49 protein-coding genes and 3 pseudogenes are annotated in these 54,484 nt (G+C 70.8%); 28 read left to right on the top strand and 24 right to left on the bottom strand.

The features are described from left to right. The first annotated feature begins 168 nt into the window (after window positions 1-168). The 4 genes from ACFKCF_RS47030 to ACFKCF_RS47015 all read left to right on the top strand — a co-directional run bounded on the left by ACFKCF_RS47030 (window position 169) and on the right by ACFKCF_RS47015 (window position 3,461). Window positions 169-792, top strand: coding sequence for a CatB-related O-acetyltransferase (locus ACFKCF_RS47030; protein WP_394501976.1), 624 nt, complete (start codon window positions 169-171; stop codon window positions 790-792). Then, the gene (locus ACFKCF_RS47025) at window positions 785-1,180 is read left to right on the top strand and encodes a DUF3224 domain-containing protein (protein WP_394501886.1); all 396 of its coding nucleotides are present in this window, start codon (window positions 785-787) and stop codon (window positions 1,178-1,180) included. Before ACFKCF_RS47030 ends, ACFKCF_RS47025 begins: the two co-directional genes overlap by 8 nt. A 79-nt stretch (window positions 1,181-1,259) precedes the next feature. Then, the gene (locus ACFKCF_RS47020; RefSeq protein ID WP_394501885.1) at window positions 1,260-1,886 is read left to right on the top strand and encodes a transcriptional regulator; all 627 of its coding nucleotides are present in this window, start codon (window positions 1,260-1,262) and stop codon (window positions 1,884-1,886) included. Window positions 1,887-2,228: 342 nt separating this feature from the next. Beyond that, the gene (locus ACFKCF_RS47015; protein ID WP_394501884.1) at window positions 2,229-3,461 is read left to right on the top strand and encodes a hypothetical protein; all 1,233 of its coding nucleotides are present in this window, start codon (window positions 2,229-2,231) and stop codon (window positions 3,459-3,461) included. 234 nt (window positions 3,462-3,695) lie between these two features. Here the strand turns inward: ACFKCF_RS47015 and ACFKCF_RS47010 are convergent, their stop codons facing one another. Next, on the bottom strand, window positions 3,696-4,277 hold the full coding sequence (locus ACFKCF_RS47010) for a PucR family transcriptional regulator (protein WP_394501883.1): 582 nt from the start codon (window positions 4,275-4,277) through the stop codon (window positions 3,696-3,698). Window positions 4,278-4,292: 15 nt separating this feature from the next. Between ACFKCF_RS47010 and ACFKCF_RS47005 the strand changes: the two genes are divergently transcribed. Genes ACFKCF_RS47005 through ACFKCF_RS46990 form a run of 4 tightly spaced genes read left to right on the top strand, consistent with a single transcriptional unit; the run spans window position 4,293 to window position 7,087 of the window. Continuing rightward, the gene (locus ACFKCF_RS47005) at window positions 4,293-4,469 is read left to right on the top strand and encodes a hypothetical protein (protein ID WP_394501882.1); all 177 of its coding nucleotides are present in this window, start codon (window positions 4,293-4,295) and stop codon (window positions 4,467-4,469) included. Next, window positions 4,466-5,641 (top strand): MFS transporter, encoded by a 1,176-nt coding sequence (locus tag ACFKCF_RS47000; protein WP_394501881.1) that lies wholly within the window; start codon window positions 4,466-4,468, stop codon window positions 5,639-5,641. The genes ACFKCF_RS47005 and ACFKCF_RS47000 overlap by 4 nt, the downstream gene beginning before the upstream one ends. A gap of 59 nt (window positions 5,642-5,700) precedes the next feature. Further along, window positions 5,701-6,243: an MOSC domain-containing protein gene (locus tag ACFKCF_RS46995; RefSeq protein WP_394501974.1), complete on the top strand. Its 543-nt coding sequence runs from the start codon at window positions 5,701-5,703 to the stop codon at window positions 6,241-6,243. Between the two features lie 34 nt (window positions 6,244-6,277). Continuing rightward, entirely contained in the window at window positions 6,278-7,087 is an 810-nt protein-coding gene (locus tag ACFKCF_RS46990) for an APH(3'') family aminoglycoside O-phosphotransferase (RefSeq protein ID WP_394501880.1), read from the top strand. Between the two features lie 25 nt (window positions 7,088-7,112). Here ACFKCF_RS46990 and ACFKCF_RS46985 read toward each other — a convergent pair whose 3' ends face one another. Beyond that, window positions 7,113-8,231, bottom strand: coding sequence for a sensor histidine kinase (locus ACFKCF_RS46985; protein ID WP_394501879.1), 1,119 nt, complete (start codon window positions 8,229-8,231; stop codon window positions 7,113-7,115). Further along, window positions 8,228-8,890, bottom strand: coding sequence for a response regulator transcription factor (locus ACFKCF_RS46980; RefSeq protein WP_394501878.1), 663 nt, complete (start codon window positions 8,888-8,890; stop codon window positions 8,228-8,230). Before ACFKCF_RS46980 ends, ACFKCF_RS46985 begins: the two co-directional genes overlap by 4 nt. A 143-nt stretch (window positions 8,891-9,033) precedes the next feature. On the opposite strand from ACFKCF_RS46980, the gene ACFKCF_RS46975 reads away from it, so the two are divergent. Beyond that, window positions 9,034-10,557: a hypothetical protein gene (locus ACFKCF_RS46975; protein WP_394501877.1), complete on the top strand. Its 1,524-nt coding sequence runs from the start codon at window positions 9,034-9,036 to the stop codon at window positions 10,555-10,557. A gap of 30 nt (window positions 10,558-10,587) precedes the next feature. Here ACFKCF_RS46975 and ACFKCF_RS46970 read toward each other — a convergent pair whose 3' ends face one another. Both ACFKCF_RS46970 and ACFKCF_RS46965 read right to left on the bottom strand, forming a co-directional pair. Beyond that, a complete protein-coding gene (locus ACFKCF_RS46970) occupies window positions 10,588-11,928 on the bottom strand; it encodes a M20/M25/M40 family metallo-hydrolase (protein ID WP_394501876.1) in 1,341 nt (446 codons plus the stop codon). Beyond that, window positions 11,918-13,087, bottom strand: a complete 1,170-nt coding sequence (locus ACFKCF_RS46965; RefSeq protein WP_394501875.1) for an MFS transporter — start codon at window positions 13,085-13,087, stop codon at window positions 11,918-11,920. Before ACFKCF_RS46965 ends, ACFKCF_RS46970 begins: the two co-directional genes overlap by 11 nt. 93 nt (window positions 13,088-13,180) lie before the next feature. Between ACFKCF_RS46965 and ACFKCF_RS46960 the strand changes: the two genes are divergently transcribed. Next, on the top strand, window positions 13,181-15,976 hold the full coding sequence (locus ACFKCF_RS46960; RefSeq protein WP_394501874.1) for an ATP-binding protein: 2,796 nt from the start codon (window positions 13,181-13,183) through the stop codon (window positions 15,974-15,976). A 3-nt stretch (window positions 15,977-15,979) separates the two neighbouring features. Here the strand turns inward: ACFKCF_RS46960 and ACFKCF_RS46955 are convergent, their stop codons facing one another. From ACFKCF_RS46955 to ACFKCF_RS46930, 6 genes are all read right to left on the bottom strand, one after another. Then, window positions 15,980-17,134, bottom strand: coding sequence for an alpha/beta hydrolase family protein (locus ACFKCF_RS46955; protein ID WP_394501873.1), 1,155 nt, complete (start codon window positions 17,132-17,134; stop codon window positions 15,980-15,982). A gap of 12 nt (window positions 17,135-17,146) precedes the next feature. After that, a complete protein-coding gene (locus ACFKCF_RS46950; RefSeq protein ID WP_394501872.1) occupies window positions 17,147-18,574 on the bottom strand; it encodes a S41 family peptidase in 1,428 nt (475 codons plus the stop codon). After that, on the bottom strand, window positions 18,571-19,617 hold the full coding sequence (locus ACFKCF_RS46945; RefSeq protein ID WP_394501871.1) for an ABC transporter permease: 1,047 nt from the start codon (window positions 19,615-19,617) through the stop codon (window positions 18,571-18,573). The genes ACFKCF_RS46950 and ACFKCF_RS46945 overlap by 4 nt, the downstream gene beginning before the upstream one ends. Beyond that, complete coding sequence (locus ACFKCF_RS46940; protein ID WP_394501870.1) at window positions 19,614-20,504, bottom strand: ABC transporter ATP-binding protein; 891 nt, start codon at window positions 20,502-20,504, stop codon at window positions 19,614-19,616. The genes ACFKCF_RS46945 and ACFKCF_RS46940 overlap by 4 nt, the downstream gene beginning before the upstream one ends. Then, window positions 20,501-20,893 carry a GntR family transcriptional regulator gene (locus ACFKCF_RS46935; RefSeq protein ID WP_394501869.1) on the bottom strand — a complete coding sequence of 131 codons (393 nt, stop codon included), beginning with the start codon at window positions 20,891-20,893 and terminating at the stop codon, window positions 20,501-20,503. Before ACFKCF_RS46935 ends, ACFKCF_RS46940 begins: the two co-directional genes overlap by 4 nt. A gap of 272 nt (window positions 20,894-21,165) precedes the next feature. Next, window positions 21,166-21,822 (bottom strand): TetR/AcrR family transcriptional regulator, encoded by a 657-nt coding sequence (locus tag ACFKCF_RS46930; protein ID WP_394501868.1) that lies wholly within the window; start codon window positions 21,820-21,822, stop codon window positions 21,166-21,168. A gap of 65 nt (window positions 21,823-21,887) precedes the next feature. On the opposite strand from ACFKCF_RS46930, the gene ACFKCF_RS46925 reads away from it, so the two are divergent. The 6 genes and pseudogenes from ACFKCF_RS46925 to ACFKCF_RS46900 all read left to right on the top strand — a co-directional run bounded on the left by ACFKCF_RS46925 (window position 21,888) and on the right by ACFKCF_RS46900 (window position 27,206). Further along, window positions 21,888-22,862 (top strand): NAD(P)-dependent alcohol dehydrogenase, encoded by a 975-nt coding sequence (locus ACFKCF_RS46925; RefSeq protein WP_394501972.1) that lies wholly within the window; start codon window positions 21,888-21,890, stop codon window positions 22,860-22,862. 20 nt (window positions 22,863-22,882) lie between these two features. Then, window positions 22,883-23,140, top strand: a pseudogene (locus tag ACFKCF_RS46920) (ATP-binding cassette domain-containing protein); the annotation flags it as partial. Window positions 23,141-23,262: 122 nt separating this feature from the next. Next, window positions 23,263-23,415, top strand: coding sequence for a hypothetical protein (locus ACFKCF_RS46915; RefSeq protein ID WP_394501985.1), 153 nt, complete (start codon window positions 23,263-23,265; stop codon window positions 23,413-23,415). Between the two features lie 504 nt (window positions 23,416-23,919). After that, on the top strand, window positions 23,920-24,480 hold the full coding sequence (locus ACFKCF_RS46910; RefSeq protein WP_394501867.1) for a helix-turn-helix domain-containing protein: 561 nt from the start codon (window positions 23,920-23,922) through the stop codon (window positions 24,478-24,480). Between the two features lie 54 nt (window positions 24,481-24,534). After that, window positions 24,535-26,889 (top strand): HAD-IA family hydrolase, encoded by a 2,355-nt coding sequence (locus ACFKCF_RS46905; RefSeq protein WP_394501866.1) that lies wholly within the window; start codon window positions 24,535-24,537, stop codon window positions 26,887-26,889. A 149-nt stretch (window positions 26,890-27,038) separates the two neighbouring features. Further along, on the top strand, window positions 27,039-27,206 hold the full coding sequence (locus ACFKCF_RS46900) for a hypothetical protein (RefSeq protein WP_394501865.1): 168 nt from the start codon (window positions 27,039-27,041) through the stop codon (window positions 27,204-27,206). A 68-nt stretch (window positions 27,207-27,274) separates the two neighbouring features. On the opposite strand, the gene ACFKCF_RS46895 is transcribed toward ACFKCF_RS46900, so the two are convergent. The 3 genes and pseudogenes from ACFKCF_RS46895 to ACFKCF_RS46885 all read right to left on the bottom strand — a co-directional run bounded on the left by ACFKCF_RS46895 (window position 27,275) and on the right by ACFKCF_RS46885 (window position 28,684). Then, entirely contained in the window at window positions 27,275-27,733 is a 459-nt protein-coding gene (locus ACFKCF_RS46895; protein ID WP_394501864.1) for a hypothetical protein, read from the bottom strand. A 216-nt stretch (window positions 27,734-27,949) separates the two neighbouring features. Beyond that, window positions 27,950-28,520 (bottom strand): annotated as a pseudogene (locus tag ACFKCF_RS46890) (serine hydrolase domain-containing protein). Further along, window positions 28,520-28,684 (bottom strand): hypothetical protein, encoded by a 165-nt coding sequence (locus ACFKCF_RS46885; RefSeq protein WP_394501863.1) that lies wholly within the window; start codon window positions 28,682-28,684, stop codon window positions 28,520-28,522. Before ACFKCF_RS46885 ends, ACFKCF_RS46890 begins: the two are co-directional and overlap by 1 nt. Before the next feature lie 137 nt (window positions 28,685-28,821). On the opposite strand from ACFKCF_RS46885, the gene ACFKCF_RS46880 reads away from it, so the two are divergent. Together ACFKCF_RS46880 and ACFKCF_RS46875 are read left to right on the top strand one after the other, a co-directional pair. Further along, window positions 28,822-29,751 carry a helix-turn-helix domain-containing protein gene (locus tag ACFKCF_RS46880; protein ID WP_394501862.1) on the top strand — a complete coding sequence of 310 codons (930 nt, stop codon included), beginning with the start codon at window positions 28,822-28,824 and terminating at the stop codon, window positions 29,749-29,751. Then, window positions 29,739-30,350: a dihydrofolate reductase family protein gene (locus tag ACFKCF_RS46875; protein ID WP_394501861.1), complete on the top strand. Its 612-nt coding sequence runs from the start codon at window positions 29,739-29,741 to the stop codon at window positions 30,348-30,350. Before ACFKCF_RS46880 ends, ACFKCF_RS46875 begins: the two co-directional genes overlap by 13 nt. A gap of 51 nt (window positions 30,351-30,401) precedes the next feature. Here the strand turns inward: ACFKCF_RS46875 and ACFKCF_RS46870 are convergent, their stop codons facing one another. After that, on the bottom strand, window positions 30,402-32,264 hold the full coding sequence (locus ACFKCF_RS46870) for a serine hydrolase domain-containing protein (protein ID WP_394501860.1): 1,863 nt from the start codon (window positions 32,262-32,264) through the stop codon (window positions 30,402-30,404). Window positions 32,265-32,431: 167 nt separating this feature from the next. On the opposite strand from ACFKCF_RS46870, the gene ACFKCF_RS46865 reads away from it, so the two are divergent. After that, window positions 32,432-33,568 carry a sensor histidine kinase gene (locus tag ACFKCF_RS46865; RefSeq protein ID WP_394501859.1) on the top strand — a complete coding sequence of 379 codons (1,137 nt, stop codon included), beginning with the start codon at window positions 32,432-32,434 and terminating at the stop codon, window positions 33,566-33,568. Next, entirely contained in the window at window positions 33,543-34,196 is a 654-nt protein-coding gene (locus tag ACFKCF_RS46860) for a response regulator (RefSeq protein WP_394501858.1), read from the top strand. The genes ACFKCF_RS46865 and ACFKCF_RS46860 overlap by 26 nt, the downstream gene beginning before the upstream one ends. Before the next feature lie 31 nt (window positions 34,197-34,227). Here the strand turns inward: ACFKCF_RS46860 and ACFKCF_RS46855 are convergent, their stop codons facing one another. Further along, window positions 34,228-35,112, bottom strand: coding sequence for a helix-turn-helix transcriptional regulator (locus ACFKCF_RS46855; protein ID WP_394501857.1), 885 nt, complete (start codon window positions 35,110-35,112; stop codon window positions 34,228-34,230). A gap of 155 nt (window positions 35,113-35,267) precedes the next feature. Here ACFKCF_RS46855 and ACFKCF_RS46850 point away from each other — a divergent pair, with 155 nt between their 5' ends. Continuing rightward, window positions 35,268-36,209: an NADP-dependent oxidoreductase gene (locus tag ACFKCF_RS46850; RefSeq protein WP_394501856.1), complete on the top strand. Its 942-nt coding sequence runs from the start codon at window positions 35,268-35,270 to the stop codon at window positions 36,207-36,209. Between the two features lie 37 nt (window positions 36,210-36,246). Here the strand turns inward: ACFKCF_RS46850 and ACFKCF_RS46845 are convergent, their stop codons facing one another. After that, window positions 36,247-36,705 (bottom strand): hypothetical protein, encoded by a 459-nt coding sequence (locus tag ACFKCF_RS46845; RefSeq protein WP_394501855.1) that lies wholly within the window; start codon window positions 36,703-36,705, stop codon window positions 36,247-36,249. Between the two features lie 86 nt (window positions 36,706-36,791). On the opposite strand from ACFKCF_RS46845, the gene ACFKCF_RS46840 reads away from it, so the two are divergent. The 3 genes from ACFKCF_RS46840 to ACFKCF_RS46830 are packed head-to-tail and all read left to right on the top strand — an operon-like array spanning window position 36,792 to window position 39,316. Continuing rightward, on the top strand, window positions 36,792-37,169 hold the full coding sequence (locus ACFKCF_RS46840) for a nuclear transport factor 2 family protein (protein ID WP_394501854.1): 378 nt from the start codon (window positions 36,792-36,794) through the stop codon (window positions 37,167-37,169). Window positions 37,170-37,171: 2 nt separating this feature from the next. Next, window positions 37,172-38,587 carry an MFS transporter gene (locus ACFKCF_RS46835; protein ID WP_394501853.1) on the top strand — a complete coding sequence of 472 codons (1,416 nt, stop codon included), beginning with the start codon at window positions 37,172-37,174 and terminating at the stop codon, window positions 38,585-38,587. 24 nt (window positions 38,588-38,611) lie between these two features. Beyond that, entirely contained in the window at window positions 38,612-39,316 is a 705-nt protein-coding gene (locus ACFKCF_RS46830) for a phosphotransferase (protein WP_394501970.1), read from the top strand. Window positions 39,317-39,453: 137 nt separating this feature from the next. Here ACFKCF_RS46830 and ACFKCF_RS46825 read toward each other — a convergent pair whose 3' ends face one another. From ACFKCF_RS46825 to ACFKCF_RS46815, 3 genes are all read right to left on the bottom strand, one after another. After that, entirely contained in the window at window positions 39,454-40,521 is a 1,068-nt protein-coding gene (locus ACFKCF_RS46825; RefSeq protein WP_394501852.1) for a hypothetical protein, read from the bottom strand. A 181-nt stretch (window positions 40,522-40,702) separates the two neighbouring features. Continuing rightward, a complete protein-coding gene (locus ACFKCF_RS46820; RefSeq protein ID WP_394501851.1) occupies window positions 40,703-41,896 on the bottom strand; it encodes an FAD-dependent oxidoreductase in 1,194 nt (397 codons plus the stop codon). 1 nt (window position 41,897) lies between these two features. After that, on the bottom strand, window positions 41,898-42,452 hold the full coding sequence (locus ACFKCF_RS46815; RefSeq protein ID WP_394501850.1) for a TetR/AcrR family transcriptional regulator: 555 nt from the start codon (window positions 42,450-42,452) through the stop codon (window positions 41,898-41,900). A gap of 82 nt (window positions 42,453-42,534) precedes the next feature. Here ACFKCF_RS46815 and ACFKCF_RS46810 point away from each other — a divergent pair, with 82 nt between their 5' ends. Next, window positions 42,535-43,467 (top strand): alpha/beta fold hydrolase, encoded by a 933-nt coding sequence (locus tag ACFKCF_RS46810; protein WP_394501849.1) that lies wholly within the window; start codon window positions 42,535-42,537, stop codon window positions 43,465-43,467. Between the two features lie 393 nt (window positions 43,468-43,860). On the opposite strand, the gene ACFKCF_RS46805 is transcribed toward ACFKCF_RS46810, so the two are convergent. Beyond that, the gene (locus ACFKCF_RS46805) at window positions 43,861-45,939 is read right to left on the bottom strand and encodes a HEAT repeat domain-containing protein (protein ID WP_394501848.1); all 2,079 of its coding nucleotides are present in this window, start codon (window positions 45,937-45,939) and stop codon (window positions 43,861-43,863) included. 229 nt (window positions 45,940-46,168) lie between these two features. On the opposite strand from ACFKCF_RS46805, the pseudogene ACFKCF_RS46800 reads away from it, so the two are divergent. Further along, window positions 46,169-46,697, top strand: a pseudogene (locus ACFKCF_RS46800) (nitroreductase); the annotation flags it as partial. A 540-nt stretch (window positions 46,698-47,237) separates the two neighbouring features. Continuing rightward, complete coding sequence (locus ACFKCF_RS46795; RefSeq protein ID WP_394501968.1) at window positions 47,238-48,050, top strand: methyltransferase domain-containing protein; 813 nt, start codon at window positions 47,238-47,240, stop codon at window positions 48,048-48,050. On the opposite strand, the gene ACFKCF_RS46790 is transcribed toward ACFKCF_RS46795, so the two are convergent. The 3 genes from ACFKCF_RS46790 to ACFKCF_RS46780 form a co-directional block, all read right to left on the bottom strand. Beyond that, window positions 47,965-49,365, bottom strand: a complete 1,401-nt coding sequence (locus ACFKCF_RS46790) for a DHA2 family efflux MFS transporter permease subunit (protein ID WP_394501847.1) — start codon at window positions 49,363-49,365, stop codon at window positions 47,965-47,967. The genes ACFKCF_RS46795 and ACFKCF_RS46790 overlap by 86 nt on opposite strands. A 1,921-nt stretch (window positions 49,366-51,286) precedes the next feature. After that, complete coding sequence (locus ACFKCF_RS46785; RefSeq protein WP_394501846.1) at window positions 51,287-51,748, bottom strand: hypothetical protein; 462 nt, start codon at window positions 51,746-51,748, stop codon at window positions 51,287-51,289. A gap of 51 nt (window positions 51,749-51,799) precedes the next feature. Then, on the bottom strand, window positions 51,800-53,626 hold the full coding sequence (locus ACFKCF_RS46780) for an ISL3 family transposase (protein WP_394501845.1): 1,827 nt from the start codon (window positions 53,624-53,626) through the stop codon (window positions 51,800-51,802). A 164-nt stretch (window positions 53,627-53,790) separates the two neighbouring features. On the opposite strand from ACFKCF_RS46780, the gene ACFKCF_RS46775 reads away from it, so the two are divergent. Then, window positions 53,791-53,946, top strand: coding sequence for a hypothetical protein (locus ACFKCF_RS46775; protein WP_394501844.1), 156 nt, complete (start codon window positions 53,791-53,793; stop codon window positions 53,944-53,946). The last annotated feature ends 538 nt before the right edge of the window (window positions 53,947-54,484 follow it).

Raw genomic sequence — 54,484 nt, 5'->3', positions numbered from 1 at the left:
CCCCCCCCCCCCCCCCCCCCACGACCGGGCCGCCCCGATCGGCCGCGGCCGATCATGAGGCGAGGCGGACCGGCCCCGCCCCTCGCACAGAGCCCGCGGACCTCTCTTCCAGGAAGGAAACGATTCTTGACACCCTTGGTCCCCGCCGACCCGACCGTGGTGCACCCCATGCCCGACCAGCCCCGGGTGGTGCTGCTGAAGCCGCTGGTCACCTCGCCGCTGATCGAAGTGGGGGACTTCTCCTATTACGACGATCCGGATGATCCGGCCGCGTTCGAGACACGCAACGTGCTGTACCACTACGGGCCTGAAAAGCTGATCATCGGGAAGTTCTGCGCGCTGGGCGAGGGCGTGCGGTTCATCATGAACGGCGCCAACCACCGCATGGACGGCCCCTCGACGTTCCCTTTTCCGATCATGGGCGGTTCCTGGGCCGAACACTTCGACCTCGTCGCCGGCCTGCCCGGACGGGGTGACACCGTGGTCGGCCACGACGTCTGGCTCGGCTACCGGTCCATGGTGATGCCCGGCGTCCGCATCGGGCACGGAGCGATCATCGCCAGCGGCTCCGTCGTCGTCGACGACGTGCCCGACTACGGCATCGTCGGCGGCAACCCGGCGCGGCTCATCCGCCGCCGCCACAGCGACGACGGCATCAACCGCCTCCTCGCCCTGGCCTGGTGGGACTGGCCGCTCCAGCACATCACCGGCCACATCCGCACGATCATGTCCGGCAGCATCGACGACCTGGAGAACGCGGCGCCCGCTCCGGCATGGAGCCGTCATGAGTAACCCGCGCTCAGAGCGCACCGTCAAGGCGACGTTCGAGATCGTCGCGTTCGACGAGAGCGTGTATGACGAGCACGCCGAGGGGCCCAAGCTGACCCGGGTCACGATCCGAAAGCGCTACCAGGGCGTGATCGACGGAACGGGTGTGGCCGAGGTGCTCACGGCCCAGGGCGGCGCCGGCGGCGGCTACGTCGCCTCGGAGCGGATCGAAGGCACGCTCGACGGCCGCCGGGGCACCTTCGTCATCCAGCACTGGGGGCTGGCCGACGGAGCCGAGCAGAGCAGCGAAGGAAGCATCGTCCCGAACTCCGGGACGGGAGAACTCACCGGGATCGCCGGTCGCGCGATGGAGCGCGAGTTCCAGGTGCTCACGCTGGTCTACACGTGCTGAGATCACCGGAGCCGAACCTCGGCTCGCGGGTCCGCCGCCACGAAAACTTGAACAAGGACGTTCGCGGCCGGGGCGTGCCATGGTGGTCCGGCTGGCCGAGTCCCTGGCTCTGTCGCTGCGGGAACGCAATGAGCTCCTGCTCGCCGCAGGCTACGCGCCGATCTATGCCGAGTCGAGCCTCGACGCCCCCGAACTCAGCCCAGTGCGCGAAGCGGTGGAACGCATTCTCGACGGGCACCTGCCGTACCCCGCTCTCGTGGTCCGGCCGTACGGCGAATTGGTCGCCGCCAATGCGGCGTTCGACGTTCTCGCCGAGGGCGCCGCGCCCGCGTTGCTCAAGTCCCCGGTCAACGTGCTGCGCCTGGCCCTGCATCCCGACGGGATGGCCCGCCGGGTCGAGAACCTGGCCGAGTGGGGTCGCCACATCACCGCCAGCCTACGCAACCAGCTGCGGCAGAGTCCGGATCCGGGCCTGGAGGAGTTCATCGCCGAGCTGGACGGTTACCTTCCCGACATGGATCCACCGCCTGAGCACCTCGGCTTCGCCGTACCGCTGCGGTTGCGAGTGCCGGAAGGTGAACTGCGCCTCATCACCACGCTGACAACGTTCGCGACCGCCGTCGATGTCACGCTGTCTGAGCTGCGCCTCGAAGCGTTCCTACCCGCCGACGAGACCACGGCGACGATCCTCAGACAGTGGGGATGACCACATCAACCAGGCCATCCTCATTCACCCGAACGTCACCTGAGATCCGCACGTATCCGAGCAGGTCACGGGCGTGTCTCCATCACTGGGCGACTATGTGTAGCCAGGCAGTCCTCAATCCGGCATGCCGGATAGATCACACCGTTGTCGTGCACACCCTCGACCTTCGCCCGTAGTCGTCGCACGTCGCCGTGCGCGACTACGACGGCTGCCGAGGAGGGCCGCTGTCTTGGGGCTGTACGCGATGCGGCGGCCGATCTGCGCACGAACCCGCCATAAGATCTTGAGACCTCGGCAGCCCTGCCCTCGCTGCTGCAGGTGCTCCCGGGAAGGAGACCCGCCATGCCCGTGACCTGCCGGGTGGCCATTGTGCGGATCGGCATCCCCCCGCTCACCATCAGGCGTGTGGCCGCAGGGCTCGCCGTACTGGCTCTGCTGTCCACCGCCTGCGGGAGCGGCACGCCCGCTGCCGCCGCTCCCACGTCGTTCACCTCGCCAGGGACGCTGCCGGCCCCGCGGCTGTCGCCGATCTTCGCCGACCCGGAGGCCTGCCCTGGACCACCGCGCAAGGAGCTTGAGATCAGGCCTGCCGCCGTGCCGTCCGGCTGGGAGGTGCTCTGGACGGAGGGCAGGCAGGGGACGGCACTGATCGACGCGACCGCGACGGCGGACGGGACGATCTGGGCTGCGCACGCGGACACGACCGGGCAGCACGTGCCTTGGCGCTGGAACGGCTCGAGCTGGACCCCCGTCAAGCTGCCCGACAATCTTTCCGAGGTCCAGACCGTGGCCGCCGAGTCGAAGGACCGCGCCTGGGTGTTCGGCAAGCGGGGTGACGACGGTTATGCGGCGAGCTACGAGGCAGGGCGGTGGCGGGTCGAGACCGTCCCCGGGCAGGGCGGCTGGCCGTCCTTCTCCTCCAGCGGCCCGTGGGTGGCCAACCACGAGCTCACCCAGCGGTGGAACAGCGGTGCCTGGCAGGCGGGCAACCTCTCCTTCCAGGTCCAGGCGCTGGCGAGCTTCGGTGCCGAGACCTGGGTGGTCGGCGCATTCGCCGCGGCCCGCTGGGAGGGCGGCGGGTGGCAGCGGATCGGCATGCCGTCGTTGAAGGTGCCGGAGGACGCCGACGTCCGGTGGGACGACGTGGCGGTCCTCGGCAACCGTCACGCCTGGGTGTTCGGCCGAGCTTCCTGGGAGGAGGCGGGCCCGATCAGGGACGACAACGAGCCATGGATCGTGAACCGGTCGTTCGGGTTGCGGTTCGCGGAGGGGACCTGGCAGTGCGTCTGGGACCTCGGCACTCTGGAGGCCGAGCCGGACGGCAAGGGCGGGATGTGGCTGGTGGCCGCCGGCGATGAGCTGTGGCATCTGTCCGGCGGCGGCCGCTGGACCAGGCAGCGTATGCCGGTCCCGAGCGGCTGGTCTGCCTCGGTGAACAAGCTGGCCCTGCGGCCGGGGACCACCGAGGTGTACGCCGTGGGCTCGGCCGGGCCGAAGGACCCCTCCGCGAATGTCCTGAATGGGACCCCGGCGAAGGGGAACGCGATGATGTGGCGGTTCAGCGGAGTCAGGTGAGGGCCGGTCGCAGACGTGTGCTCCTTCACCAAGCGGATGCGTGGTGTCCGCGCATGGGTCAGGCGGACCGCTGAGCGACGCGGGTTGGTGGTGTCACAGCCCTGGCCGGCGCTGTTTCCGGCGGCGATGCGTAAGGCGGCGTGAACAGCAGCTGTTCTTTGCGGCCCACGCTCGGATGCGCCAGTTCTTGTGCGCCGACCGGTCGATGCGGTCCAACGTGGCCTTCAGGCTCGCTTACTGCTCGGCCACCTCAGGCTCCCCGGAGGTGGGGCCTGGCGCCAGCGCCCCGAGTTCCAGCTCGAGCAGCAAGCGGTGCGTCGGGTTGTCCAGCGCGATGCCGAACAGCTCCTGCGCACGCCTGATCCGCTTGCGGACGGTGTTCTCGTGCAGCGTCAACTCCGCGCCGGCGGCTCGAACGTCTCCGAAATGCCGGAGATAGGACAGGAGTGTCGCCCGGTAGGCGGTGCCGTGCGCGGAATCGTGCGCGATGATGCTGCGGCCGGAGCCCGTCCGCAGCATCGGATCGCTCCGTACGGCGTGCAAGAGCCGTTGCTGGACGATCTCGGCGTGGAGGTCCCGTGCCGCGTAGCTGCCCGGCCGGGCGCCCGCGTCTCGCAGGTGGCTGATGGCGCGGTCGAGGTCGTCGCGCGCCTGGCGGAGCCCGTGGGGGTCCTCGACGGGCTCGCTGCGGACGATCAGCAGGTTCGCGTGCAGCAGCCGGGTCGCCCGCTGATGGAAGTGGGCGGCCAGGGTGGAGACGGTGACCGAGCCGCGTGGTGCGGCCTCGAGCAGCACGTACAACCGGTCCTTGGCCATGCTGATGGTCGGCTCGTGGCCGAGGGAGCGGGCGTCGAGTTCGAGCAGGCCGACCGCGCGCAGCAGGCTCGCCCGGTGATCGGCCGGTTGATCGGCCCGATGATCGGCCCGGTGATCGGCCCGGTGATCGGCCCGCTGGTGGGCGTCAAGCCGCCGGCCTGGTGTTCGGGCCGCTCTTCCTGGCCCCGGTGAACGAGCGGGCCCCCGGCCTGGCCACGCTCGTCTCGCTGGCCACGATCGGCATCAGTTTCCTGTTCCGGCCGCTCGGCGCGATCATCGCCGGCCGCTACGGCGACCGGCTGGGCCGCAAGCGCATGCTCGTGCTGACCCTGCTCCTCATGGGCGCCGCCACCACCCTCATCGGCCTGCTGCCCACCTACGGATCGATCGGCGTGGCCGCGCCCGTCGCCCTCGTCCTCCTGCGCATCCTTCAGGGCTTCTCCGCGGGCGGCGAATGGGGCGGCGCCGCCCTGCTGTCGGTGGAGCACGCGCCACGCGAGCGCCGCGGATGGTGGGGCGCCTTCCCCCAGATCGGCGTGCCGATCGGCCTCGTCCTGGCGACCGGCGTCCTGTGGATCATGAGTACGGTGACCACGCCGGAGCAGTTCCAGGCGTGGGGCTGGCGGGTGCCGTTCCTGCTCTCCCTGACCCTGATCGTCATCGGCTACCTCGTGCGGCGGGCCGTCGAGGAGAGCCCCGTGTTCAAGGAGCTGCAGCAGCGCACCAAGACGTCCTCCGCGCCGCTGCGCGACCTGTTCCGCGGCAACAGCAAGAACGTGCTGCTCGCCGCGCTGATCTTCGTGGCCAACAACGCCGCCGGATACCTTCTCATCGCCTACTTCATCAGCTACGGCACCACCACGCTGGGCCTGTCCCGGCCGTCCGTCCTGCTCGCCACCGTCGCCGGGTCGGTGGGCTGGCTGGTCTTCACCCTGTACGGCGGGGCGCTGTCGGACCGGATCGGCCGGGTCCGCACCTTCCAGATCGGCTACGCGCTGGTGTTCGTCTGGATGATTCCGCTCTTCCTGCTGATGGAGACCCGCAGCATCTGGCTCTTCGCGGCGGCGATCATCGTCTTGACCATCGGCCTGGGCCTGTCGTACGGGCCCATGTCGGCCATGTACGCCGAGGTGTTCCCCGCCTCGGTGCGCTACTCCGGCGTCGCGATCGGCTACGCGCTCGGCGCCATCCTGGGCGGCGCCTTCGCACCCACGATCGCCCAGGCGCTGGTGCAGAGCACGGGCTCAGCCCTGTCCGTCGGCGCCTACATCATGGTGCTCTGCGTGATCTCCCTGGCCGCCGTCACGGCGGTCAAGGAACCCAAGGGCGCCGATCTGGGGCTGGCCCAGCAGCCGATCGCCTGACAGCGGGTCGGCTACGCTGCCGTTGAATGGTTATGAACTCCGCGAAGGGGGACGAACGGGTGCACGGGACTGTTACCGCCGTCAGCAGCAGCGGCGAGCATTCCTTCAGCAAGCCGAACCGAGACAGCATCACCCTGCTGGCCGGACTAGGGGTGGAGGGCGACGCGCACGCGGGCGTGACGGTCAAGCACCGCTCCCGGGTCGCCCAGGACCCCACCCAGCCGAACCTGCGCCAGGTCCACCTCATCCACCAGGAGCTCTTCGCCGAGGTGGGACAGGCGGGCTTCACGGTCAGGCCCGGCGAGCTCGGCGAGAACATCACCACCCAGGGCGTCGACCTGCTCGGGCTGCCGGTCGGCACGCTCCTGCGCATCGGTGCGGAGGCCGTCGTGGAGGTCACCGGGCTGCGCAACCCGTGCGTGCAGATCGACGGCTTCCAGAACGGCCTGCTCAAGCAGGTCGTCGGCCGCGACGGGGCCGGTAACCTGGTGCGCCGGGCCGGCGTCATGAGCGTCGTCACGACCGGCGGCGTCGTCCGCCCCGGCGACGTGATCAGGGTGGAGCTCCCCGCCGGGCCGCACCGCCCCCTCGACCGGGTCTGACCGGCCAGCGGCCGCTCCGGATAGGGTGGTCGGCATGATCGACTCGACATCGGCCTTCCGGACATTGCTGGATGACGGGGACGGATGGCTCCCCGTCACCGGCGGCGAGTCCGGGGCCGGTGTCTTCCGCTCCGATGACGGCGCCCGATACGCCAAGTGCGTCCCCGCCGGTTCCGTGACCTCGCTGGAGGAGGAGCGGGACCGCGCCGAGTGGCTGGGCACGCAGGGCGTCCCGGGGCCGCGCGTCCTCGACTGGCGCGTCACCGCTGCCGGCGCCTGCCTGGTGACCAGCGCCGTCGCGGGCGTCCCCGCCGATCGGCTCCCGGCCGCCGAGCTGCGGGCGGCGTGGGAGAAGATCGCCGATGCCGTACGCCGGCTGCACGACCTGCCCGCCGCCGGGTGCCCGTTCGCGCGGGATCTCACCCGGATGTTCGGCGTGGCCGCCGACGTCGTCGCGAGGGGCGCGGTCAACCCCGAGTTCCTCCCGGAGGAACAGCGGCACACGCCCGCCGGCGAACTGCTCGCCCGACTCGAGCCCCAGCGGGAGCGCCGCCTCGCGCAGGAGGCCGCCGAGACGGTCGTCTGCCACGGAGACCTGTGCCTGCCCAACATCATCCTCGACCCGCAGACCCTGGAGGTGGCGGGCTTCATCGACCTCGGCCGCCTCGGCCGGGCCGACCCGTACGCCGACATCGCGCTCCTGCTCGCCAACGCGCGAGAGAGCTGGCCCGACGAGCGGCAGGCGACCTGGGCGGACGAACGGTTCGCCGAGCGGTACGGCATCCTCCTCGACCGTGACCGCGAGCGGTTCTACCTCCACCTCGACCCCCTCACCTGGGGTTAGCGCCGCGCGCGGCCGTCCCCTGGCGTCAGGGGCGGTTCGGACGGGAGGCGGGCGCGAACTGCGCGGTGACGCACAGGCCGCCTTCGGGGCGTGGGACGGCGGTGAGGCCGGCGTGGTGCGCTCGGGCGACGGCGTGGACGATGGCGAGGCCGAGGCCGAGGCCGTAGCCGTCGCGGCCGTGCCGTTCGGCCGCCAGTTTCTGGAAGGGCTGAAAGAGGCGCTGGATCTGGTCGCCGGGGATGACCGGCCCGCTGTTGGTGACGGTGAGGGTCACCTGGGTGCCGGAGGTCCGAGTGGTGATCTTCACGTGCCCGTCCGGGTGGTTGTGGCGGATGGCGTTGTCGATGAGGTTGGCGATGAGGCTTTCGATCAGTTTCGGGTCTCCGGCCGTCACCGCGGGCCCGAGGTGTGCGGCGAGGTCGATGCCCGCCCGCGTCGCCTGGTCGCGGCGGGAGGCGAGCATTTCTTCGGCGACGTGGGCGAGGTCGAGGGTGTCCCGGCGGGTGACGCCCCGCTCGCTGGTGGCCAGGGCGAGCAGTGCTTGGACGAGCCGCTCCTGGTGTTCGCCGAGCACGAGGGCCTCCTGGCAGGCCGAGCGCAGGGCGTCGGTGTCGGCATCGGGGTCGGCCAGGGCGACTTCGAGGAGCGTACGCAGGCCGGCCAGGGGGGTGCGCAGCTCGTGGGAGGCGTTGGCGACGAAGTGGCGCTGGGCGTCGAAGGAGGCTTGCAGGCGGGCGAACAGGTCGTCGAGGGTGTGGCCGAGTTCGGTCAGCTCGTCCGCGGGCTCGCCGAGGTCGAGGCGCCGGTGGAGGTCTCCGGCGGAGATGATTTTGGCGGTGGCGGTGATGGCGCGCAGCGGGTGCAGGAACCGGCCGGCGACGTACCAGCCGGCAGCCAGGGCGAGGGGGATCAGCAGGACCAGGGCGACGGCGGATCCCGTGAGGAGCTGGGGCAGGCTGATCCCCGCCCCGGTGCCGGTGGTCACGCTCGACGGGGTGCGGTCTACGGGGGTGGCCGCGTCGACGGTGGCGAGCCCGACGTCGACGAAGACCAGCACGAAGACGCCCGCGGCGTAGATGCCCGCGGCGTAGGCGAGTGCGAGCCGCGTCTGCAGGGATCTTCTGGCGAGCCGCCGGCTGGTCATGACGGTCCGAGGCGGTAGCCGCCTTCGCGGATGGTCTCGATCACGGGCGGGTCGCCGAGCTTGGCCCGCAGGCGGTGCATGGCGTGCTTGACGGCGCTGCTGAAGGGGTCGGCGGCCTCGTCCCAGACGCGCTCGAGCAGTTCTTCGGCGGAGATGACCCGGCCGGGTACGGCGAGCAGGCATTCGAGCAGGGCGAACTCCCGGGGGCTCAGCTCCAGGCGCCGGCCGGCCCGGAACGCGGTACGGCGGGCCGGATCGAGGGTGATGTCCCCGCAGGTCAGGGTGGGCGGTAGCGGCGGGGTGGCGCGGCGGGCCAGGGCACGGACGCGGGCGACCAGTTCGGCGAACGCGAACGGCTTGGGCAGGTAGTCGTCGGCGCCGAGGCTGAGCCCGTCGACGCGGTCCTCGATCGTGCCGGAGGCGGTGAGCATCAGCACGCGGGTCTCACAGCGGCCGTGGGCCAGCCCCCGGCAGATCTCGTCCCCGTGGACGCCGGGCAGGTCGCGGTCGAGGATCACCACGTCGTAGCGGGTGACGGCCAGGCGCTCGAGGGCGGCGGTTCCGTCCAGGACGACGTCGACGGCCATGCCCTCGCGGCGCAGCCCCGTTCCGATGGAGCGGGCGAGGATCTCGAAGTCCTCGACGACGAGGACCCTCACCCCCGATCACCGCCGGTCGTCGTACGGGCGGCGCGGCCGCCGGGTCGAGGTGCCATGCCCGCAACGATGCCAGATCCCCGGTTCCAGCCAGGTCGCAGCGGCTGCGACCTGGCTGGAACCGGGGACCGCGTACAACTGTCGCCATGAGTTCATTCACGCCTCACCGTTCCGGCGAACGGGCCGGGCAGGACCGGTTCCCTCAGTTGCTGCGCGCGGAGTGGACCAAGTTCCGTACCGCGCGGGGCCTGGTGCTCGCCATGGCGGCCTCCGTGCTGGTCACCGTGTCGCTCGGGCTGCTGGTCGCCGGGGGTGTCCGCAGCACGTGCGTGACCGGGAAGGGGGAGGGGTCCTGCCCCGCGCCCTTGGTGGGGCCCGATGGCACGGCGGTGCAGGACAAGTACTACTTCGTGCACCAGCCGCTCAAGGGGAACGGCAGCATCACCGCCCGCGTGTCGGATATGACCGGGCAGATCCGGCTGCCGGACGCCGTACCCGGGGTGCGCAACGTCAAGGAGGGCGTGGTGCCGTGGGCCAAGGCCGGGCTCCTCGTCAGGCAGAGCCTCAAGCGGGGCACACCGTATGCCGCCGTCATGCTCACCGGAGATCACGGCGTGCGGATGCAGTACAACTACACCCACGACGTGCCCGGCGGTCCGCACAACGGTCCCCAGTGGCTGCGGCTGACCAGGTCGGGCGACACCGTCACCGGCTACGAGTCGGACGACGGAAAGACGTGGACCGAGATCGGCACAGTCGAGCTGACCGGGCTGCCGGAGACGGTCGAGATCGGGCTGTTCGCCACCTCACCCGGCGTCCTGTGGGACATGGCGAAAGCCTTCGCCCAGGCCACCGCCACCTTCGACCAGATCACGCTGCAGGGCGCGAACGGCTCGTGGCGCCGCGACGACGTCGGCGTCTCGATGGAGTCCGACGGCAAGACCCCGCATCACCCGGGCGGGGTCGTCGAGTCCGGTGGCAAGCTCATCGTGACCGGGGGCGGTGACATCGGGCCCGCCACGGTGGAGGGCGGCGTGCGCGCCGACCTCATGCTGATCGGCGCGGCCGTGGGGCTGATCCCGGTGCTGGTGGCGGCCGTCATGTCCGTCACGGCGGACCACCGGCGGCGGCTGATCGGGACCGGTCCGCCGGTCTCGCCGCATCCGGCGCGGCTGCTGGCGGCCAAGGCCGTGGTGGTCGGCGCGGTCGCGTTCGTGGCGGGACTGGTGACCTCGGGGGTCGTGGTTCCGGTCGGCCTGGCGATGTTGCGGGCGAATCAGAACCCGGTTCAGCCGATCACCCCGGCTACCGAGTCGCGGGTGATCGTCGGCTACGCGGCGCTGACCGCGGCCGCCGCCGTGCTGGCTCTGGGCCTCGCCGCGCTGGCCAGGCGGGGCATCGTCGCCGGCGGGCTGGCCATCGCGCTGGTCGTCGTGCCCTACCTGCTGGCGACCGCGGGCCTGGCGCCATGGCTGCTGATGATCACCCCTGCCGCCGGGTTCGCGATCACGCAGAGCGTCCCCACGTTCGCGCATGTGGACGTGCACCTGTCACTGATCGGGGGCTACTTCCCGCTCCCGCCCTGGGCGGGCTTGACCGTGACCTGCGGATATGCCGCCCTCGCCCTCGGGGCGGCGATGGCCGTACGCCACAGGAAAGCGCCACGTTAGTTTCGGCGACCAGAAGCACCGCCAGGGCGGTCAGTGCGCGAGTTCGGCGAGCAGGAGCGTCTCGGCGAGGCAGGCGCGTTCGAAGTCGGCCAGGTGCAGGTTCTCGTCGGTGCTGTGGGCGCGGCCGGCTGGATCGCCTCCGGGGCTGGTGATGAGGAAGGCGGCGTCCGGGTACGCGGCGGCGAATTCGGCGACGAAGGGGATGGCGCCGCCGCCTCCCATGTCGACCACGTCGGCGCCGTAGGCCTGCCTGTAGGCGCGGCGTGCGGCGGCAAAGGCCGGGCCTCGGGTGTCGACCGTGTATGGTTGCGCGATTTCCGCCTCGGTGACCTCCACGTGTGCGCCCCAGGGCGTGTGGTCGCGCAGGTGCCCGGCCAGGGCCGCGCGGGCTCGTACGGCGTCGTCGCCGGGCGCGAGGCGCAGGCTCACCTTGGCTCGGGCGGTCGCGGTGAGGGCGTTGGCGGCCTCGGGTACGGAGGGCGCGTCGATGGCCAGGACGGTCGCGGCGGGCCCGGTCCAGATCCGTTCGGCGATGGTGCCTGAGCCGAGCAGTGTGACGCCGTCGAGTACGCCTGCTTCGGCCCGGAACCGTGGGATGGGGTAGTGCGTCTGGGGTGGGCGGCTGGTGGTGAGGCCGTTCACTGCGACGTGGCCGTGCTCGTCGTGGAGGGTGGCGAGCAGGCGGCACAGTGTGGTGAGCGCGTCGGGGGCGGCTCCGCCGTAGGTGCCGGAATGCACGGCATCGGCCAGTGTCCGTACCTCGACGACGCAGTTGGCCAGGCCGCGCAGCGTGGTGGTGAACGAAGGAGTGCCCGCTTCGATGTTCTCGGAGTCGGCGAGCACGAGCACGTCGGCGGCGAGCTTGTCACGGTGGCGGTCGAGGAAGGCGCCGAGTGCCGGGGAGCCGATCTCCTCCTCTCCTTCGATGAGGACGACGACTCCGACCGGCGGCCGCCCGTCGTGCGCGCGTAGCGCGGCCAGGTGGGTGGCGATACCGGCCTTGTCGTCGGCGGACCCGCGGCCGTACAGTCGCCCGCCGCTTTCGTGTGGCTCGAACGGTCCGCTCGACCACAGATCCGGGTCGCCGGTGGGTTGTACGTCGTAGTGGGCGTACAGCAGCACGGTGGGGCGGCCGGGCGGAGCGGGGCAGCCGGCGAGGACCACCGGCCGGCCGCCGGGGACGTCGTCGAGGATCTCCACCTTCTGCGCGGCGCCGGCGCGGAAGAGTTGCGCCGTCTGCTCCGCGCAGCGGCGCAGGTCTTCGGCCGCGGCCGGGTCGGCGCTCACTGAGGGGATGCGGATGAGGGCCTCGAGGTCGGCTCTTACGCCCGGTAGCACTTTCTGTACGGCGTGCCGCAGGTCATCGGTCATTGATGATCTTCCTTTCTGATCGGGTGTCGAGCCAGGAGGGGAGGAGGGCGAGAGCCAGTACGGCGGCGATCAGCGCGAATCCCGCCGGGTACCCGGCGGGTCCGGCCATGAGTCCGAATCCGACGGCGCCGATCCCCATCCCGCCGTCGTAGGCGAGGTTCCACAGCGCGCTGACCCGGCCGAACGCGGAGGGGGAGGATCGGGCGAGCATCAGCACCAGGGTCACGTTCTGGGCGGCGCCGAAGCCGGCGCCGAACAGTGCCGCTCCCACGATGACCGCGTAGGGGTTGTCGAGCCAGACGATCCCGGCCATCCCGATGACCGCGGCGAGCACGGCCGGTATCAGGAGGGCGGAGTGGCCGTGGCGGTCGCCGTGTCGGCCGGCCGCCCAGCGCGCGAGCGGCATCGCGCAGGAGTGTGCGAGCAGTGCCGTGGCGGCCGTTCCTGCTGAGCCGGCGGGGACGGCCAGCGGCAGGAACGTCAGCAGCACGCCGGCTGCCAGCGTGATCGTGGTGAAGACGATGGCGGGCCGGGCGAGGCCGGCGTGGCGTAGAGCGCGGAGGACGCCCTCATGCTGCTCGACCGGTGCCGTGCTCGCGGGCAGCTGGGGAGTTCCGATGAGTGCGAGCAGCGCCAGCCCTGTGCCCGCGAGGAAGACCGGTCCGTAGCCGATGAGGGGGACGAGCCACAGGCCGATCGGCAGTCCGAGGATGGCGGGGATTCCGACGGCCACGCCGTAGGCGCCCAGTGCTTCGCCTCGACGCTGGGCGGGGGCCAGTTCGGCCACCATGGCGGGGCCTGCTACGACCACGATGGCGAGGCCGGCCCCGCGCGCCAGGCTGGTGGCCAGTACGATCGGCAACGCGGAGGACAGGACCAGCAGGGCCGAGGGAACGCCGAGAAGCAGGACGCCCAGCGCCATGCCGGCGCGATAGCCGCACCGGGCCAGCAGCGTCGGCATGACCAGTTCCATGAGCACGGTCGCCAGCATGGTGACGCCGGTGGACAGCCCGGCGCCCATGTCGCCTGAGCCGCCTGACGCCGTGTACAGCGGGACGATCGGGACGAGCAGGTAGAAGCTTGTCATGGAGGCGAGTGAGGTCGCGCCCAGGAAGGCCATCGGGCGGCTGAGCAGCGGTTGTGCGCCGGTTCGGATCACGGGGTCAGCTTCGCGGGAATGGCGGCCGGATGGATGGGGCGAATGCCCTATCCGGCATCCCTAGTTCTCGTCCGGATCTGAGAGCCTGAGTCCATGGTGTTCGTAGGCAGGGAGGCGGAGCTGGCCGCTCTGGGTGAGGCCTACGCGCATGCCCGAGGGGGTTCTGCTTCGACCGTGCTGCTGGGCGGTGAAGCGGGGGCGGGTAAGAGCCGGCTGGTCGCCGAGTTCGTGGCGCCGCTGGCGGGGGAGGCGTGGTCGCTTTCGGGCGACTGCCCTCAGGTGGGGGAGGACGGGCTGGCGTTCGCGCCGTTCACGGCGATGCTGCGCCGGCTGCTGCGCGGGGTCGGCGTGGACGGTTTTCTTCGGCTCCTGCCGCGTGGTGAGCCGGGTGAGCTGGGCAGGCTGCTGCCGCAGTTGGGGCGGCCTGCCGGCGGCGGCGATCCGGCGTTGACGCAGGCGCGGCTGTTCGAGGAGGTTCTCGCCGTCTTCGAGAATCTGGCGGAGGACCGGCCTTTGGTGATCGTCGTCGAGGATGCGCACTGGAGCGATCGCTCCAGCCGGGAGCTGCTCGACTTCCTCATCAGGAACCAGCAGGCGGCCGCGGCTTTCCTCCTGGTCGTGACCTATCGAAGTGATCAGCTGCATCGGACGCATCCGCTGCGCCCGGTGCTGGCTGAATGGGATCGCCGGCCGTGGACGACCCGGATGGAGCTGGAGCGGCTGGGCAGGGTTGAGGTGGTGCGGCAGCTTCGGGGCCTGCTGGGCGGCGAGCCGGCTCCCGCGGTCGTCGAGGACGTCTTCCGGCGCAGCGAGGGCAATCCGCTGTTCGTGGAGGCGTTGTCGGCCCGGGTGGGCGCGCCGGTGCCGGTGTCCATTCGCGATCTGCTGGTCGCGCCGCTGGACGGGTTGCCGCTGGAAACGCGGCGGGTGGTCCGGGCTGCGGCCGTGGGCGGCGCCCGGGTCGGCCATGCGCTGTTGCGCGCCGTCACCGGGCTGGACGACGCGTGCCTGTCCGAGGCGCTGCGCCCGGCGGTGGGCGCCAACGTGCTCCTGATCGAGGAGGAGGTGTATGCGTTCCGTCATGCGCTGGTCCAGGAGGTGCTCTACGACGACGTGCTTCCCGGGGAACGTGGGCGCCTTCACGTGCGGTATGCCGAAGCCCTGGAGGGGGACCCGGAACTCGCCCCGCTGGGCCGGGCGGCGTATGAGTCCGCCCTGCACTGGCATGCCGCCAAGAGCCGGCCGTCCAGGACGCTGGCGGCCGCTCGTCGTGCTGCCGCCGAGGCCGCGGCGTCCCTGGCGTATGCGGAGCAGCTGCACATGTTGCTGCGCGTGCTGGAGTTGTGGGATCAGGCGCCCGGTTCGGCGGCGTCGAAGGCCGATGTGCTCGACGAAGCGGTACGCGCCGCCATCGCCGCCGGTGAGAACGCGACCGCCGTCGAGCTGGTCGAGTCGGCGCTGTCGGCCGAGGTCGAGCCTGCGCGGGCCGGCTGGCTGACCGCTCATCGTGGCGAGTTGCGCCACCTCCTGGGCGTGCCGGGCGATCTGGACGATCTGCGCGAAGCCGCTCGTTTGACGCCGGGCGGGCATCCGGCGCGCGCGACGGTGCTGAATCTGCTGGCCAATCGCCTGCTCACGGTGCCGCTGGAAGCCGAAGGCCGGGTGGCCGCCGCTGCGGCGCTGGAGGCGGCGCAGGCGGCGGGCGATGCCAAGGCCGAGGTCATCGCCACCGTGAATCTGACGTACGCGCGGGCGCGGGCCGGCGACCTCGACGCGCAGTTGCCTCACCTGGTCGAGGCGCAGGCGACGGCGCGCCGCATCGGTGATGAGGGGGCGTTTCTGCATGCGTGTCGTTGTGAGGCCGATGTTCTGCAGGGCGCCGGCAGGTATGCCGAGGCAGCGGAGGCGGCACGTCGGGGGCTTGCCGCCGCCACGCGGTGGGGTCTGGCCCGGACCGCGGGTCCGATTCATGCGGGCAACCTGGCGGAGGCGCTGATCGCGCTGGGGCGGTGGGAGGAGGCGGCCGAGATCGTCGAGTACGCCCTGCGGGTCACGCCGACGCCCAGCCTCCGCGCGTACCTGATGGTGCTGGCGGGCACGCTGGCACTGGCCAGGGGCGATCTCGCAGGTGCTGAGAGCGCCGCGGCGCAGGCCCGCGAGGTTTTCGGCAGAGGCACGTCCTATGCTCAGGACCATCTGCTGCTGGTGCGCTTGGAGGTGGATCTGCGCAGGGCGCAGGGGCGCGCGGATGAGGCTGTGCGGCTCGTGGCGGAGGCGCTGGGCAGTGGCGGAACGAGCCCGCGTTACCTGTGGCCGGTGATCGAAGCGGGTGCGTCCCTGCCCGTGCCCGGCCTGGGCGAGAGCGTCGCCGGGTTGCCGGTGATCGGGCCCGTCCAGGAGGCTCATCGGCTGGCCTTCACCGCCGAGAGCGGGCGGCCGGAGCTGTGGCCGTGCGTCGCGGCCGCGTGGGCGGATCTTAGCCAGCCGTATTTCCAGGCTCTGGCGCTGGTGCGGGCCGCGGAACACGCCGCGGAAGCGGGGGACCGCTCGGCGGCCTCCTGCCATCTGGCCGGCGCCGCCCGGGAGGCGGACCGTCTGCGAGCCGAGCCCTTGCGTGCGCGCATCGAACGGTTGGCGCGGCTGGCCCGGATCTCCCTCGTCGTGGACGGCGAGACCGACCCGGCCGGGGAGCGGGCCTTCGGCCTTACGCCGCGTGAGCGGGAGGTGCTGCGGCTGCTCGCCGACGGCCGTACCAACCGGCAGATCGCCGAGGAGCTGTTCATCTCGGTCAAGACGGCGGGGGCGCATGTGAGCAACATCCTGGCCAAGCTCGGGGTCCGCAGCCGCGTCCAGGCCGCCACGGCTGCCCACCGGCACGAGTTGATCTAGGTGTCAGGATCGGCCGCAGGTGGCGGGGCAGAACGTGACTTCGGGGTAGCGCGGTGACGGCTTGTCCAGGAGGGGCTGTCGCTTCGACTTCAGGTGCCGGTCGAGGAAGGCCGCCACGTACGTGCGGGTGAGCTCGGCGCCGCGTGCCGCGGGCAGGAGGCCGTAGGCGGGCTTGATGCCGAGGGCGCCTGCCAGGAGCGGGACGTCGGTGAAGGACTGGTGGTCCGCGCCCGCCAGCACGATCCAGCGTTTCCAGCCGGTCAGCAGCTTCCAGTCGCGCTCCCACGAGTTGTCGCCGCCGCCGGGGACGTGCGGCGGCGAGCCGATGAACATGAACGGCCGGGGGAATCCGCTCTTGGGGATCCGGGCGTAGGTGGTGCCATCCATGTCGATCCCGGCGCGTACGCGAGGGTCCTTCACCATGGTCGCCATGGTGGCGGCTCCGCCGATGGACTGGCCGACCATGGCGATGCGGGAGCGGTCGATCCGGTCGGCGCCGTCCCACTTCGAGGGCAGCTGGTCGAGCACGAAGGAGACGTCGGCGGCCCGCCCCGCGACCAGGCCCGTGCCGAAGCCGGGGTCGGCGTCGCTGTCGCAGGCGAGGCATTCGGCGACCCGCCCGTCGGCCAGGGTCGTGGCGTGGCTTTCGTAGGTGTGGTCGATGCCCGCCACGACGTATCCCCGGCTGGCCAGGTCCTCGGCGAGGGAGGTGAGGGTGTTCATCGGTTTGGTGAAGCCGGGGGAGAGCACCACGAGCGGAAGGTCGCGGCCCGTGGGTTCGGCGTCTTTGACGGCGTTCGTCCGGGTTTTGCTCAGCGTGTCGTCCGGCACACCCCCGATCCTGCCTCCCTTGAGGGTGAGCTCGGATTCCTTGGGTGTCATGTACGGCGCCTGCTGCCCGTCGCGCTGCTCGGTCGGGTACCACAGGGTGACCTTGAGCTCTCTGGCTTCGGCGTCGAGGTTCCAGGGATCGCGGCGGGAGGTGTCCTTCAGATACAGGGCGGTGGTTCCGACCGGGTGGGCGCCGGTGGGGGCGGGCAGGATGGCGGGGCCGGTGGGGGTGGCCGACGGGGCGGCGGAGCGCGGCGGCGCGGGTGCGGAGCAGGCGGACGCGGCCAGGACGGCCAGCCCCGCGGCGACGGCCAGGAGGTGTCTCATCGGAAGGTCCATTCACTTGTGCAGCAAGGTCAGGGCCTTGGCCAGGGCGGGGTCGCGCCCGGCGGCCGCGTCCTGCGGAGTGGAGGGCACATGGTGGTCGGGCGGTACGCCGATCCGGTCGATGACCTCGCGGTTGGGCCCCAGGTGGTGCCTGGTGGGGAAGGCCAGCGTGGTGTTGTTCTTGAGCAGGTACGGCTGCGCCGGGCCGGAGATGACGCCGGCGGTCCTGGTGCCGACCAGCCGGCCGAGGCGCAGGTCCTTGACCGCGGAGCTGAAGTGCTCGCAGGCCGAGGCGCAGCCGCGGTCGGTGAGCACCGTCAGCGGCAGGCCGAGCAGCTCGACGGCGTCGTCGGTGCGCATGCTCTCGCAGTTGCCGTCCACGGTGCACAGGTAGGCGGTGATCTTGCCGTGGGCGAACGCACTCACCAGCCGGATCGCCTCCGTGGGGCTGCCGCCGCCGTTGCCGCGCAGGTCCAGCACGACGCCGTTGAGGGTGCGGCCGGTGCGCAGCCTGGAGATCGCCTTGAACATCCTGTCCGCGGAGTCGGGAGCGAACCCGCGCATCCGTACATAGGCGACGTCGCCGTCCAGCAGCCTGGACTGCACCACTTGCAGGGCGGCCAGGTCCCGCTGGTAGAGGCCGGGCTTGAGCGTGACGCTCCAGCGGCGGCCGGTGGCCTGGCGCAGGAGCCGCAGCCGGACGGGGCGCGCCTGCGGGTATCGCGGGTAGAGGGCGGCGATGGCGGGGGTGGCCTTGCCGTCGATGAAGGGCGCCGATCCGTCGATCGATTCGATGAGGTCGCCGGGGCGCAGTCCGGCCTTCTGCGCCGCGCCGCCCTGCACGGCGGTGACGAACAACGGGGGGAGGGCGACGCCGTCGTTGCTCTGCGCCTGCGTGCCGTTGACGTTCGCCTCGAAGCCAAGACCGTAGCCGTCGCCGTCGTAGTAGTCGGGTGGCCGCTTGACGTCGTGTATCCAGTCGGCGTGGTCGTCACCGAGAGCGGCCACGAGGGCCTCGAGGGTGCTGACGGCGAGCTGGTCGCGCAGACCGGGGACCTGATCGCCGATCTTGCGGTAGACGGCCTCGAAGGCGGCCCAGTCGGCCTTCCGGTCGCCGGTCAGCGCCGGCATGGTGGCCTCGGGCACGTCGTGGCCGTTGCGGTTGAGCTCCTGCGTCAACGCGGCGAACGCGGTGGTCAGCAGCGAGCGGGCGTCCAGGGTGGCGCCGCTGTAGTAGTTGCCGAGGATGCAGGAGTACGCCTGCTCGATGACGTCGATCGTGGTGGCCGTCTGCGCCCCGGAGCGTCCTTGGGGTTGCGAGCAGGCCGTACTGGCTGCCTTGCTCGCCTGGCTGCGCGGCGGCGCCGGCGCCGTGCAGGCCGAGGCGAGGAGGAGGGCGAGCCCGGCGGCCGCGGTCCTGACGACGGCAGGCGTGGTCATGCCAGCCGCCTGCGGATCCACCAGAAGCAGAACCACGCGAGGCCGAGGGTGAGCAGGGCGTAGATGCCGGTCTCGATCCACTGGAAGGGCCAGAAGCGTTCCAGGGGCTGGTAGGCCGCCTGCTGCCGGTAGCCGAGCCGGTTGATCTCGGCCATGCAGGCGCCGCCCCCCGCCGCCGACGGTGAGCAGGGGCCCGAGGTCGTGGAGACCTGGATGACGGCTCCGCCGTCGTCGTAGGGGATCGTGCGTCCGGACGGGTCGAGCAGGCTGCTGGTCAGGACCCAGGCGCCGGCGTGGCCGGGAACGGCCGAGCGCAGGATGATCCGCGCGGGTCCGCCTCCTTCTCGTGACATGCCGAGGTTCTCGACGTTCGCCTCGCTGAGCTCGTAGGTGCCCGTGGCCGCAGGCATGAGGTGGACACGTACCAGCAGCGGCATGGCGACCTGGATCGCGACGAAGACGGCCAGGGTGAGGGCCATGGCGGGCAGGGTGCGGCGCACCAGCATGCCCACGGTCACGCCGAGGACGAAGGCGAAGGCCGCGTACCCGATCGGGGCGATGCCGCGCGCGCCGAACACCAGGGGAGCCATCAGGGCGAGGCTCTCCGAGGCCGACTTGTCCAAGGGGTCGGACCACCAGCTCACCGCCAGGCCGCACAGACACGCGGCGGCCATGGCGACCAGGCCGGTGAGCCCGAGCTTGACCGCCAGCCAGCGGCCGCGGCTGATGCTCTGGTTCCACACCAGCAGGTGGGTGCTCGCCTCCAGTTCGCGGGTGATCAGCGGCGCTCCCCAGAAGATCCCGACGAGAGCGGGCAGGAGCAGCACGACGAGGTTGACGGCCATGAAGGGTGTCTCGTACGCGCCGAAGAACCGGTTGTAGAAGCGGCCGCAGGTGTCGTCCTGGGTGCAGGCGGCGATCCCGGCGGAGTAGCGGCCGGCCAGGTCCGGGCCGGTCAGGGCCAGGACGACGGCGAGAGCGACCAGTGCGGTGGCCATCAGCGCGGCCGAGCCGCGCAGCTGGCGCCAGGTCAGCCAGATCATCGCTGCACCTCCAGGGCGACGCGCCGGTTCTCGGCCGTGCGCTTTTCCATGTAGGCCAGGACGAGGTCCTCCAGGCTGAGCCGGCTGACTGTCCAGGCGGGGTCGTGGATGGGGCCGTCGGTGCGGACCACGAACGTGCTCTGCCGCTCGGTGTGCCGCGCGGAGATCACCTGCTGGTCGGCGGGCAGCCGGTCGGGATCGCGGCGGGGGCCGGTGAGCCGGTGATGGGTGGCCAGCAGCTCGTCGACCTCTTCGGCCACCTGGACGCGGGAGTCGACGAGCACGATCAGGTAGTCGCAGACGCGTTCCAGGTCGGAGACCAGGTGGGAGGAGAGCACGACGCTGAACTCGTGCTCCACGGTGGCCTCCATCAGCGCCTGCAGGAACTCCCGGCGGGCCAGCGGGTCGAGCGAGGCCACCGGTTCGTCCAGGATCAGCAGCTCCGGCCGCTTGGCCAGGCCCAGGGTGAGGGCGAGCTGGGCGCGCTGGCCGCCGGACAGCTTGCCCGCCCGGTGGGAGGGGACGAGGCCGAGCCGCGCGATGCGCTCGCGGGCCATGCCGTCGTCCCAGCGGGGATTGAGCCGGGCCCCCAGCCGCAGGTGGTCGGCGACGGTCAGGCCCGCGTAGATGGGGGTGTCCTGGGCGACGAACCCGACCCTGGCCAGCTGGGCGGGCGTGGCCGCGGGGCGGCCGCCGAGCACGGTGATGCCGCCCGCCGACGGTTCGAGCTGGCCGCCGGCCAGCTTCAGGAGGGTGGTCTTGCCGGCTCCGTTGGGGCCCACCAGCCCGACGACGTGGCCCGCCGGGATGTCGATGGTGCAATCGCGCAGTGCCCAGCGTTTGCCGTATTTCTTGCCCAGTCCCTGGGCCTGCAGGACAGCGGTCACGCTATGTCCTCCTGAGCTGTGGTGCGAAAGGTGGTCATGAAGAGGGCCTCGATGCTTTCGTCGTCGAGACCGGCTCGGCGGGCCTTGGCCAGCCAGCGCTGCAGTTCCATCCGCAGCGGCCCGTGCGCGGCCAGGGAGGTGTCGGTGAGCGTCGCCGTCACGAACGTCCCCACCCCTGGCCGGGCGGCTACCAGGCCCTCGTGTTCGAGTTCGCGGTAGGCCTTCAGGACGGTGTTGGCGTTGATCGCCAGTTGCGCCACGACCTCCTTGACGGTCGGCAGCTGGTCGCCCTCGCGCAGTACGCCGAGCCGTAGCGCGTGCCGTACCTGCTGGACCAGCTGCAGGTACGGCGAGACACCCGATCTGCCGTCCAGATGGAACTCGATCACCGTTCCTCCATTTATCTAGCTTGCTAGCACTTTAGAGTTCTAGATGTTAGAGGACCATAAGGATCGCTGTCGTGGCATCGCCCGGCACGCCAAGGCGGCGCCGCCGCGGCCGCGCGTCACCGGGAACGGGGAGAACGAGCCCGCCGGAGCCCTGCCTCCGAGGCGGCCGGCACCCGGCCGAGACCGCCGCGGGTGCTCGAGGGACCGTCGGAGCCCGCGCCGGCGGGCACCGCTGGCCCGCGGCGTTTCGCGCCCGGAGGCGGACCCCGGGGCTACCGCGCCGCCGCCGGTCCGTGCAGGAGGTCGAGGGTGAGGGACGGGGCCGGCGGCAGGGGCTCGGCGTGCTCGGCCCGGAAGGACTGCAGCAGGTACGCCACCAGCCGCAGCGACCCCGCCGCCGCGACCTCGCTCGTACCGGTGGCGACGCCGTAGTTGGCCTTGAGCAGCAGCGTCAGGTCGGCCACGTCGAAGTCGGCCCGCAGCCGCCCCGCCGCCTTGGCCCGCCGTACCACCTCGGCGAAGCCCTGCTCGGCCCGCACCCGCGTGCGCTCGTAGTCGATCGCGTCGGGGAAGGCCGTCAGGAACGCCTCGGTGAACCCCCGATCGGCGACCTGCATCGCGCACACCTTCTCGATCGCCGCGCAGAACCCCCGCCACGGGTCCGGATCGGCCAGCGCCTCGTCCACGACCGACGCGCAGGTGGCCAGCTCGTCGCCGAACACCTCCGTGATCAGCGACTCCCGCGACGGGAACCGCCGGTAGAGCGTGGCCACGCCCACCCCGGCGCGCCGCGCGATGGCCGCCATGGGCACCTCGAGCCCGCGGGTGGCGAACGCCTCCCGCGCGGCATCGAGGATGCGCACGCGGTTGTGCCGGGCGTCGGCCCGCAGCGCCTGTGCGGACTCTATTTGAGAGGGATGACCAGGCATGTCTCTCACATTAACGTAAATGGACGGCCCCATCCGTTTAGCCCGCTAGCGTCATTCACATGGAGATGAACGCAACAGAGATGCGCGCTGCCCTGTTCGACCGATACGGGCCGCCGGACGTGCTGTATGTGGGCACGGTGCCCAAGCCGGTCCCCGGACCCGGCGAGGTGCTGGTGCGCGTGCACGCCACCAGCGTGAACGGCGGCGAGCTGCACGGCCGGGCCGGCAAGGTGCGGCCCGTGACGGCTCTGATGCAGCGGGGCTTCCCCAAACGCATGGGGCTCGACTTCGCCGGCGAGGTCGTCGCCCTGGGCCCGGACCCGGCCGGACCCGGCCCCCGGGTGGGCGATCGGGTGTGGGGCGTGCTGAACCTCAGGTTCGGCAGCGTCGCCGACTACCTGGCCGTCCGCCCCCGTCACCTGTCCCTGGCCCCGGCGGGCCTCGACCTGGCGGAGGCCGCGGCACTGCCGGTGGGCACGACGGCGATCACGGCACTGCGCGACAAGGCGAAACTGCGGCCCGGCGAGCGCCTGCTCGTACGCGGCGGCAGCGGCGGCGTGGGCGTCGTGGCGGTGCAGCTCGGCAGGGCGCTCGGCGCCCACGTCACCGCCCTGGCCGGGGCGCGCAACCTCGACCTCGTCCGCGACCTCGGCGCCCACGAGGCCTACGACTACGCCACCACGCGGCCTGCCGATCTGCCGCGGTTCGACGTGGTCCTGGACACCGTCGGCACCGAACACGCCGCCTACCGGCGCCGCCTGACCCCGTCGGGTCGCATGGTGGCGATCGCCTTCGACATCGACCGGGCCGCCGCGTCCCTGTCCTACGTCGCCGCCTCAGCCGTGCACGGCCGGCGGCGCGTGCGCTTCTTCAGCGGCCGGCCCACCCACCGCCTCCTGGCCGACCTCACCCGGTACGTGGAGACCGGCGCGATCCGCCCTGTCGTGGACACCGTGTTCCCGCTGGAGGAGATCGCCAAGGCGCACGGGGCCCTGGAGGCGGGCGGCGTGCGCGGCAAGATCATCGTCCGCCTCGCCTGAGTATCCCTGACGTTTGTCACATGGGGCCGGCTGACGTCCGGCACTACAGCCGCCCCTCCTGCCCCGCCCATCCTGAACGCATGGCAATCGCGCTGGAACTCAAGGCCGTGCGCAGACGCTACGGCGCCACCGTCGCCCTCGACGGCGTGGATCTGGACGTAGAGCAAGGGCAGACGGTCGCCCTGCTGGGACCCAACGGGGCAGGCAAGACGACCATGCTGTCCATCGCCCTGGGCCTCCTGCCGCCCGAGGAGGGGACGGCCAGAGTGTTCGGGCGCCCGCCCGCCGAGGCGCTCCGGCAAGGCCACGTCGGGGCCACGTCGGGGCCACGTCGGGGCGCTGCTGCAGGACACCGGGCTGCTGGACGACGTGCGGGTGGCGGAGTCGGACGGAGATCCGCTTGCGGACCGACGGCGCCGAGGTGGGCCGGTCCGAAGGGCTGCCCGGCGTCCGCCAGGTGCGCGTCGAGGCAGGCACGGCGATCCTGCGCACAGGCGACTCCGACGCCGCCTTGCGCGCCCTGTTCACCCCATCCGGCGCGTTCGACGACTGACCGGCTTCCCGGTGGCTCTCTACCTGCTGTGGACCAAGGAGCTGAACGTGGTCGGGGTTGAGGAACCCAGGAACAGTCGTTACCGGCCCGCCCGGCGAGCTGGTTCGGTCCCTGGCCGGGCGGTGCACAAGGACAGATGGTGACCCGTACGGTCGGGCGTATGAGCATCGAAGATCAGAAGGTTCGCGCTGCCGGCGTGCTCGGCGTACTCGTCGGACGGGCGTGTAGCCAGTCGAGGAGATCCCATCCGTCCGGGGACGGTATGCCGGGGTGGGCCCGTCATCGCGCAGACGTACAGCACCGTGCGAGGTCGGCCGAGCGTGGCGAGGCCGACCCGTACGCCGATCGGTGGTGGGCAGGTGGTCGGCGCCGCCATCATCGAGCGGCACCGGCAGGTTGGCAGGCAGCTGTTCCCGGTTCAGAACGCCATCGGGGCTGACGCCCACGGGCGCCTACGACCAGCGCATTCCGCTATAGAGGACAATTTGCTACTATAGTGGAATAATGATGGAAGGCGGCCGGATAGTGTTCAGTGGGTTGTCGATGGCGGACCTGGGTGCGCGGCTTCGCGCCCACCGCCGTGCCCGTGGCCTCGCACTGGAACGGCTGGCCGAATCGAGCGGTGTCAGCCGGAGCATGGTGTCCGATGTGGAGCGGGGCGCGAAGACGCCGACCGTGCTGGTCCTGGATCGGCTGGCCACCGCGCTGGGCACCTCGATCGCCCGGCTGCTGGACGAGTCACGCGGCGAAGGGGCGGTGGTTCTGCGCAAAGCGCGGCAGCGGGTAGTGCGTGATCCAGCGGGTTGGGAGCGCCGCATCCTGTCCCCGGTGCTGCCGGGCGTGGAATTCGAGTTCATGCGCACCATCCTGGGACCCGGCGTCGATGCCGGAGAGTTCTCGCCGCACTCGCCGGGCTCACGCGTGGCCGTGGAGTCGGGCCGGTTGACCCTCACGATCGATGGCGAGAGGTACATGTTGGACGCTGGGGACTCGGTGTACATCCGGGCAACTGCCGGCATGGGTTCGTCAACGACGCGGGTTCGGCGTGTGTGTACTACCTGGTGATGGACCTGGACACGGCAGCGGCGGCACATCGGACCCAGCAGGTCGAGAACGTCGATGGATGACCTGCGGCGGGCGGGCGCAGCCGCCGTCGACGTGACGGCCGACTACCTTGCAGGCGTCCCAGAACAGCGGGTGTGGCAGCCTGTGGCGGAGGAGGACCGCGCCTGGCTGACCGGCCAGGATCTGCCCACCGTGGGCCGGTCGCTGGACGAGTCGGTCCATGACGTTCGTGTCCGGATGCTGCCGTATCCGATGGGTAACGGTCATCCCCGGTTCTTCGGCTGGGTGAACTCCCCGCCCTCGCCGGCCGGTGTGCTCGTCGCGTCGATGGCGGCGGCGTTGAACCCGAGCTGTGCCGGCGGCGAGCACGCAGGGGCGCTGCTGGAGTATGCCGTGGTGCGCTGGTTGGCGGATCTGGCCGGATACCCCCACACCGCCGGTGGCGGGCTGCTGACCAGCGGCGCCTCCATGGCCACCATCATCGGCCTCGCCTCGGCCCGCCAGCGTGCCGCGCGGCAGGACGGATGGGACGCCCGCGAAGAAGGGCTCTGCGGCCGGCCGCCAATGGTGATGTATGTGTCCGCGGAACGGCACAGTTGCCTGCGCAAGGCCGTTGAGCTGCTCGGCCTGGGTGCCCGCCATGTACGGGTGGTCCCGGTGGACGGCCGGTTCCGCATGGATGTCGACGCGTTGCGCGCCTTCATCGCCCAGGACGCCAAGGCAGGGCTGCGCCCGTTCTGCGTGGCGGCGAGCGCGGGCACCGTCAACACCGGCGCCGTCGACCCGCTGGAGGAGATCGCCGATGTCGCCGCAGACCGCGGTTTGTGGTTCCACGTCGACGGCGCCTACGGGGCACTCGGTGTTCTCGCTGACGGCGCCGAGGCAGCCTACGCGGGCATCGAACGGGCCGATTCGCTAGCGCTGGATCCGCACAAGTGGCTCGGCGTCCCGGTCGACTGCGGCTGTGTCCTCCTGCGCGACCGAGCATCGTCGCGCGACGCGTTCAGCCTGGTCCCGGCCTACCTGCGCGACGACAGTGCCGCAGGACTCGGTTGGTTCTCCGAGTACGGCCCGGAGCAGACCCGCCCGTTCCGGGCGCTGCGAGCCTGGGCGACGATGTCGTACCTCGGCCGGGACGGAATTGTCCGGCTCGTCAACCAGACGGTACGGCTCGCCCACACGCTGGCCGCAATGATCGAGGCGGCGGACGACTTCGAGCTGCTGACCCCGGTCACCACGTCGATCGTCGCGTTCAGGTACCGCCCGGGCAACCGCGACAGCCGAGTCGATGACCTCAACCGCGCGATCCCGGCCGCCGTCCAGCAGCGCGGGCGCGCCTTTCTGACCGGCACCCGGATCGGCGGCATGGAAGCGCTACGCGCCTGCTTCCTCAACCCCGCCACCATTGCGGAGGACCTATCCGTCCTGCTCAACGAGCCGCATGGCAGCCGACGAGATCGCAGCGTAAGCACCCGCTGCCTGGCCATCAATCGCAGCGGGCGAGCGAAACCTGGTCTGCTGTTCAATCGGCCGCCCCGTCCACCTGCTCAACATGAGCGTCGTCTACGGCATCGACGACGCCCGCGCCCGCCTCGCCTCGGTCTACATGACCGTCTACACCCTCGGCGGCGTCGTCGGCGCGGCCGTCGGCCCCTCTGTCTACGCGGTCGGTGGCTGGAGCGCGACCTGCCTCCTCGGCGCCGCATTCCTCGCGATCGCCCTCGTCCTGACGTTCACCCGAACGGAGAACCCATGAAACCCAAGCTGGTCATCTTCGACAACGACGGCGTCCTCGTCGACAGCGAACCCACCGCACACCGCGTGCTGTCCGAATACCTGACGGAACTGGGCTTCCCCTTCACTTTGGAAGAGTCCTACCGATACTTCCTCGGCAACGCCGCCCGCACCGTCCACACGGTTGTCGCCGACCGCTACGGCGGCACGCTCCCCGCCGACTTCACCGCACGCTGCCACGAGCGGGTGTTCACCGCCTTCAGGCAAGGGTTGGCCGCCGTCCAGGGCGCTTCCACCGTCCTGACCGAGCTGCGGCGCCGCGGCATCCCCTACTGCCTGGCATCCTCCTCCGACCACGCCTGGATCGACCTCACCCTCGACCGGACGGGGCTGCGCCCCCTGCTGCCGCCCGAGGTGGTCTTCAGCGCCCAGGACGTCGGCGGCGTCGGCAAGCCCGCCCCCGATCTCTTCCTCCATGCCGCGGCCTCGTTTGGCAGCGACCCGCGCGACTGTCTGGTCGTCGAGGACAGCCCCAACGGCGTCCGCGCCGCGAGAGCCGCCGGCATGCCCGTTGTCGGCTACATCGCCCTGACCCCTGCGAGCAGGCTCACCGGAGCCACATCCCTCATCACACACCTGACCGGGATTCTCGGCCACCTCGACCACGACCGTTGAACCGAGGCCACAGACATCCACACCAGCCAGCAACTGAACAGCCTCGCTGAGCCCCGAGAGAGCTATCTGGCGGCTTTCCACGTCCACGCGGCGATCCCGAGATAGAGACGCGACTCCATATCAAGGCGGAGCCGGCCGTACAGATTGACGTGGGCCCAGAAGGGCGCGATGACGGGCGCGTCCGTGGCGGGCGTGGGCTGATCGCGGACGACCAGGACCTGGTCAGGGGAGGCCTGGCCGCGCTGCTCTCGCTGGAGGACGACATCGAGGTGATCGCCGAGGCCGTCCGCGTGGCCGAGTCCCGCGGCTGGCTGTGAACCGGCGCCTGCGTCCAGCAACTGTCGGTGTTCCCGCCCGCGGCCGCCCGGAGGCCGCCATGGACGGCTCAGGCCAGGGCCGAGATCTCGATCCGGGTGTGGTCGGTGGGGGCCACCAGGCAGGAAAGCACGACATTCCCCCGTTCCAGGCGTTCCCCCATCGAGGAGGTCAGCCGGGCCGTGCGCTCGATCTCGTACGGGCTGCCGGCCTGAGGGGTCACGCGGAGCCGCAGCAGCCAGATGTAACGTCCGTTGAGCTTGTTGGACGTCTCCTCGGCCCCCAGGACCGCCGCGTTGCACGGCACCGCGGCCGCGCGCTCCTGCGGCGCGAAGGTCTGCAGCGCGGCGGATTCCAGGCTCGCGAACGAGATGGAGCCCATGGCGAGCAGCCCCGCGGCCAGGAAGACGAACGTGGCGCTGACGTACGCGCCGACCCGGGTGTGCGGCTTCCGCCTCAACCTGAGGAACAGCACCACGCCCACGATCGCGGCAATGACGGCGAGTGTCCCAAAGACGGTCGATGCCATCGTGCTTCCTCACGCTGATAGGCGGGGCCTGGTGGGCCGGCCTGGTCCGTTCCGATGCCGATAGTTGATCAGGTGCCGCTTGCAGGGCGACTGCAACCCGCATGTACGCCTTCGACGGGCCTGCGGCGCATCAGCAGATCCTCAAGCGCGGGGACGAGGAAGGCCGGAGCCCGGTCGAGGTCTTCTGCCGGACCTGCCTCGACCAGGTGGGCGGGGTCAGTCGTCGATCGCCTGGTAGAGGGTGGTCCAGAAGTCGTGGATGACCCGCGCCGAATCCGGGGTGGACATCCCGGTCTGGGTGAGCAGAATGCCGACGAGCTGGTTGTCTGGATCGGCGTAGGTAGTGGTGCCGGCTCCGCCGTCCCAGCCGAACTGGCCGATGGAGGCGTAGTCGCCGCGGTAGGTGCGCACCGCCATCCCGAAGCCCCAGCCGCCGTGCTGGCCCTGGCCGTGCGACGGATGGACGACGCTGCGGGCCCAGGCCTGGAGGGCGGCTGTCTGCTCGGGCGTGAGGCGGTTGGTGGTCATCAGCTCGACGGCGGGCCGGGACAGGATCCGCTGGGTCCCGTGCATGCCGCCGTTGAGCAGCATCCGGAAGTAGGCGTGATAGTCGTCGACGGTCGATCTTGTCGGCGGGCACGTGGAAGGCGGTGTCCTTCATGCCCAGCGGATCGAAGACGCGCTCGCGCAGGAACTCCTCGAACGACTGGCCGGTGACCCTGGCCACCAGCACGCCGAGTACGTCGTCGCCGACGTTGTACAGCCACCGCTCGCCGGGTTGGTACATCAGCGGAGACGCATCGTCCCGATCGCCTCGACGTGCGTCTCCTCGCCCCGGCCGACCAGGGCGACCAGGCCGGGGATCTTCCCGGACTCGACATGCCGCGCCAGCACCTCACGCAACCTGCGCAGCCCCGCTTCAGAGAAGCCGCTGTTGCTTCTTTCCATCATGAATCTCCTTGCCAACAGTGTTCGATCTTGCGAGACCGTCCCGGCGCTCACGGGGGACGCACGCTGAACCGTTCATGGCATGCATCACAGTGAGTACGTGCCAAGCGGCATCGGGCTTCGTCGGCCACACTGGCTGCATGGAATACGTCGTCCGGGTGCCCGCGCCGCCGCTCGACCGCTTCATCGACGACATCTACTGCCTGACCGGGGTGCCGCGCCATCGCCGGATGAACGTCCCGCCGATGCCGTCGGCGCACCTGTTCGTCAACCTGGGCGGACCCGTCCGCCTGTGGGATTCCGACCCTTCGGTGCCGTCGGCGGTGTTCACCGATGGGTGGTTCATGGGGGTATGGACCAGGCGTTTCCTCTTCGAGCACCCCACGCCGGTGCGGCTCGTCGGGGTGCACTTCAAGCCTTGGGGGATCTCGCCGTTCGCCGACATGCCGGCGACCGAGCTGCGGAACCGGTGGGTGCCGGTCGACGCCGTCTGGCGGCGGTCTTTGGATCGGATTCGCAACCAGGTCGGAGACATCGCGTCGGCCACCGAGCGGCTGAGGGCGGTGGAGGAGGAGCTGCGATCGCGACTTGCCGAGGCGCCGTCGCGCGGTCTCAACCTGGTTCAGCACGCAGGCAGCCGTTTGGAGGTCTCCCACGGCGCGGTCCCGATCGGTGCGCTGACCGATGCCGCCGGGGTGAGCGGCAATCACCTGGCCGCGCAGTTCAAGTCCCATGTCGGGGTCACCCCGAAGCGGGTGGCGCGGATCTACCGTTTTGCGCGGCTGATCGTGTCCGTGGACGCCCTGCGTCCGGTCGACTGGTCGCAGCTCGCCCAGACGGCGGGCTACTTCGACCAGGCCCACTTCAGCAGGGAGTTCAAGGACTTCACCGGCCACACCCCGACGGAATACCTGGCCCTGCGCCGCCGATTCCCTGCCGAGCAGGGGTTCCCGCCGGACAGCGGCCCGATGCCCGCCGATTGCTTTTTTACAAGCCCGCTCGCCCCCGGGAGCGGCAAGATCGGGGGCGAATACGCAGAGAGACTCCAGGAGAACCTGTGGGCACAGTGATCATGCACAACGTGGTGTCGGTGGACGGCTTCATCGCCGACGAGAACGACGAGGTCGGGCCGCTGCACGATTGGTACTTCAACGGCGACGTCCCGATCACCGAGGGCGGCGACCAGCAGTACGACCATTCCGGGGTCGGAAGCGGCATCAAGGTCTCCCGCGCATCGGCGCAGTACGTCCGGTCGATGTGGGAGACGATCGGCACGATCGTGATGGGCCGCCACCTGTTCGACCTGGTCAACGGCTGGGAGGGTCAGCCGCCGACGGGCGAGCACGTGGTCGTGGTGTCCCACCGGCCCAAGCCTGAGGGCTGGCACCCCGAGGCGTCGTACCATTTCGTCGACGGCGTGGCGGCGGCGATCGGCAAGGCCCGGGAACTCTCCGGGGAGCGAACCATCGCTGTGAACGCCGGCGACGTGGGCAGCCAGATCCTGGCGGCCGGCCTCGTGGACGAGGTGGCGATGGACGTGGTGCCGGTGGTGTTCGGGTCGGGCAAACGCTACTTCGGCGGCATCGACGGGCAGCATCTGCTGGAGGATCCCCACGTGGTCATCCAGGGCGAAGGGGTGCTGCACCTGAGGTTCAAGGTGCGCCGCTAGACCCCGACGGGCAAAACGTGACCACGAAAGCCGCCTCACCGGCCCCCGGCATCAGCCGAACTGCCAGCCGAGCAGGTTCCAGTGCAGGCAGAACCAGACGAGGGCCAGCATCCCGGCCAGCAGGGTCACCTGGTGAACGCGGGCCAGGACGCCGATGTGCCGGTTTCTCCAGCCGATCACGGTGGTGGTGATCGCGGCGACCGTGAGGGCGAGGAACAGCGGGGGAAGGAGCAGCACAAGCCGCACAGGCGTCGGCACGCCGTACAGGATGCTCGTGTCGCCGGTCAGCACCAGCGTGAACATGACGACGAACGCCAGCCCGACGGCGCCGGCCAGGCCGGCGAGGAGGCGGCCGGCGCGCCAGGCGCGAGGCGTACGGGCGGGACGGTTCCGCAGTCGCCGCAGCGCGGCGGCCGGCGGCAGGCCGAGCACGGCCGTCAGGGCGGTGACGGCGAACACCACGACGACGATGAGGTTGGCCGGAGGGGTGTCCCACCAGGGCAGGAGCTCGTAGGCGGGCCCGTCGGTGGCCGCGTACGTGACGCCGGCGGCGTCGGTGACGAACGCCAGCCGCTGGGAGCCGCCGTCCTGCTGATAGAGCCCCGGAGCCAGCGGGCTCCACGTCATGCCCTTGAAGGCGAGTTTCCCCCCGCCCTCGATCCGCAGCCGGGAGGAGCCGGTGAGGGTGAGGACCTTCTCGATGGTCGACTCGACAGTGCGGGCCGGCTTGTAGAAGCCCGGCACGGACGTGGCCGTCTTGCCGGGAGGGCTGGAGGGCGCGGCGCGCTCGCCGGGGAGGAATCGGTCGAAGAAGGCGGGCAGGAGCTCGGTGACGGCATCGATGCCGCCGATGCTGTTGGTGGAGACGAACAGGCCGAGGCCGGCGCCGGGCACCAGCAGCAGGGCGCTCTGGAAGCCTTCCCAGCTGCCGTCGTGCATGATCACGCGATGCCCGTTGAGGGTCTGCTCCTTGAACCCGTGGGCGTACCCGTCGATGCGGGGGTCGGCGGCGAAGGACCGCCGGTGCATGAGGCGGGCGGTGGGCTCGTCGAGGAGGGACCCGCTGCCCAGATGGGCGATCATGAAGCGGGCCATGTCGTTCGCGGTGGCGCTGATCGATCCGTCGGGCGGGAGGTTGTCGAAGACGAAGGGTTTGCGCTGGTACGTTCCCTCTTCGTAGTCGTAGCTGCGTGCCTGGCCGGCGGCCAAGGGGGCGGGGACCGGCTCGGAGGCCGTGGTGTGCCGCATGCCGAGCGGGTCCAGGATGTGGTCCTTGACGTACTGGTCGTAGGGCTGCCCGCTCACCCGCGACACGATGTGCCCGGCCAGCGCCGCGCCGTAGTTCGAGTAGGCCGACACCTGTCCGGGCGGGCGCACCCGCGCCGGCACGTGCTCGGCGAGGTACGTGCCCAGCGGCGGCACGTCGGCCTTGCTGCGCGAGCCCACGCCGATGGCGGTGTCCTCGAACCCGGCGGTGTGGTTCATCAGGTGCGCCAGCGTGATCGGCTGGGGATAGGTCGCGGGGATGCGGAATGTGGTGAGGTAGCGGTTCACGTCCGCGTGCAGGTCCAGTCTGCCCTGCTGCACCTGTTGCATCACCGCGGTCCAGGTGAACAGCTTGGTGATCGAGGCGATCCGCACCAACGAGGCGCCGGGGTCGAACGGCGTGCCGTTCTCGCGGTCGGCCAGGCCGTACCCCTTGCTGAAAAGGATCTTTCCGGCGCCCACCACCGAGACCACCGCGCCCGGCACGTGGTTGGCCTCCAGACCTTTCGCCATCGCGGCGTCGAAGAAGTCCGCCAGCTCGCGGGTGTCCGGAATGCGCGCCGAGGCCGCCGCCGTGGCGGGGGGCCAGAGGGCCGCCAGCGACAGCGCGGCGATGAGCAGCAGGCGGGGGAGAGGGACTGGCCACACGGCGTGACTCCTGACGTCGTCGGTTTCATCAACGGTGGCGCCTGCCGGGGCGCGGCCACATCGCCATCACGGCCATCGCCGCATCACACTAAAGTCGGAGATTTTCGGGCGGCCGGCACCGACGCTCGTCGGAGGTGCCGCGTCGCCGTCCTGGCTACGCTGGGCCGATGGTGACGTACCGGAACGCGCTGCGGCGGGTCCTCGCGCTGGACCCGCGCGCGATCAGCGCGGCCTCCGTGACGTTGTGCCTGTTCCTGACCTTCTTGGCGGTCAAGACGCCGTGGGCGCCGCTGCCGCGCGTGGTCATCGCCGGCGCCGGGCTGGTCGCCACGGGTGCCGTGTGGTTCCGCGACCGGTGGCCGACGGCGGTCGCCGCCGTCGGGGCGGGCGCGTACGTCCTGTCGGGCAACCCCGGGCCGCTGCTGATCGGCCTGTTCTCCGGTGCGGGAGCGCGGCTGGGCGCGCGGTTCGCGGCGCTGGCCGCGATCGGCGTGGCGGGATTCCTGGGGCAGCAGTGGGTCGACGACGGCAGGTTCAGCATGGACGCCCTGGTCCCCGCGCTGGCCGCCACCGCCGTCGTGCTGGTGGCGGGTGGGTACGCCGCCACCCGCCGCGAGCTCACCAGCTCACTGCGCGAACGCGCGGAGCGCGCCGAGGCCGAACAGCACCTGCGTCACGAACAGGCCAGGGCCGCCGAACGCGGCCGGATCGCGCGGGAGATGCACGACGTGCTCGCGCACAAGGTCACCCTCATCTCGCTGCACGCCGGCGGATTGGAGGTCAACCCCGGCGCGGAACCGGCGCGGATCGAGCGGGAGGCGGCGCTGATCCGGGTCACCGCGCAGGAGGCCCTCGAGGAGCTGCGGAAGATCGTGGGCGTACTGCGGGCCGGACATGACGACATATTTCCTGACCTGCGGAGATTGGTGGAGTCCTGGACGTCGGCCGGCAACACCGTCACGCTGCACGGCGACCTCGACATGTTGCCGGTGGCGACGGCCCGGGCCGCGTACCGGCTCGTACAGGAAGGGCTGACCAACGCGCACAAGCACGCCTTCGGAGCACCCGTCACCGTCTCGGTGACCAGCAGCCCGCAGGACGGCGTCACGATCACGGTCACCAACGGGCCATCGCTCCGGCCCGCCGCACGCCCCTCCGGCACCCGGGCCGGTCTCGTGGGCCTGGCGGAACGTTTCCGGCTGATCGGCGGAACGGTTCGCGGCGCGCCCGACGATGCGGGAGGCTGGCGTCTCGAGGGTCGGTTGCCGGGGGACACGCATGATCAGAACGCTGCTGGTGGATGACGAGTCGCTGATCCGCGCCGGACTGCGGTTCATCCTCGAATCCGCACCCGACGTGGAGGTCGTGGGGGAGGCCGCGGACGGCGACGAGGCGGTCGAGGCCGTTCACCGCCTGGGGCCGGACGTCATCCTCATGGACATCAGGATGCCGCGGACCGACGGCCTCGCCGCCACCGAGGCCATCCGCCGGCTCGCCCGTGCGCCCGCGGTCGTGATCCTCACCACGTTCGACAGCGACGAGCACGTCTTCACTGCCCTGGAGGCCGGGGCCTGCGGTTTCCTCCTCAAGGACACCTCGCCGCACGACCTGATCCGCGCCGTACGCCTCGCGCACGGCGGTGACTCGATGCTGTCCCCGCAGGTGACCCGGCGGCTGATCCACCGGGTCACCACCGACGCGCCCATCCGGCGTCGCCGCGACGCGCTCGCCCGGCTGGAGAGCCTCACCGGCCGCGAACGCGAGGTGCTCACCGAGGTGGGGCTCGGCCGTTCCAACACCGAGATCGCGGCCAGCCTGCACATGAGCGAGGCCACCGTCAAAAGCCACATCTCCCACCTGTTCGACAAGCTCGCCGTCACCAACCGGGTACAGGTGGCCATCGCCGCCTACCGCGCCGGCCTGGTGGAGTGAGCATCGTCGCGTCGGTGGCCTGCCGACGGCCTCACGACGTGGGCGGGTCGCCGGCCCCTCTCGTCGCCGCGCCGGTCGGGGCGGTGTCGTGCCGGTGCTGCGGGCCGAGCACGCGCAGCAGGTCCAGCGCCTCGGTGCCGCCGGGTGGCGGAGTGAAGACCCGCAGTCGCTGGTCCGCCGCGGGCGTCGCGAGCACCTCGCAGTCGAATTCGATCCTGCCGAGTTCGGGATGCACGAGCCGGTACGGGTGGGACCTGCGCACCGCGACCTCGTGCCGGTCCCAGAGCGCCGCGAACTCGGCGCTGGCCGCGCGCAGCCGCGTGACCAGCACGCGGGCCGCCGCGTCGTCCCCGCGGCGGGCCACCGCGGCGCGCAGGTCGGCGACCAGCTGCCGGGCGTGCTCCTCGTGCTCCTCGGGTGCGAAGTGGCTGCGCACGTCCGGCTCGGTGAACCAGCGCAGCACGATGTTGCGGTCCTCCCGGGCCACCGTGCACACACACCCGAACAACGCCTTCGCCATGTCGTTCTGCGCCAGCAGGTCGCCCAGATCGCTCAGGACCTGGACCGGAACGCTGTCCAGCCGGTCGAGGAGGTACAGCATGCTCGGCCGCAGGTACTCCCCGGCCCGCGCCCCCTCAGGCGGGCGATGCCCGGCGAGCAGGTACAGGTGGTCCCGCTCGTCGATGGTCAGCCGCAGCGCGCGCGTCAACGCGCCCAGCAGCTGAACCGAGGGCTGCGGGCTCCTGGCCTGCTCCAGCCGCATGTAGTAGTCGGCTGACATCCCGGCGAGCGCCGCGACCTCCTCGCGGCGCAGTCCCGGCGTGCGCCGCCTCGGCCCCTCGACCAGCCCGACGTCACGCGGGGTCAGCCGTTCTCGGGACCGCCGCAGAAAATCGGCGAGGTCGTCGCGATTCATCCCCATATCGGTAGTGATACCACCATTTGTCAAACGCATCCCCGGACCGTCGATCCCAGGAAGAGCGCTCCGTTCCTGAGCCGTCGCAAGTGATGGCACGGTCGTGGTGTGGCCGTCCGAGGCCCATCCGAACGAGGAAGAGCGGTGATCATGCGATGAAGGCGGTGCGGTTCCATGAGTACGGCGGGATCGACGTCCTGCGGGTGGAGGAGGTGGAGCGTCCGGTGCCCGGTCCCGGGCAGGTGCTGGTCGAGGTCCGCGCGGCCGGGATCCAGCCCGGCGAGGCGATGATCCGGCAGGGCGCGCGGCACGAGCGCTGGCCGTCGACGTTCCCCTCCGGGCAGGGCAGTGACCTGGCCGGCCTCGTGGTGGAGCTCGGCCCGCACGTGCGCGGCGTCGCGGTGGGCGACGAGGTCCTCGGCTTCACCCACAGAAGGGCGAGCCACGCGGAGTACGTCGTGGTGGACGATGTGCAGCTGACCCCGCGTCCGAAGGGGCTGTCCTGGGACGTGGCGGGGTCGTTGTACGTGGCCGGCACGACGGCGTACGCCACCGTGTTCGCGGTCGACCCCGGTCCGGGCGACACGGTCGTCGTGTCCGGTGCGGCGGGCGGCGTCGGCTCCCTTGCCGTGCAGCTCGCGCGGCGTCGCGGCGCCACGGTGATCGGGCTGGCGAGCGAGCCGAACCACGCTTGGTTGAAGGTTCGCGGTGTCATTCCGGTCGAGTACGGAGAGGGCGTGGCCGAGCGGATCCGGCACGCCTGCGGCGGGAACGCCGACGCGTTCATCGACACGTTCGGCGACGGCTACGTGGAGCTGGCAGTGCGGTTGGGGGTGCGGCCCGAGCGGATCGTCACGATCCGCGACTGGCAGGCCGCGGCCAAGGTCGGCGCGCGGACGGACGGAGAAGGCGCCGCGGCGTGCGCGGTCGTGCTCGGCGAGCTGGCACGGCTCGCCGCGCGCGGGGAGCTCGAGGTGCCGATCGCCCGCACCTACCCACTGGAGCAGGTACGGGACGCGTTCCGCGACCTGGAACAGCGGCACACCCACGGCAAGATCGTGCTCCGCCCTCAGCCAGGGCAGGCACGGCCCCGATGAGCCTCGGCGTCGAGATCGCGGAAGACGAAGCTGTCGGTCACCAGCCTGCCGCGGTGCAGAATTCGTCCCCTACGCCCGGCGCCGTCGGCCATGGGTCGTAGCAGGCTTTCCACGGCCCTCCCGCGCTACCGACGGTCGCGGTGTTGTAATTGCCGTTCGAGGGAATGGTCACCGCGGCGGTCTTCGTACCGGCGGCGCTTCTGAGGAACAGCTGGTCGCCCTCGAAGGCACCCACCGCCTGCCCGTGATAACCGTTCCTTGTTCCACCGGTGCCGTCGCAGTACCAGAGCCGTAACGACCCCCCGTGCGTGTCGGCGACCAGGCGGCACGGAGCCAGGGCGGTGGCTCCGGCCGCCGCCGGGGCCGCGAACAGGGCGGCTCCTCCGATGATCACAGAAGTGGCGGCGACGACGAGTTTGCTGATCCGCATCCGCACGTGCCCCTCGCATCCTTTCGTCGAATTCGGCTGGAAGCGAGTCTGGATGATGGCGGTCAATGGAGGACAGGACATGGGCCGGACATTCACCGGACATTTCTCGCGTACGAATCTCCATTTTCGCCGCCATACCTATGCTCGGCTTCATGGGGAACACCGAGAAAGAGACGGTCTTGAGGCTGCAGCGGCAGTTCGACGAGGCCGAATTGGCCGCGGACGCCGACCGTTTGCGCGGGTTACTGGCCGACGACTTCCTGTCGATCGGGCCCAAGGGCTACGTGCTCGACAAGGAGCAGTGGATCGGCCGTCACGCCCAGTTCGCGTACCACGCCCTGGACACCAGCCGGATCGACGTCCGGATGTATGGCGACGCCGCGATCGTCCGCAACGTGCAGAGCAACAAGGCGACCTCTCACGGCCGGCCGGTGGCGCTGCGGGTCCGGGTGTCCCAGGTATGGGTGAAGCAGGAGGGCTCGTGGCGGTTGGCGGGCATCCAGTTCAGCCCGATGGCCGACGACGCATAGCGATGACCGGATCCCGGCGGTGGATCGCCCTGTCCGTCGTCTCCGTGGCTCAGCTGATGGTGGCCCTGGACGCGACGATCATGAACATCGCGTTGCCCTCGGCGCAGCAGGCCCTGCATCCGTCCGACGCCGACCGGCAGTGGGTGGTGACCGCGTACACGCTGGCCTTCGCGGGCCTGTTGCTGCTGGGCGGGCGGATCGCCGACTACCTCGGCCGCAAGCGGGTCTTCCTGGCCGGCCTGGCCGGGTTCATGGCCGCCTCGGCCGTCGCGGGCGCGGCGGTGAACTTCCCCATGCTGGTCGCGGGCCGGGCGTTGCAGGGCGCCTTCGCCGCGGTCCTGACCCCGACCGCGCTGTCACTGCTGGTCGTGACGTTCACCGCGCCGAAGGAGCGGGCCAGGGCGTTCGCGGTCTACGGCGCGATCGCCGCCGGCGGGGGAGCGGCGGGGCTGCTGGCGGGCGGTCTGCTGACGGAGTTCGCGTCGTGGCGCTGGTGCCTGTACGTGAACGTCATCATCGGACTGGTGGCCGGTCTGGCCGGGCTATGGGCGCTGGCCGGTGGCGAGTCCCAGGGCGGGCAGCGGCTCGACGTGCTCGGCGTGCTGCTGGTGACGAGCGGGCTCGGCGCCGTGGTGTACGCGTGCACGCAGGCGGTGGGGGCCGGATGGGGCGCGGCGCAGGTGATCGTCCCGCTCGGGGCGGCCGTGCTGTTGCTGGCGTCGTTCGTGCTGTGGGAGTCGCGTGCCGCTCAGCCGCTGCTGCCCCTGCGCCTGTTGTGGGAGCGCAACAGGGGCGGCGCCTGCGTGGCCTCGGGGCTGGCGATCGTCGGGCTGTTCGGCATGTCGCTGCTGCTCACGTACCACTTTCAGGCGGTGCTGGGCTACTCGCCGTTCCAGGCGGGGCTGGCCTTCCTGCCCATGACGCTGGCCGTGGCGGTCAGCGCGTTCGGCATCGCCAGCCCGTTGCTGCCGCGGGTGCCCGCGCGGTTGCTCATCGTGCCCGGGCTGCTCGTCACGGCCACCGGCCTGCTGCTGCTCACCAGGCTCACTCCGGACAGCGGCTACCTCACCGTGATCGTGCCGGCCGAGGTGCTGCTGGGCGGGGGGATCGGCTGCGTCATCACCCCCGGATTCAGCGTCGTGACCCAAGGAATCGACCGCCGGGAGGCCGGCGTGTCCTCGGCCATGGTCAACACCGCCCAGCAGGTGGGCGGCTCGCTCGGCGCCGCGCTGCTGAACACGGTCGCCACCGCGGCCACCGCCGCCTCTCTGCGCGCGGGCGTTCCGCAGGCGCGGGCGCTGGTCCACGGGTACACGAGCGCGACGGCGTGGGGGGCGGGGGTCCTGCTCCTGGCCGCCGCGCTGGCGGCCCTGCTGATCAACGTACCCGTCCCGGAGGCTCAGGCCAGGCAGCGGTAGAGGGGAACGCCTCGCGTACCGGCTCTGGCGCAGCGCCACGGCCTGCCACCCCGCCTCCTCGGGAAGCGCCGCCAGGCGAGCCCTCCGCGCCCGCGCCCCTGGATTGTCACCACGTGGGTGCCGGGCGAGCCTGCCGACCGCGTCCCCGTCACGCGCGGTGCGGAGGCGGCCGACGCCCTGGCCGCCTTCCTGACCGCTCTGCACCGACCCGCACCCGACCAGGCACCCGCCGGCCGGGGCCGCGGAGGGCCGCTGGCCGGCTACGCCGAGAGTTTCGCCCAGCAGCTCGCCTCGGCCACCGACATGGGGCTCATCCCCGCCCCGGACGCCGTCCGCGCCGTCTGGGAAGACGCCGCCGCCGCGCCCGACTGGGCAGGCCCGGCGCTGTGGCTGCACGGCGACCTGCATCCGGCCAACGTCCTCACCGCGGACGGCACCATCTGCGGCGTGATCGACTTCGGTGACCTGTTCGCCGGCGATCCGGCCTGCGACCTCGCCGCCGCCTGGACCCTGCTGCCGGACGGCGCCGCCGACCGCTGCTACGCGGCCTACCAGCCGGTCCCGGACGCCGCGACCCTGCGCCGCGCCCGCGGATGGGCGGTGCTGCGCGCCCTCAGCGGCCTCCTCATCGGGGAAGCCGGCGTCCGCGGCCGCCGAGGCGGCAAGGCCACGTGGGGCCCACCCGCCCACGCCGCACTGCGACGCCTCATCGCCACGACCCATCGCTAGTCCCCGGCGAAGACCATGGTCGCCGTCACCGGGCCGAAGGACGGCGCCAGGACGCCGAGCCAACGAATCCTGACGCCGACGACCGGTGCGCTGCGATCGCCGCGGGCTGCTTCCCACGCGCGCGCATACCGTCGCGGTCAATCGCGGGAACGATGGACGACCTCCTTCTTGGACCGTCCGGGATAGACCACGATCAGATGCCACTCGGCGGGCAGCATGCTGACGGCGTCCTCGTCGGCCCGCGCGTAGACCCGCACCCGGTAGTGCCCCGGCCCCTTGATCGCCAGGTTGGGCAGGGCCCGCCCGGCTCCCTCCACGCCGCCCGGTTGCATGGTCGGCACCGTCAGACGGCCGCTTCGGCTGGTGACCCCCACCTCGGCCACTTCCTCCCAGCCTTTGAGCCGTAGCGGCGGAGCCTTGCCGAACGCCTTGACGGTCACGCAGACAGTCGTCTCCCGGGTCGTCTCGATGCCCACGCCGGTCTCCCCGGCCGTGAGCAGCCCGTCGTAGTCCCGCTCGACTCCGTCCTGGTTGTCCGGATCCGCGTCGTCGGCGAGGTGGTAGCCGCCGCCTTCGGAGGTGAAGTACGCGGCCGTCCCCTGCTTGCGGGCGCGCGCCTTGGGCCATGGGTCATGGCAGGCGGCGTTGCTCGCGGCGATGTAATCGGCCTCTTCCTTGACCATCTGCTCGTCCGAGGGCATCAGGTCCGAGCCGCCGATGACGTCGGGGCACAGGAACACCAGCGCGCTGTCCAGCCCGTGCATGTTGATCGTCCGGTCCTGGCTGCGCAGCCATTCGTCGGTTCTCTTCCAGTTCGGCTGGGCGCACAATGCCCTGCCGTACGCCAGGAGAGCCTGGTCGGACTCGTCGTCGGGGAACATCGGTCCGCCCGCGTCCCGTACCAGGCACAGGAAGGCCCGCTCCCGATCCGCCATCCGCGTGTCGTCGAACTCGCGGTGCCGCTCGGTCCATGCGGGGCAGCTGACGTCGTAAGGCGGTCGGTGAGGGGAGCCGGGGCCCTCCTCGCCCCCGAGCAGCCCGGCCAGCAGCGCGAGGGTCACGACGCCGGCGAGCATCCGCGACGGTCCCGCCATCGCTTGCGGCCGGCGGCCGTCCGCGAACTCATGGGCACCGCGCGCCCACCAGGTCGGCCCGAACACGTTCAGCGGCACGAGGACCCACACGGAGAACGGCAGATCCCCCACCTGTCAGGTGAGGGAAGCCCCGCCACTCCGAGCACCACGGCCAGGGGTGGGCGGGGAACCGCCGCGGGGCCGGAGCGGTATCGGTGGACGGCTGACCAGGCTTGGGTAAGGATGAGATGATCTTACTGGACGCCTGATGGGCCTCGCCATCGACGGCGTCCGCACAAGGGACCCGGCGCCACTATGCGGCGATGTGCTCCGGGCGGACGCCCATGCCGATGAAACGGCCCATGACGTGGCGCAGCGGCGGCAGCGCCCGGAACGCCGTGAAGATCGGAGGCACGTGCCGGGTCGTGTCGTCGCCCAGGTCCTTGGGATAGAGATCCCGCAGGATTCCCAGCTGGAAGGCCTGGGTCACCCTCGCGGCGCGCTCCCTGCGGGCCTGCACCCGGGCCAGATCGGCTTCCTCGGGGATGCCGCCCCGGGTGAGAAGCGGACCCAGCAGGTTGGCGGTGGCCACCGCGTCCTGCACCGCCAGGTTGATGCCCACGCCGCCCGCGGGAGACATGGCGTGGGCGGCGTCACCGATGCACAGCAGTCCCGGCCGATGCCACAGGGGCAGCCGGTCCACCCGCACGGTCAGCTGGTGCACGGCCTCCCAGCCGTCGAGCTCCCGCACGCGGTCACGCAGGGCGGGTGCCAGATCCGCCACCCGTTCCCGGAACGCCGGCAGCCCGGCGGTCTTGAGCTCGGCGAAGGCGGCGGCCGGAATCGCATAGGCGATCTGCCAGTAGTCGCCACGGTCGATGGAGATCAGCGCTCCCTTGCCGCCCTGGAAGAAGGGCACCCGATCCTGTGCCCGGCGGGGCAGGCGGAACCACAGCACGTCCATGGGCGGCGAGTCGCTCACGGGTGCCAGGCCCGCCCGCGCCCGTACGGTGGAGTGCCGGCCGTCCGCGCCGATCACCAGATCGGCCCGCACCTCCACGGGACCGTCCCCGGTGTCGGCCAGGACGCCGGTCACCCGCCCACGCTCGGAGAGGAGGTCCGTGGCCTCGGCACGGCGCAGGAGGCGGAAGGAGGGGTAAGCTGCGGCCTTGCCGGCGAGGAAGTCCAGCACGTCCCACTGCGGCATGAACGCGATGTAGGGGCAGCGCACCTTCAAGCGGCTGAAGTCGGCGAAGGTGACGTCCCTGCCGCCCATGTTGACCGTGACCTCGGGCATCTTGGTGTGCGGAAGGCCGAGGAACTCCTCGATCCACCCCAGCTCGGCGATCAGTTCCAGCGTGGAGGGATGGACGGTGTCGCCGCGGAAGTCCCGCAGGAAGTCCGCGTGTTTCTCCAGCACGATCACCTCCACGCCCTGGCGGGCCAGGAGCAGCCCGGCCATCATCCCCGCCGGGCCTCCGCCGACGACACAGCACTGTGCGCGCATCTCATCCTTCTTCCGGAAACAGCAGCCCGACCAGGGCCGCGATGTCGATGGGGGTGCCCATCCGCCGGTTGACGGCCACCGTGGCGAACAGGGTCCTGGCCGCCGTGGCGGTGTCGTGGGCGCGAAGCTCGCCGGCGGCGACCCGCTCGGCCAGGAAGTCGCCGATCAGTCGCTGCCCTTCACCCACCAGCGTCGCCAGCGGTGCGCGGCCCTGGGCGGCGCTGAAGAACACCGCCATCAGCTCGGCGTGCTCGGCCAGCAACCCGTCGAACGCCTCCAGCAACTCGGTCAGCACCTCGGTGGCCGCGCGCGCGTCGTGACGCTCCGCGCGCAACTCCCGTAGCCGGGGCAGGAAGCCCCGCTCCGACAGGAGCGTCTCCACCATCGCCTCTTTGCTGTCGAAGTAGCGGTACAGCAGGCCGGGCGTCACTCCGGCCGCCTGCGCCACGTCCTTGACCGTCGCGCCGTCCACGCCCTTGTCGGCGAACACCTTCAGGGCCGCGTCCAGCAGCTGCTCCCGGCGCCACACCGCCTGCTCGCTTCGTGTCCTGGCCATCGCCTCGCACCTCGTTGAATAAACGTTTATTCAATATAGCAGGTTGACTCTGACGCTGGGTCAACCTCTCACCATGGTCGGCATGACCACGAGAACCAACGCGACCGAGGCCGTCGCCGGACCGCCCAAGCCGTACGGCGACAACAAGGCGGACCAGACAGCCGGCCAGCGGACGACCACCGACATGCCGACCGGCGGCGACGGGGAGCGAGGCGACACGACCATGCGGCACTTCACGGTCCACCACGACGGCGTCACGATCCCGGTGTCTCGCGGCGGCCGGGGACGACCGCTGGTCCTGTGCCCCGGGCTGAACTCGACGCAGGCCGACCTGTACGAGCTGACCGGGCTGCTGCGGCGCGACCACGACGTGGTGACCTTCGACCTCAGGGGTCACGGCCTCGCCTCGGCCGCCGACCGCTACTCCTTCGAGGCGTTCCGCAGCGACCTCGTCGCCGTACTGACGGAGCTGGGACGCCTCGGCCTGCCCTCACCGCCCGTGCTCGTGGGCTACTCGCTGGGCGCGGACCTGGCCGTGCACTATGCCTCACAGCGTCCTGACGACGTCGCCGGGCTGGTGCTCATCGACGGGGCGAACCCCTTGCCCGAACCTTTCATCACCGATGCCGACCTGCCGGATTTCCGCGCGATGGCGCGGGACCTGGCCGCGCGGCAGGAGGCCGAGCGGGGGACCGCGCGTCAGGTGTTGCTCACCGCACAGGAGATCCACGACCTGAACCTCGAGATCGACGTGGTCCGGTCCGCAATCCTCGACCGCTACCGGGAGATCGACCGTCCCATCAGCATGATCATGTCGAGCTCGATCGCCGGAGACAGCGGTGAGGGGCGTGCGCCACGGCACAACCGGCTCTGGCGTGCCGGTATCGAGCGGCTCGTCCGAGAGCGGCCGCACGTCGTCGCATCCTGGCTCGACGCCGATCACCGGCTGATCTTCACCCACGCCCCGCAGATCGCCCAGCTCATCCGGAGCACACAGGTGCCGGCGACTTCTTAACAGCTCCGGGGGGAGAGCGGCCGTCGTACGCCGGGGTGACCGCGCGCGTGACGCGGCACCATCACGCTGCCGGCGCCGGAGCGAGGCCACCCCGGCCGGCGGCGAGCTGATCAAAGGCCCGGCCGTTCGCCGGGGCGGGGTTCCGCTGGCGCGGGTCGACATGGTGCCGCTCCGGCGGATGAAGACACTCGCCCAGTCCGGGACTGGCAGCAAGGCGCGCTGCTGGCGCGTCTGCACGAGCCGCGGAAGACCGCGACGAGGTAGGCGGTGACCCGGTCGTGGGAGGCTGAGGCGATCGACTATGCGCTCGAACTGTTCGCGCTGCGGGTGGCCTCGCGGCTGATCTCGCCGGCGCGCCGCACGTCGTCCCGAGCTGACCGGGGCCCTGGTCGCTCATCGCGCCTGCCCGCCGACGGCGGTCAGCGCCGCGCGGCAGCGGTCGAGCAACGTCTCGTCCTCGGTGACCTGCGCGGTGCTGTAGCCGTCCTCGCGCGCGTTGTGCCGGCGTGCGCGTCCCAGTTCGGCGGTCAGCAGCGGGACCGAGCCCGCCGCGACCGGGCCCAACTCGGCCCAGAGCGCGGCGACCCTGCGCCGGATGTGGACGTTCGTCGCCCACACCCGTTCGAGCACCGGCAGCGCGGGGGCCGGGTCGCCGGTGATCCGCCACAGCGCGTGGGCGGCCGAGAGCACGAGCCAGCCGTGCGGGTCCTTGCGGCGGGCCAACCGGCGCAGCCGCGTGCTCTGGGGCTGCGTGGCCTGACCCAGTTCGGCCAGGAGCCCGGCCGCCTCGCGCCAGGCGTACGTGCTGTCGTCGTCGAGACACCGGTTGGCGACCGCAAGGGCCGCGTCAGCGGAGCCGGTCACCTGCCACAAGGCCCGGGCCGCCGGCACCGCGAGCCGGTGGTCCGCTGTGGCAACGGCCTGGCGGAGGACCGGCAGGCATTCCCCGGCATCGGGATCGATCGCCGCGAGCGCCACCAGCACGGCCGGGGTGACGGGGCCGCCGAGCAGGTCGGGCAGGGCTTCGGCGGCGGCCGGGCCGATCGCGGCGAGCGCGCGGACGATGCTGTCGCGACGGTGGTCGTGCGGGTCGTCGGCGGGCAGGTCGCGCAGGCGGCGCAGCAGCAGCGGCAGCAGTGGCACCGCGCGTGGCCCGAACCCGATCACACACGAGCCGGCGTCGTTCGGCATCGGCTCGCGATCGAGCGCCCAGGCCAGCATCGGCAGTGCACGCGGGTCACCCGCCCCGCTGAGAGCCCGCAGCGCCGGCGAGACGGTCGGCAGCCCGTGCGACCGCTCGATCACCCACGGCAGGTGGGCGTCCGCCTCGGTGTGCGAGGTCCGCCGGGTCGTCGACTCCAGCGCCGCCGCCAAGGCGTCCGCGGCGGGCGCGGCCAGCTCGCCCAGATGCTCCAGTACGCCGACCGCCCGCGGTCGCGTGCGCGGATGCCCATCGCCGATCCGCTCGCCGACCAGACCGATCAGCTCACGGTAGTCGCCGCGCCAGTCGTCGACGAGATTGCCCGCTGCTGTCAGGGCGTCCAGGTGACGCTCCCAGTCCTGGGATCGCAGCAGGCCCGCCAGCAGACGCATCCGGTCGTCCACGCGGTCGCCGAAGGACGCGCTCAGGCCGCGCACGAGTGCGGCTGCTCCGGGGGCCCGCCGGCCTTCGTCGTCCTGTTCGCGTAACCGGCGTACGGCACCGATGAGGGTGCCGGTCTCGAACCCGGCGGGCGCGGTGACCCCCGTACCTGATCCGTAGACGGCCGCGAGCAGCTCCAGCGCCTCGTCGACCTCGGCCACCGGCGGCTCGTCCGGCGCGCCGGGCAGCGAGGCGAACTCGGCCAGGGCCACCAGCCGGAGCTGCAGGTCAGGCTCCGCCGCGACGATCCCCGCCAGCCAATCGCGCAGCGCGGGGTCGACGCCTTCCTCGCACCGCGCCAGCGTGCCGGCCGTACGCACGATCGCGCGCCGCACATGCTCGTCGGACTCGTCCACCAGGCGTCCGGCCAGGCGCGCCAGCGCCTCCCGCCGCCGGCGTGCGCAGGCGGGCAGCACCTCGAGCGCCGCCTCGCGCACCCGCGGGTCCGCGTCCGCCAGCAGCCGCTCCCACAGCGGGTACGCCGCCGCGACCGCCTCGTTGGCCTTCCGGTACGGCCCGGACAGCTCGGTGGGATCCTCGGCTGAACCCATGCTGGCCAGCAGTTCCATGACACCGGGACGGCCGGGGAGGTCCGGGCGTTCGGCGATACGCAACAGAAACGGGATCGCCGCGATCGTGCACGGATAGACGTCGCCCTGGTGGTGCACCGCGCCGTACATGCCGTCGAGCGCGCTCTCGCGGACGGCGGGATCGGGGTCGATCAGGTCACGCAGCAGGCCCGGCACCTCGGCGGCGGACCCATAGGCGTGGCGCATGCGCCCCCAGCGGATCTCGTCCAGGCCGGCGAACAGGTCCTCCTCGACTGTCATGGGCAGACATCTTGCCAAAGGTACGGGCGCGAGCCCCGTCCTGCCGACCCTTCCCACGGGCGGGACGCCGCCAACGTCCCCATCTCACCGAACACGTGAGCGGCCCGGGTCCTGGTCACCCGTCGAGCAGAGCGCGCCTCCATCTCCACGGCCAACTGTATTGAATGATACTATCTCGATTGATACCGTAATGAATGTAGGAGCATAGAGCAGGCAGGGGGTAACGATCATGGATGTCCATGAGGCCGTCACGAGCCGACGGGCGGTGCGCGGATTCGCCGACCGGCCCGTCCCGATGGAGGTGCTGAAGCGCGTGCTGTCCGCCGCGGCCTGGTCGCCGTCCGGATCGAACCTCCAGCCCTGGCACGTCTACGTGGTAACCGGCGACCCGCTTGCCGAGATCAAGAAGCGCGCCGCCGAGCGCCTGGCCGCGGGGAATCCCTGGGATGAGCGGGAGTACGAGATGTACCCCCCCGCGCTGAAATCCCCGTACCGCGAGCGCCGATCCGACTTCGGCCGGGAGCGCTACGGCGCGCTCGGAATCGCGCGTGAGGACTGGGAGGCGCGGCAGAGGGCCGCGGCCGAGAACTGGGAGTGCTTCGGCGCGCCCGTCGCCCTGTTCTGCTACATCGACCGCGACAAGGGGGCCGCCCCAATGGGCCGACGTCGGCATGTATCTGCAGACCGTCATGCTGCTACTGCGCGCCGAAGGGCTGCACAGTTGCCCGCAGATGGCGTGGTCGGTGTACCGCAGGACCGTCGCGGAGGTCCTGCACCCTCCGGACGAGCTCGTCCTCTTCTGCGGCATGTCCATCGGGTTCGAGGACGTCACGGTGGACCACGTCCGTACGGGCCGCGCGCCGCTCGATGAGACGGTCACGTTCGTCGAGTGTTCCGGGCCTGCCGTGCCGGCCACGCTCCCGACCCGCCGAGCACTGCGCACAAGCTGCTCCCGCACGCCGCCGCAGGCGATCCGCGCGTACGTCGAAGGTGACCGGGGTCGGGGGGCACACGCGGCGCGTTTTTGGGGCGCACTTCGACCGCATTCGTTCTGTAGTGGCGCGGTGCCACAATCCAGTCCGATCCTTACCAGTCCCGGAGGCCGTCTGGTTTCATTCCATGTCGCGCTGACACAGCACGCGGAAGGTCGTGAGGATGTAGGCATGAGTTCATCGCAGCCCCTCGCCGACCCCGGGTCCGAGCCGGACACAACCTCAGGCGGGGCGGTGAATACTGCTGGCGCGGGCTCCGGCCCCCCATCGCCGCACACCCCTGGGTCTGCCCCGGGTCACCGCTACTTGCTCGACAACGCCCGGGTGGAGGCGGGCGAGCGGTTCACCTGGCTGGCCGAGCTGTTCGACGGTGCCACATGGGGGCACTTCGACCGGCTCGGAGTGAAGGCGGGCTGGCGCTGCTGGGAAGTCGGTGCCGGAGGCCCCAGCATTCCCGAGGCACTCGCCACGGCCGTCGGACCAACCGGTTACGTGCTGGCCACGGACATCAATCCGGCCTGGTTGGACCCGCACGGCGGGTACGAGGTGCTCCGGCACGACATCGTCGGTGACCCGCCGCCGCAGCCAGGCGCGTTCGACCTGGTACACGCCCGGCTCGTGCTCGTCCACGTGCCCGACCGTGCCCGGGCTTTGGCGACGATGGTGGCGGCGCTGCGCCCCGGTGGCTGGCTGTTGGTCGAGGACGCCGATACCGAGCTGCAGCCGCTGGCCTGCCTCGATGAGGTCGGCCCGGCACAGCAGCGCGCCAACCGGCTGCGGCGCGCCGTCCGGGAGTTGATGACCCGCCGCGGCGCCGACCTGCGCTACGGCCGTACGCTGCCGCGGGCGTTGCGTGCGGCCGGCCTGGTCGATGTCACGGCGGCCGGCTGCTTCCCGGTCGGCGGGGTAGCCTGCGACCGGCTGGAGACCGCGACGGTGCGCATGGTCCGCGCCGAGTTGCTCGCCGCTGGGTTGGCCGACGACGCCGAGATCGACGCGCACCTGGCCGCCATCGATGCCGGCGAGCTCGACCTCACCCTCGCGCCGCTGATCTCGGCATGGGGACGCCGCCCGGGACAGCCCGCGGCGTCCGGGCCGCGGTCAGCCACAGGCCGGTGAATACGGCGCAGGCCAGCGTCACGGCGCCCGCCGCGAGGAAGGCGCTGTTGAGGCCGGATTCGAAGGAGGCGCCGCCGGACTCCCGTGTGTGGACGATCGCCCCGAGCACCGCCACGCCGAGCACCGCGCCGATCTGCCGGGTGGTGCTGCTGACGCCCGAGGCGAGGCCGCCCTCCTGCGGGCTGACCGCCTGGATGGCGGCCCCGGTCAGCGGCGACATGGTCAGAGCGAACCCGATGCCGACGACCGCCAGCCGCCACCACACGTTCCCGTAGCCGGTATCGGCGTGGACGAAGCCCAGCGCCAGCAGCCCCAGCCCGGCCAGCGCCAGGCCGATGCCGACGACGACGCGGAAGCCGTACCTGGCCGCGAACCGGCCCGCGAACGGGCTGACGATCACCATGGCCAGCGAGGTGGGCAGCGTCCGCAGCCCGGCGACCAGGATCGAACTGCCCTGGACGTAGACGAAGAACTGGGAGAAGAAGAACGACGACCCCATCAGCGCGAACCCGACCACGACCATCGCCGTGTTGGACACCGTGAACAGCCGCTGACGAAAAAGCCGCAGCGGCAGCATCGGCGTCGACACCCGACCCTCGACCACGACGAACGCGGCCAGGAGCACCAGCCCGGCGGCGAAGCTGCCCAGGATCACCGGCGAGGCCCAGCCTCGGGAACCGCCCTCGATCAGGCCGTAGGTCACAGCGCCCACGCCCGCGACGGACAGGACCGTGCCGGGGACGTCGATCGGCGGCGCGCTCGGGTTGCGGGACTCTCCCAGCACGCGCAGCCCGGCCAGCAGCAGGACCGCCCCGATGGGCACGTTGACCAGGAAGATGGCGGGCCACCCGAAGGCCTCCACCAGGATCCCGCCCGCCAGCGGTCCGGCGGCCAGGCCGATGCCGCTGAACCCGGCCCACAACCCGATCGCTCTGACGCGCTCCCTCGGGGCGGGATACGCGGCGGCGAGCAACGCCAGCGAGGCAGGGCTCAGCGCCGCCGCCCCCACGCCCTGCAGCACCCGCCCGGCGATCAGCCAGCCGATCGAGGGCGCGAGCGAACACACCACCGACGCGGCCGTGAACACCACCACCCCGGCCAGGAACACCCGCCTGCGGCCGAACCGGTCGGCGAAGACGCCGCCCGACAGCAGCAGCATGGCCACCAGCAGCACGTAGGCGTCGACGATCCACTGCAGGCCGGTCAGCCCGGTGTGCAGCCGCTGCTGCATGTCGGGCAGGGCGGCGCCCACGATCGTGTTGTCGAGCAGCACCATGAACTGACCTGCGCAGGTCAGGGTGAGCAACGCTTTCACGCGAACTCTCCTCAAGCAGTTGATTACTGGTCTCACGCTTTCGAACGCGGTCACTGGTGTGCGGGATCTTCTCCACGCTCGGCCACTGGTTCGCGCCCGCTTCGCCGACCTGGGCGGCCAGCGGTTCCGGCGCACCGACCCGAACCCCTGGCAGCTACGGGCCGCTGGGAGTGATCGCCCGCAACGGACACGCGCACACAGATCGCGTTGATCACCTTGTCGTCCTCGTCGGTCAGTTCCGCCGAGGTCACTTCACCGGCACGCATGGCGGCCGCGAGTTCTTCGGCCGATCGAAAAGTCGATTCCATGAATGTGCACCCTAATGGCTTGTCACAAGCGCTCGAAAAGCCGAAAAACTGCCTCCGAGACGTCGCGTCCCAGGTCAGCGGGGATAGCGATGGGCAGGCCATAAAACGGCGCTCCGCACAATGAGATAGATGTCTCCATGCTCATCGGTGCATGGCCATAGCGTGCGGGATTTGTCCAGTAGCGGAATAACTCTTTTAAATCTTCGCGTGACGGGCCCTGGGCGGGTGAGACCAGAGTCCATGGCGCATGAGTGCCCTCCCGGCCGAAGGGCAGCGACTCCAGGGTGTCGGTGTGGGCGGGCAGTGAGTTCGTCCGGCCACCGGGATACGGGCAGGAACGCCGTGCCGCGGGGCTCCGCGATCTCCTCGTCCGTGAGCTGCCGTGACACCGTCCGGCCGCAGATGGTGTTTCATGGGTCGCCCATGAAACAACCCGCAGGCAGGGACGGCATCGTGGGGGTCGATGTGGCCGCGGACGTCCCGGCGGATGCGGTTGGGGCGCGGGGTGAACGGGGCGAACAGGCCACCGGGCTCGCGGCCGCGTTCGGCCAGCCAGTCGTTCAGGCGTCCGGCCGCGCTGCGCGTTAGGCCGACCAGCCGTTCCTTGTCGCGCTTGCCGCGCACGCGCAGCGAACGCCGGGCCGGGTCGTGGTCGGCTGGGCTAGCCGGGGCCAATCCGGCCCGGGCGCACGCCGGTGAAGTACAGAGCTTCGATCACAGCGCCGTCGCGCAGGGCGACCCGGGGCAGCTCGGCCCGGCGAGCCGGGTCCGGTCCGGGCGCGTTCAGGTGCGCGTCGCAGGCATCCAGAGGGCGCCGACCCGCTCGGCCTCGAGGCACTCACCGGCCGGCAGGGCGAGCCCTTGAACGGCTTTACATCCGCGGCGCCGGCGCGGTCGGCGATGGCCCGCTCGAAGGTGGCCACCATTCCGGTGGCGTAAGAATCAGGGCGGCCGGAAGCGCGAACCGCACGGTGGTCAGCCGTTCCGACAGCTCCCACAGCCGATGTCCGGTCTCGACATCGTCGGCGGCGGGAGCCAGTCGCACCCGTTTCGGCGCGTCGGCAGTTCGCCCATGCCGTCCGGGCCCGAAGAACTGCCCGCCGTCCGTGTCCGGGAGTTTCACGATGCCGACCGGCGCGCTTGTCTGCAGTTGGTGGCGATGTAGCCGGGATGGGCGCACCGGGCTGCCCACCGCGGCTGCCGTGCGGACCCCTCGGCCTGGTCAAGCTTTGTCAGCAGCGACGTCACCATCGCCTCCCTGGCAGCAGTTCCACCACTGCCATCACTCAACGCATAGCCGGAACTCCACACTGTAGGCGGCAATGGCATCGCCGGCTCCAAGACTGCAAGATCCCTTGCTGAACCCCGAAGCCGGCGATCGCCACCGGCCACCCCGATCAGGCGCCCCGTCCCCGCCTCACCCCAAGGACTCACCAGAGAAAGAGGGAGAGGAAGAGCAACCCCCAGCACCGCAGTAAATGCCGCATTTACTGCGGCAGTCGCGGCGGTTACTCAGCTGCAGGAAGGTACGCGCGGCCCGATAACCTCGAAAGCTCTCGGCCATCTCTCGCCGAAACTGACAACCATTGGCTACCCGACTGCCACGCCTCGGATCAGGGGTAGAGCGTGTAGGTCTTGGTGTTGTTGCACACGATCGTGCCCGGGAGGCAGCGCTTGGCCCTGATCGTAATCCGGTCGAGGTTGGTGCGGGACGTGGACCATTTGAAGCTCTTGTGGCCCTTGTTCCGGCCGGCTTCCTTGTACCCGCCGTAAATTTCGTCGCCGTTGCTCTTCTTGAAGGAGACCTCGACCACGGTCGTCCAGGCGTCGTTCTTGGTGTCCGTCACGCTGCCCCGCGCCTCGCCGTAGCCGTTGCTGCAGAGCTGCAGGACGTAGCTGACGAAGCCGTCCTTCGTGTTCAGTTTGCTCCACTTGTCCTTGCAGCCGGCCGAAGAGACGCTCGAGGAGGCGGTGGTGGTGGAGGCCGTGGCGGTCGTGGCCGGCGTCAGTACGGCGAAGGCCGCAGAGACCCCGACAACGGTGGCGAGCATCTTCGAGGGGGAGAGTTTCCGCATGAAATTCAATCCTTGTCAGTTAACGAGAACTTCGCGGTGCTCCGCCCGTGATCAGAACACCGCGAAGAATGCTAAACACCGGCGGTATAGCAGTGGTATGTCCACAGCAAGTCGTGAGTGGAAGCCCCTGCATTGGTGGAGCGGCCAGATATCTCTGAAGTCTCGCGGCCACTCAGCGGGGTCTGGTGCATTTGATGGGGAGTGGTCACGGTCGGTGATCTTGGCTCGGTTCAGCAGTGCCATCTTTCTGAGGAGGTCGTAGTTGGCGCGGCCGAACATGAGCCGTTTCAAGAATTTGATCTTGCATACTTTGCCCTCAACAGCGCCTGAGCTGTAAGGAAGCGTGAGTCCGTTCAGGACGGCGGCGTGGTCGCGTTCGAGGCCGTTGGCGAAGGAGCGCAGGTGGGGCAGGTCATCAGCCCGGACGGCGTCGATCCAGGCGTCGAGGCGGTGGCCTAGGCGTTCCGTCATCATCTCCGCGAAGGTCTTGATGTGGCCGTGTAAGGCGTCGAGATGCGGGCAAGCTGCCAGGACCTCCTTGAGTTTCAGCTGCTCATCCGGGTCGAGGTTGTCGGGGCGGCGGCGGATCCAGCTGGTGATGTGGCCGACCTTGGGTGGCGCGGGGACCGCGGGCGGCGCGGCTGAGCCCTTGAAGGGCGCGAGGTGGGCGTAGACGGTGGCGTAGCTGCCGCGGAAGCCGAGCGCGGTGATCTCCCGGTGCAGCTGCTGGATATTGGTGCACCCGGAATTCCAGCGTTCATGCAGGTGGGGCTTGTCATCATCCAGCATGCTCGGCCATCCGGTCAGCGTGCCCGCCACCACCTCATCGACGCTTTCTGCGCGGGAGTACTTGCGGACAGTCATGGGCGCCAGGCGCAGCTCCCGCTGGATCGCGGCGTGGCTCTTGCCGTCGGCCTTCAGCGCCTGGACTTGCCGGTAGCGCTCCCTCGCCTTCACCACGCGCGCTCTGTTCTCGGCATGGTCGATGGTCGTCTGTTCGGCGACCTGGCCGGGGTCGGGGGCCTGCTTCTCAGTGACCTGGGCAAGGGCAACGTAGTGCTCTTTGACGCACCGGTGGTGAGCAGCGACGGTCTTGTCTGCGTATTCGCGCAGGTCATCCCACATGTGCCAGCGATCCGCCACCTGCTGGGCATCGGGCGCGCCCTGTCGGCCGCCCAGGGCGTAGGCGCCGGCCCGGTCCCGGCAGATCACCTCGACGCCGGGATGCGCGCGCAGCCACTCGGCCAGGGTGGCGGCCTCCCGCTCGGGCAGCACGTCGATGATGCGGTGGCCGGCCATGTCCACCAGGACACTCGCATACGAATGCCCGCGCCGTTCGGCCCAGTCATCGACCCCGAGCACGGCGACCTGCCCGATCTCGGGATCGGGCAACGCCCTGACCAGCCGGATCAGCGTGAACCGGGAGACGATCGCGCCCAGCGCACCGGCCGGCCGGGATCCCGCGCGGCCGGCCAGGGACAGTGCGACCCGCTCCAGCAGACCCCGCAGCCCTGCCGTGCGGCGCTGCTGTTTGGCGGTCAGCCCGGGGACCTGTTCGGCGAACGTCGCCACCAAGCACGCCGGGTTGCCGCAGATGAACCGGCGGACCTCCAACTCGACCTGAACCGGTCTCCCGCCGCAGGCCAAGTCCTGCAGACGACGCCGATACCGGTCATGCACCCGAGCCGACGGTGTCCCACAGCCGCGGCAGGCCACCAACTGCGCGCCCGTACGGGCCGCGATCCTCAGGCGGTCACCCAGATCCTCCACCTGGTCAAGGACCAGGCCCCTCAAGTGCGGGAACAGCATGTACAGCAGACCGACTTCCCTGCCGATGAGCTCGTGCAGCACAATGGCACCCCTACGGCCGTTCTTCATGAACAGATCTTGGCGATCCAGATCGTGACAGAACGGCCGTTCTCACGCGTTACGCGATCGCTACCACCCTCCATGCAGCCCCGGCCTCACTCGCGCCTGGAAGTCGCACTCCGTAACCGCTCCCCAGCAAATGCACCAGACCCAATTAGCGCTGAAACTCACACATGACCGACCTCGACGCCCTTCGCTACACCTTCTCCGCCCTCGGCGACGACGACGTGCACAAGGCGCGCGTGTGGCTGCTGGCCCGAGGCCGCACCGTCACTCAGGACGCCGTCGAGATCAACCCGTCCGCGACGCCTTGGCTCACAATCCCCTGATCTGCGGCGGAGGCTTATCGGTCAATTCCGGCCGGGTAGTCCCAAGAATCCCCGATGGCCGACTGCCCAGGCCGCCCAACAGCGAGATCTGTGGGCATCATAGCTCAAGCATTGACGGACGGGCTTTGGGCCGACCATAGGTCAGAACACGCAACAGTCCATCGCGCAGCTGATCGATTCCTCCACGCCCGCAACCCGGGCAGTGAACCTGATCGTCACGACCAGGAGCGTCACGACCATGACCGCAACGCCTCGGGAAGCCTGAGGGAGTCGCAAGGCGGTGGCTCCCGAAAATGGCTCCCGTGGCTCGTCCCTGGGGTGGGAAATGGCGGGTCGTTGTCGAGGTGCCGACTCTGGCCATGCCTGACCCCAGCGAGCCGAGATCTGCGTCCGACGTGGCAGCTGAAGCAGCTCTCGCACCTGGCACCCGGAGGGAAGCGACCAGGATGAGTACGGCACAGCGAAGAGTCAACGACACGGCGGCAGCGTGTCAACCCGCGGTATGTTCCGGTATGTTCATCACCTGCCGCTCAGGAGA

Origin of the sequence: Nonomuraea sp. JJY05 (assembly GCF_043496855.1) — a bacterium.
Taxonomy (GTDB): Bacteria; Actinomycetota; Actinomycetes; order Streptosporangiales; family Streptosporangiaceae; genus Nonomuraea.
This window is presented reverse-complemented; position numbering and strand designations above follow the sequence as displayed.

Excerpts from the sequence above, each read along its gene's own strand:
- ACFKCF_RS46895 (WP_394501864.1), bottom strand. The coding sequence starts at position 27,733 with ATGGCATCGACCGTCTTTGGGACACTCGCCGTCATTGCCGCGATCGTG.
- ACFKCF_RS46905 (WP_394501866.1), top strand. The coding sequence starts at position 24,535 with ATGGATGACCTGCGGCGGGCGGGCGCAGCCGCCGTCGACGTGACGGCC.
- ACFKCF_RS46960 (WP_394501874.1), top strand. The coding sequence starts at position 13,181 with ATGGTGTTCGTAGGCAGGGAGGCGGAGCTGGCCGCTCTGGGTGAGGCC.
- ACFKCF_RS46785 (WP_394501846.1), bottom strand. The coding sequence starts at position 51,748 with ATGCGGAAACTCTCCCCCTCGAAGATGCTCGCCACCGTTGTCGGGGTC.
- ACFKCF_RS46855 (WP_394501857.1), bottom strand. The coding sequence starts at position 35,112 with ATGAATCGCGACGACCTCGCCGATTTTCTGCGGCGGTCCCGAGAACGG.
- ACFKCF_RS46930 (WP_394501868.1), bottom strand. The coding sequence starts at position 21,822 with ATGCCTGGTCATCCCTCTCAAATAGAGTCCGCACAGGCGCTGCGGGCC.
- ACFKCF_RS46810 (WP_394501849.1), top strand. The coding sequence starts at position 42,535 with ATGACCACGAGAACCAACGCGACCGAGGCCGTCGCCGGACCGCCCAAG.
- ACFKCF_RS46850 (WP_394501856.1), top strand. The coding sequence starts at position 35,268 with ATGAAGGCGGTGCGGTTCCATGAGTACGGCGGGATCGACGTCCTGCGG.
- ACFKCF_RS46865 (WP_394501859.1), top strand. The coding sequence starts at position 32,432 with ATGGTGACGTACCGGAACGCGCTGCGGCGGGTCCTCGCGCTGGACCCG.
- ACFKCF_RS46775 (WP_394501844.1), top strand. The coding sequence starts at position 53,791 with ATGACCGACCTCGACGCCCTTCGCTACACCTTCTCCGCCCTCGGCGAC.
- ACFKCF_RS47030 (WP_394501976.1), top strand. The coding sequence starts at position 169 with ATGCCCGACCAGCCCCGGGTGGTGCTGCTGAAGCCGCTGGTCACCTCG.
- ACFKCF_RS46925 (WP_394501972.1), top strand. The coding sequence starts at position 21,888 with ATGAACGCAACAGAGATGCGCGCTGCCCTGTTCGACCGATACGGGCCG.
- ACFKCF_RS47010 (WP_394501883.1), bottom strand. The coding sequence starts at position 4,277 with ATGGCCAAGGACCGGTTGTACGTGCTGCTCGAGGCCGCACCACGCGGC.
- ACFKCF_RS46815 (WP_394501850.1), bottom strand. The coding sequence starts at position 42,452 with ATGGCCAGGACACGAAGCGAGCAGGCGGTGTGGCGCCGGGAGCAGCTG.
- ACFKCF_RS47015 (WP_394501884.1), top strand. The coding sequence starts at position 2,229 with ATGCCCGTGACCTGCCGGGTGGCCATTGTGCGGATCGGCATCCCCCCG.
- ACFKCF_RS46780 (WP_394501845.1), bottom strand. The coding sequence starts at position 53,626 with ATGAAGAACGGCCGTAGGGGTGCCATTGTGCTGCACGAGCTCATCGGC.
- ACFKCF_RS46970 (WP_394501876.1), bottom strand. The coding sequence starts at position 11,928 with ATGACCGATGACCTGCGGCACGCCGTACAGAAAGTGCTACCGGGCGTA.
- ACFKCF_RS46885 (WP_394501863.1), bottom strand. The coding sequence starts at position 28,684 with ATGATGGAAAGAAGCAACAGCGGCTTCTCTGAAGCGGGGCTGCGCAGG.
- ACFKCF_RS46820 (WP_394501851.1), bottom strand. The coding sequence starts at position 41,896 with ATGCGCGCACAGTGCTGTGTCGTCGGCGGAGGCCCGGCGGGGATGATG.
- ACFKCF_RS46945 (WP_394501871.1), bottom strand. The coding sequence starts at position 19,617 with ATGATCTGGCTGACCTGGCGCCAGCTGCGCGGCTCGGCCGCGCTGATG.
- ACFKCF_RS46910 (WP_394501867.1), top strand. The coding sequence starts at position 23,920 with ATGATGGAAGGCGGCCGGATAGTGTTCAGTGGGTTGTCGATGGCGGAC.
- ACFKCF_RS46860 (WP_394501858.1), top strand. The coding sequence starts at position 33,543 with ATGATCAGAACGCTGCTGGTGGATGACGAGTCGCTGATCCGCGCCGGA.
- ACFKCF_RS46950 (WP_394501872.1), bottom strand. The coding sequence starts at position 18,574 with ATGACCACGCCTGCCGTCGTCAGGACCGCGGCCGCCGGGCTCGCCCTC.
- ACFKCF_RS46990 (WP_394501880.1), top strand. The coding sequence starts at position 6,278 with ATGATCGACTCGACATCGGCCTTCCGGACATTGCTGGATGACGGGGAC.
- ACFKCF_RS47025 (WP_394501886.1), top strand. The coding sequence starts at position 785 with ATGAGTAACCCGCGCTCAGAGCGCACCGTCAAGGCGACGTTCGAGATC.
- ACFKCF_RS46880 (WP_394501862.1), top strand. The coding sequence starts at position 28,822 with ATGGAATACGTCGTCCGGGTGCCCGCGCCGCCGCTCGACCGCTTCATC.
- ACFKCF_RS46955 (WP_394501873.1), bottom strand. The coding sequence starts at position 17,134 with ATGAGACACCTCCTGGCCGTCGCCGCGGGGCTGGCCGTCCTGGCCGCG.
- ACFKCF_RS46985 (WP_394501879.1), bottom strand. The coding sequence starts at position 8,231 with ATGACCAGCCGGCGGCTCGCCAGAAGATCCCTGCAGACGCGGCTCGCA.
- ACFKCF_RS46840 (WP_394501854.1), top strand. The coding sequence starts at position 36,792 with ATGGGGAACACCGAGAAAGAGACGGTCTTGAGGCTGCAGCGGCAGTTC.
- ACFKCF_RS46835 (WP_394501853.1), top strand. The coding sequence starts at position 37,172 with ATGACCGGATCCCGGCGGTGGATCGCCCTGTCCGTCGTCTCCGTGGCT.
- ACFKCF_RS46975 (WP_394501877.1), top strand. The coding sequence starts at position 9,034 with ATGAGTTCATTCACGCCTCACCGTTCCGGCGAACGGGCCGGGCAGGAC.
- ACFKCF_RS47020 (WP_394501885.1), top strand. The coding sequence starts at position 1,260 with ATGGTGGTCCGGCTGGCCGAGTCCCTGGCTCTGTCGCTGCGGGAACGC.
- ACFKCF_RS46805 (WP_394501848.1), bottom strand. The coding sequence starts at position 45,939 with ATGACAGTCGAGGAGGACCTGTTCGCCGGCCTGGACGAGATCCGCTGG.